Source organism: Streptococcus australis, from assembly GCF_040226615.1.
GTDB classification, from domain to species: Bacteria; Bacillota; Bacilli; order Lactobacillales; family Streptococcaceae; genus Streptococcus; species Streptococcus australis_E.
This window is the reverse complement of record NZ_JBCOAT010000011.1, coordinates 1-53,814: the sequence shown is the minus strand read 5'-3', so window position 1 is coordinate 53,814 and position 53,814 is coordinate 1. Positions and strand designations below refer to the sequence as shown.

Here is a 53,814-nt window from a genome sequence, read left to right as displayed (position 1 = left end):
TCATTTATGCCCTATGCTACTGGAATAGTTAGTAGTCATTTCATGAATCATACGGCACAGCTCTTTTATGGACTGATTGTTATTGTTTCAACGGTAGCAAACTGGTTTTTACATAAAGTAATTGATAAACCCAATATAGATCAGAAAGAATTACTTGAAGCTACCGCACAATATAGGAAGTTATTGATACCTGACCTAATAATTAAAGGAGTGGGATTGATTCTATCCTTAATTGTCTATCCTCTGATTATGATGTATAGTGTTTTAATTGCGGCATTTTACATCATAACTTTAAAAACACTATCCGAAAAAAGAGTGAATAACTAAAAAACGGTGACCAAAGTTAGGTGTATTATTTTAATGCTTAGAGACCTAAACTATTTCCCCGTTTAAAAAATATTGATTCAAATTTTATGAAATCAATTAGTAGATATCGTTCTGAAAAGCCCTGATATTACGCTATTTTTAGTCCATCTGAAATCCATACTTTCCAAACCAGGCTTGAAAAAAGCTCGTAAAGCATCACAATTTAGTAAACGTTAAAACTTATTTAAACTTATTGAAAGCATTTCGTATCAAAAATACGGGATGCTTTTTCTGTTCACCCCAAATTTTTGTAACTAGGTGATACTTGAAATTAATACAAATTTGGTTGTTTTTGATAAATCTAAGCAACACTAAATGATGAAGTGAAAGGGGATGAATCTTTGATAGTATTCATTTATTGTGAAATATGATATATTTATTAATTAGATGGATGAATACTTCTAGAGTTAAATATAGCATAATAGGGACAGACTTTTTGGTTTATTTTTGTTTGTAGTCGGATTATGAAAGAATATCCAATATTATGCGATAAGATAGAATGTTACAAAAAAGAAAGGGGATGCAATCCGATGAAGAAAGACAGATTAATTGTATTGACAGATGCTGTTCTAGCAATTATTATGACCATCTTGATTTTAGAGTTAGAAAAACCAACAACACCAAGTCTTGAAGCTTTTTGGGATTTACGGCATAATTTCTTTGCTTGTTTTCTTTCCTTTTTCTGGTTGGGATCGTTATGGATGGCACTAAACACATTATGGGAAAAGGTTGAGAAAATTTCCTCAGAAATTATTTGGTGGAATTTGTTTCTACTCTTGGAGCGGCAGGAGTTCTCTTTGGAGAATTTCATGCCATCCAAGATACCAGTCTGAATGATGTGGTGGACCGGATCTATATAAATGTCAAGGATTTACCGTTTCAGTCCTTGGGAGCTTTAGCTAATATCCTGTCTGATGTTAAGAAGGGACTGATTCAAGACAGTCATATCTGGTCTTTCTTCCAGTCATTTTTCAAACAATATCAGTTGATAATCAGCTTAAATCAGATCTATCAGTTTGTCTATCTTTCTCTGATGGAGATCATGTCCTATCTTCACTTTGATTATTGGAAAAAACGGCTCGGTCAGGAGCTAGTATGAATAAGGAGAACAAATGAGACGTTTAAAAATGTTATGGCATATTATACAGGTTACGGGTTTTACTCGGTTTGCTCTGAGTTTTGTGACCTTTGTTTTTGGGTCAGGAGGCGTGCTTTTCCTAGTTGAACCTGCTATCACAAATTACGGAGACGGTCTTTGGTATGCTTTTGTGACTTCGACGACTGTCGGCTACGGGGATCTCCTAGCTGTGACCTTGATTGGAAGGATTACCAGTGTCTTCTTGACGATTTATGGGCTCATATTTTTTGGCTGTTTATCAGCTGTTATTATTAATTATTATACCGATTTAAATAAGGAAAGAGGAGAGGACAAATGACTGCCAATTATTCAACACGGGAATACCGTGAGAAATTATACGATGACCTTCATGTTCGATTGAGAGATACAGCGATTTTGATGTGTGCAATTTTTATTGCCTCTATCGGTCTAAATATGAATTCAACAGCTGTTATTATTGGAGCCATGTTAATTTCACCTCTCATGACACCGATTGTTGGACTGGGATTCGGTTTAGCTATTTTTGATACGCGTTTAATCAAGCAATCTCTAGAGGTTTTATTGACTCAAGTGTTGGTCAGTTTGCTTGTCTCGACTCTGTATTTCTGGATTTCTCCCTTGTCTTATGCAAGTAGCGAGTTGATCGCACGAACCTCTCCAACCATTTGGGATGTTCTCATTGCTATTGCTGGTGGGATTGCTGGTGTGATCGGTTCAAGGAAAAAAGAAGCAAACAATATCGTGCCAGGAGTAGCCATTGCTACAGCTTTGATGCCGCCTATCTGTACTGCTGGCTATGGTTTAGCTAATGGGAATGTACGATTTTTATTGGGGGCTCTCTATCTTTTCTTGATCAACTGTGTCTTTATCATGCTAGCCAACATTGTTGGAACAAGAATTTTGATGAGAAAATCTCCTTTAACTTCATTTAAAGAGCTGAGCATTAAAATGAGAATTGGCTTGATTTCTTTGATTGTATTGTTGATTCTTCCAGCTAGCTATTCGGCAGTTACTCTGACAATAGAACAAGCGCGCAAAGAAGGGATCAAACAGTTTGTAGGAAAAGAGTTCGCCAATTATACGGTTATTAATCAAGTCTACAAGTCAAGTAACAATGAATTGGTCTTGACGGTTGTTGGAGATCCGATTTCAGAAGAAGAATTAGAAACACTCCACCAAAAACAAGCCTCTTACGGTATTCAATCTGTTCAATTGAAAGTGAATCAAGTTCAGAACTCGCCAACATTAGATAGTGAAGCGACCAAGGAATTTTATGAAAACATTGACAAGTATATTGATCAAAAACTCTCTGAAAAAGATTCACAAAACGATCTCGTAAAAGAAAATGAAGCAGACAAGGATTGAGGACAATGAACTGAATCGGTTTTTACGCCGTGTTTTTCTTGTATCTTCCTCTTTCTTACTTATAGCAGGTTGTTTTTGCTTGAATAAGAAATAAATTAGAAGTTCTATCATCTAAGAAAAATGATGAAAAAAATCATTTAACTAATGGTGTGAACGTTTAGTGTTTATCAGCTCCATTCTCTGTAATTTTGGGGGTAAAATCCACACCATTTAGATAAAATTAGTTGAATTTGATTGGAAAAACGCTTTTATAAAAGCGGAGAAAAGTCTTGATATTACGCTGTTTTTAGTCCAACTGAAATTCATACTTTCCAAACCAGGTCTTAAGAAAGCTCGTAAAGCTAGCCAGTTCTCTAAACGTTAATTCGTTACTGGAATACAGAATACAAACGAAAACACTTTGCATCTTGCAAGGTGTTTTTTGTATGAGAACTGGCGGTGCGCAATTAGGATAGCTCTAGCGACTTTAGTCGCATAGAGATATGCTATGCACAGTTGCCATCCAAGCAAACAAGCGAAGCGATGTTTGATTGGATGGCAACCACTGCACTCAAAACGTTAATCAATACGATTATATCAACGTTTACAGACATTCAAGAATTATCTCTTGGATGTCTTTTTTTGTTTCAAAAATACAAAGTTTACTTCATGAGAATTAATGGGCAAATAATTGTATTTAACATATAGAAATGAAGTTTTTTAGATACTGTTTTTTTAAAGTTAGTTGTTGAAAATCTATATAAAAATTTATGTTTTTGTGATATCCTTAAAGTAAAGAATACCTTTATGAATGTATCAGAGAGTTAAAAATGAAATTAGGAAAATAATAAAAAACTCTGTCAATATTAATTATAAAAATGGAGGTTTTGAAAAATGATAAACTATTACTGTATCTTTCCAAGGATTGATTTTTAAAACAAAATCAAATGACTCTGTAGAGTCTTATGTTAATAATAAAGGTATAATTTTTTATACACTATGGTTTTGTTTAAGACTTTCATTAAAGGTTAAGAATAGAAAGGAGATCTATGATATGGTGATAATATAATAAGAAATAAGATGTTTTTTAAATTACACGAATTGAAATTTAAGCACCTTTGAATATGAACTAATATTATGAAATATATATAGTGTATAATTTTTAGAATAAGACAAAGTAATAATATATGATTATTACTTATAAGTGAGATGAAGATGGAGAGAATTTTTTACTTAAAGCAACAAATTGAACTGTGCCAAAAAAGTTAGTTTTTTTCAGTCTAATTTTTGGAGTACAGTTGAAAGTAGCAGTCTATCAAAAATTCACATAGTAGAAATCACAAAAATGAAGTTGAGTTGAAAATAATATTTTGTCATATAGGGTGTGTAAAAGAATATCATCGATTTTTATTAGGGAGGGAATTATGAATCTTTTAAAAAATGCGTTATTATATAGGCCAATGAAAATAAATTTGTATTTAACGATAATACTAAATATTATGGTCGGAATATTTCTTTTTTTAATATTAAAATTAAATAACACAAATACATTTTTAATAATTATCTTTTTGATGATTTACATTTTAGGTTTAGGATTATTTCTATGGTTCAATTATAGAGATGATACTCAAATTAAATTAAGTGGAATTAAAGATCAGTTTAAGAACAACTCTTCTGAAATATTTTCAAAAAAAAGAATATCTAATTTTTTCTATTGCCTTATATATTATATTGTAAATATTATCATTATAGATATATTTTTTTCAAAAACAATTAATTATTTTAATCCAAAATTAATTCAAATTCTAAGTTATATAAAAGTACCATTTCTGATTCTAGCATTACTTCTTCTTTTGTTTCGAATCATATATGTAATTACAGGGATTTCTCCATTTGTTGTTATTTTTACTACTAGTTTAGTATTATTTATAACTTCATTTATTGGTATTAATAATGCTATATTAGGTTGGACGTTTTTTATGCTGATTTTTGGGACACTGTATAATCAGTTTACAAATATTGATGTGAAATATTTATTATCTAAAGAAGAAAGAGGTGGAATAATACAAAATGAGGATGAAATAAAAGAAAAATTAAATAGAGATAAATATTCGGTACTTTTGTATCTTCCATTTTTATATCTATCTTTATTAATTTCTGAAAATATTACGATGGATAAGACATTTCTTTATATGGTCAATGTTTACACGTCTTCACATTTTGAAAGTTTACCAAAGAGTTATTTTACTCCTTACCTATTTTGTGCTGCTATTTTAAAAATAGTTATCCTTGTTATGATTTATGCTTTATACGAGTTGCATAAAGATATATTATTGGAATATTTGGCTAAGAAAAAATTAGGAGTGTCAAGGCCTAATGATAGTTTATCTATTGACAAGGGAAGATATATCAAGATTAAACTTAGTGGAAATTTTTTTAAAAAGAATTGGGAAATAGATGAGAACGACTATATTAATGTAAAGGATTTAGTAATAATCCAGTACGATTTTAATATGGAGGATAATGGTGAAAAACCAAGCTTAACCACTAAATATTGGTCTTTATTAGAAAAAGACAATCCGATTTATCGTATTTCTAAAGATGTATTAAAAATAAAGTCGGATTTCTTTGTTTTAGAAAATTCAGAAAAAATACAAGCAATAAAAGATAAAGATAAATATAGTGGAAAATATCTATTAACAAAAGTTGATTATTCATATATATTACTATTATCAGCTTTGATTGTAATTATATCTGGATTTTATATTTTCGTTGACAATGATATGATAAAAGGTTGTAGAGGAGTATACTATAATCAAAACATTGAAAATAAAAAGATTAAATCGGATATTATATATTTTGTTGATGATAAAATAATTAATGTTAAGCAGAATGTTCAATATTTCAATTCGAGTAAATCACTTAAAAAGACTTATACAAAAGTTAATCGTTATAAATACGATAATGTTGGTTTGATTATAAAAGATGCTAATGGAAACAAAGTTGGAGAGATTGATAGATCATCAAAAACTCTACTTTTAAAAGATATTGATGGGTGGCCTAAAGAATATATTTTTGATCATAATAACTAACTAAAATTCTATTATTCTTTCAAATGTTAATTAAATTATAACGTAAAAAAAGAGGCATTATTCGGAAAGATATCCTATAAAAAATTGACAAAATTTTATTATTTTAATAATATATAAATGTTACAAGTTCTTGGTTTTTGGCACAGGAAGTGCCCAGAAGGAGGACGAAATAATGAATGTTGATTGGACAAAAGTTATTTTAGCTCTAATTGAGCTTGTAACAATTTCTATTGATTCGCATAAGGAAATTACTCTTGCTAAATTAGCTAATGAAGTAAAGTCGTAGAATTAATAGAGAAACATATAGCATATGAGCTCAGCTCATATGCTATTTTTAGAAAGGATAAGATATGGGAATTGCTTCTTTTGATAATCAAGATTATGAATTAATTTTATCTGATTTAATTGGTGATATTTATTACTCAGAGATTAGTTATGGAAGTAGAATTGTGTTATTAAGAAAGTTGACTGAGATACTAGCTCGTAAATTTTTAGATTTAGGGGCAGGTGAACCGATGGAATTGGGAGATATAACTACCTATAAAAAAATGAAAAGTTTAAAGTAACTGAACAATATAATAAAATTGATAAACTAATAGTTAAAGACTTTGAAAAAACTATAAATAGATTAAAAGAAATCGGGAATAAACACACACATACTTCGAATATATCAAATGCAAAAATTGAAGAGCTAATTGTGGCAGAGAATTCAATATGGGATTTATTTTCATATTTGTTTGTTCAATATTTTTTGAAGTATGATCTGAATTTAAAATCAGATAAAAATGTTTTAACTTTTTTCTCCGCACTACCTCCAGAAATTAGATTTAGAACGTTAAAAAAATTAGTAGAAGTAAAAGATTTTGATAACATTCAATTGTTAGACAAATTTCTTTTATCAATTGTGAAAACTAGAGGGGTTGATGAAGCTAGATTTTGGTTGATCAGTAATCATGAACAGATTCAAAATATGAATTATCCTTCAGAGGAAGAAATTGCTGAGTATGAGGAAGATTTTTATCAAGATGATTTACCCCTTAAATTGAGAGAATATACTAATGTTTATGCTCTGCTAACATCAGTCTTAAATAATACGAACGTTCGTTTAGCAGATCGTGGTTTGTATAAAAATTTTGAGACAGCGATAGTGGTGTATGAAAAATACGATTTAGACTTTTACTTATCAAGTTCAGAAGAACAGGAAAAATTTAAAGATCTTTTAAACTTTTGCTTTATTGGAAGAGCTTCTGTTATTTAGTGTGAGGGATATTTTCTTATTTAAAAACTACTCATCAAAGCTAATAAAATTTTTTTGTTTTAGTTCATAAATCTAAAATTTATTCTCAAACATTAATCTCATAATAAAAACACCCCAAAAGTTAGATTTTTTCTGTATAACTTTTGGGGTACAGTTCACTGTTATCTATTTTTTTTATTAAATCCATTGACAACAAATGGGATTATTGCACCAATTATAGTACCTGCAATTGCAGCAGACGTTGAGGAAACAATTAATTTAGAAGCCTGAGAGATTTCATCAAAATCCAGATTTTCTTCTTCGGCTTTAGATAATACTTCTAATAGCATGCTAGCACGCTCGGCTCGATCAGAGTCAGTTGATTTTAGTTTTTCAATTTCAAAATCAACTACCGTTCGTATTGCAATATAATGAAGTTTGGTTAGTTTACTATTCTTTGTTTCTAAATTACTAATGGTTTGTTTAGTAACTCCAATAAGATTACCTAAATCTGCACTTGTCCAATTTAAGATCTCTCTGATAGACTTTAAATTGTCTTGCAGTATTTGTCTTGTTTTCTCATTTGAGGGATATTTTTCTTTTTTCATTTCACGACACCTACAATTCTGTATTTACATTATAACAGAAATTTGAACCATAAAAAAGCATTGTTTAGGTCAAAATTATAATTTAGATAAAAAATACTTGACAAAATAAAATTAGTGGACTATAATATCGGTATTCTTAAGAAAGTGAGGAATAAAGTTATGATTAGCTTATAAAAAATAAAGTGAATCATATATTTGTTCTAGATTCTGTGTCAGAAATATGACCAGAAGTTTTTTGGGGATAGAGTATATCCTGCCGTGTAATTATAGGAGGAAAGTCATAATGGATTTACAAGTAATATTTAATATTGTGTTGGTTTTTGGACTGATCTATTTAGTTGTTAGAAGATATATTATTGCATCAAAATTTGCAGACTATATGATTAAGAATGGCGGGGAAGAAATTGAATTTATAAAAGAGAACAACTTGAGTTTCTCTGAATGTGTAAAATTGCTTAATAAAAAACATAAAATTGGGATAGTTAATGCATTTTCAGTTGTAAACTGTTTAAGAGAAAAGTAAGCTAATCCTTTAATTTCGTTAATAAAAATAGCCGAAGTCACAGTATTTACCATGGATCAGGCTGAATCTGATAATGTAGAAGCTTCATATACTTGTTTATTAAAAATAGGAGTTTATATTATGTCAAAATTATACGAATGTAGTGAGTGTGGTGAGTTGTTTACCAAGCATGAAATTGATTGGGAAGGTAGCGATGAAAGCTATGAGTCTTATTATTGTCATGACTGTTCTAGGTTTCTAGAGCAATGTGGAATTGATGCAATGGATCCTGATGGATTTGGGTATGACGAATATGGAAACTGGGATTCGGAACGATTAGGATTATAAATACCATAGATAATTATTGCATATACCATTGTTAAGTTAACCATAGAGGATCATAACATTCTGGAATAAAAGAAAAATACAAAACAGTTTTACATTTAAGTAGACAAATATAATAAAAACGGTTACACTATTATTAGTTCAGGATTAAAAGTCGCTGACTAAAATAGTCTATCCAGAGAAATTGAGCATTAAGCTCAGAAGGGGGTAGAGCTATGATCTTGAATGTCACTTTAGACTGGAAAGCAGTCGCGGCGGCTGGACTTTCTGTAGCCTTTATCATTTTGTCTTTGAAGACTGATGCTACTGGAGCAGAAAGAGTACTTACTACAGCAGTGAGCACTCGATTAGGAAATTAGTGATTGCTAAATAAGCAATCACTAATTTTTCATTATATATACTTATTTCATTCATTACATTCAATAGTTTCAGGGAGCGTATCTTTATGAAAAATACAAGTTTAATCTATGAGGAAGTATTATTGAAAAATTGCTTTAACAAATTGAAATCGATTCGTGATGGTTGGGGGTATGAAGCGAATGATAAATTTGGACTGTCCACTATAATAGACATTTATAGTGATGATTATTTTAATTTTGAAAGCATTATGAAATGTACAGAATCTGCTATATTTGAAGCAATACCAGAAATAATTATGTATCTATTTGAAGAATATAAAGTGAACATAAATTGGATTCAAATCTTTGAAAAAGATGCAAAATTATATTCAATTGGAGATGATGAAGAAATTTTTGATTATGTTGATCAAGGCAATGAAAATGTATGTTATGCTTTTAGTTACGAAAATGAACAAAATGAGAAAATACTTTATATTTTTAAGAAATTTGGAATACAAAATAGATTTCCTAAATCGATAATAAAAAAAATAATGCAAGAAAATCATTTAACAAAGTGTTTTCATATTTCATTTATAGAAGACGAAGCTTATAAGGAGATAATTAATCATAATTCTAATTCTGATGATGCAACTAAAGGAACTGGATTGTATTCATTGAAACAAATTTTTAATATGTTTTTTGACTGTGATGAATATGACATATTCAAATCATATACTGAAAAGTTAGCTGAAAAAGTTAAAGACTACTATGGTTTTCAAATAGTAAGGACCTTGACTCAAAACAATTTATATAGCTATAGAAAAGTTATTGAAGATACGATATTAAAAATTGATGTAAGCAAACTAGATGTTAAAAATAGAATTTCAAGTGATCAAAAAGAGATATTAGATAGACATTTTTATAATAATTATAAACTTCTTATTGGTAATAGTGTTTTTGCACAGAGTTTTATGACTGCAGAATGGTTATATTGGTCTTTGCAAAATGTTTGTAATGTTGACTTAACTTCGATTGCTATGGGTTTTTTTAAAGCAATAGAACAATTTCTTTATTATTTTATCAGTCTACATACATTAGAAAAAGATTCTGTTGAAAGAAAGATTTTTACAGGGAGTGGTTGTGAATGCCTTACAGATAATTTATTAAGTGATGAAAGAAAGGTAAAAAACATAAATCTTAATGCTTTAACAAGATTCTTCGGTGACTTTAAAAAGGGTCGTTGTTACGTAAAAAATAAAGATCTGCTAGCTTCTGGAATAAGTGATGAGACTTCCCATTTTATACTAGAAACGCTCTCGGATATACCACGTCTTAGAAATGGTTATTTTCATAAACATAACTTATGTAATTGGAATGAAGTTGAAAATTCTAGAAATTGTACACTTCTGGTTTTCTATTTATTACTGGGAGGATATAATTTTTCAGAGTCAAATCTAAAGGAATTGGGTGTTGTCCAAACAGAGACAGATGGTTTTTATCAACTATGTGAGTATATAAATAACAAGTTTGATAAATTTCCTGATTTTAATATTCCAATATATTACTTTAAGGAAGAATGTGGTAAGTATGATTTTTATTTTGCTGAGAAAGATGACTATATTGAATACTCTACAACTGGTGTACCTAAATATTCGGGAGTTTATTTCAGAAGGGCAGATAAAGTTAAATATAAGTTTACTAAGTCTAATATACCTTATGAAATTTGGGAAGGGACCTTCTCCATATGTAAAAATGGAGAATTAAATATGATTCCATCAGGACCCCAAAAAATGATTTATAAAAATGGTGATTTTTTCTTATAAAAATCATCAGAGGTTTATTTCAAATTAAGTTTTAAGCTTGATAAAGAATTTTGAAAGATTTAGATGCTGTTTTAACCTCTACCTTTTTTTCTACTATTTTTCAAAAACAGGAAAGAATACTAGTATAATAAGGTTTATAAATAGACTATTTATTTTTTACAGAACTAAACTATTCCCCTATTTTAAAAATATTGATTCAAATTTTATGAAATGAATAAGTAGATATCGTTCTGAAAAGCCCTGATATTACGCTGTTTTTAATCCAACTGAAACTCATACTTTCCAAACCAGGTCTTAAGAAAGCTCGTAAAGCATCACAATTATCAAAACGTTAATCAACACGCTTATATCAACGTTTACAGACATTTAAGAAATTTCTCTTGGATGTCTTTTTTTGTCTAGCTAAATTTTACAAATTGGGCAATTTAGGTTACTCAATAATATAAAAAAGATAAAAATTTAAAGTTCGAATTTTAATTTTAAAAAAAGTAATTATTATTGAATATCTGTTCAAACATTTTTTCTTTTCTAAGGTTAATATAAGTATATATACTTTAAAAAAGGAAGTCAAACATCTTGCTCATAGATTTTTGCATTTTTAAAAAATACATTTTGTCATATAATAATGTGGAAAATTGACGGATTCCTTAAACAATCATATAATATGAATATGTAAACCCTTACATACTATTCTACTTATACTTGATAAAATGCAAGTTCTTGAGAATCTATAAATATATAGACACTCTTCTATTTATAAAGTGAAATAAAGAATCACGGAGAAAGTTTATGGATATTAAAGAGACATTCAACCAGCTAGACAATACAAAATTTAATGATTTCAATAATCGCCTTGAAGGTTTTGAGAAACTTTTTAAAGACAAATATTATTTTACCCATCCCGAAGATTTTAGCTCAATCTTTAGCATTTTGGTAAAGTATGGAAAAAGTACAAGTAAATATATTTTATCGAAAGGAGAGATATATGAGTGAAATAGTTATTAATGCTCAGAATTTATCTAAAAATTTTTATAATTTTGATTCAAGACTCCCATTTATCAAGAGATTTTTGAAACGTAATCAAATAACGATTCGAGCTGTTCAAGATATTAGTTTTACGATTAAGAGAGGGAGTATAGTTGGCTTTATTGGGAGTAATGGAGCTGGTAAATCCACAACGATTAAAATGTTGACTGGGACTCTTTATCCTAGTTCCGGAAAATTAGAAGTGAATGGAGAAATTCCATTTAAAAGAAGTATAAATTTTAGAAAAAAAATTTCAATAGTAGTAGGAAATAAATTACAGTTATTTCAAGATGTTTCGGCTATGGATTATTTTCAATTGATTGGTACTTTATATGAGGTAGAACCGGCGATTTTACAAGAACGAATTCAGGAATTAAGCAATTTGTTGAATGTAAAAGATCAGCTTTACCAGCAGGTCCGGACCCTCTCTCTTGGACAAAAAATGAAAATGGAGTTTATCGCGGCATCTTTAACAAGTCCGGAAATATTATTTTTAGACGAGCCTACTATAGGGTTAGATATACAGTCTAAAAAAGATATCAGAACATTTTTAAAGAAAATGAATGAAGAATGTCATACTACTATTATTTTAACGAGTCATGATATGGATGATATTTCGTCTGTTTGTGACGAATTAATCGTCATTGACAAAGGAAAAATTATTTTGCAGGAGTCAATGGATGTTATTTTATCTAAATTTTCTGATTTTAAATATTTAAAGATAAAAATGACATTAGATTTGGTACCAGAGTTATGCTCTGTTAAAGGAGTAGTAGTCATTTCTCAAACAAAATCGGAATGTATACTAAAAATACCTAGAGATTTTGTCTTTGAGACATTAGAATCAATCAATAAGCTTGTAGATATAGAAGATTTTGAAATATCAAATCTTTCTTTAGAAGAAATTATTTTACAAAACTATTTTACAAAAAAGGAGCACAATTGAAAAAAGAAATGTCTATTATTCTGATATCATTTCGATCTATTTTGAACTATAAATCAAGTGTACTATTGTTAATGTTACAGGCAAGTATACAAATTATGATATCAGTATTTTTATGGACGTATATATATCAGAGTAACCAGATAAATATAGCAGGATATGATTTTACCTCAATGGTTCAATACTATTTGGGGACTATAATTTTTTCATATTTTGTTTTTTATCCAGTTGATTGGGAAATCAATGACGATGTTCATTCAGGAAATTTTTTTAGCATATTAATAAAACCTGTTACTTTTTATAAGTATTATTTTTGTAAAATGCTTGGAGATAGGCTTGCTCATTTATTATTTATCATCATTCCTGTCATTTTATTCTCCAGTGTTTATTACAAGAATGAGTTATTAACCATTGAAATTCTTATTTTAGGAAGTATTGCAATTATTCTATCTATGGTTCTATGGTTTTTAATATCATGTTGTGTAGGTATGCTTTCTTTTTGGTTAGAAAATATATTTTTTGTCCTTACTGTTAAAGAAATAGTAATTCAGTTTTTATCAGGAATATTATTGCCTTTAAGTTTTTTTTCAAATAATTTTCGTCTGTTTTTAGATGTATTACCTTTTAAATACTTAGTATATGAACCGCTTCAGATGTTTAGTAATGATACATATAAATTAATAGACTATTTGAGAATTATTTGTATTCAATTGATTTGGTGCATCATTTTTTATATTATATCAAGATTCATATTGAGAAAAGGAGTGGAGCACTTCTCAAATGTGGGAGGATAAAATGTTTAGAATAAAAGTAATTTTTAGGCTACTTCATTTTGGTTTTAAATCTGATATGAATTTTCATTTTGACTTCTTTTGTGGTCTATTTTCGTCGATACTGTGGATTGGTTTACCTATTGTATTTTTTAGATTGATTTTCTTAAACATAGACTCTTTTAATGGTTGGGACTATTATCAAATTTTATTTTTGGTAGGTTCCTACACTATTGTAGATGGAGTTATGATGGGATTGTTAATTAGAAGTATGGGAATTTTAGAATCAGATATTTTGAGTGGTAACTTGGATCAAATTTTATTGAGGCCGTTTGATACTCAGTTGTTCTATATTTTTAGATCATTTAATTTAGTTCAATTCGTGAATACTTTTTTTGGTCTTGCGATCATTTTTATAAGTTATGGAAATTTAAATGTACATTTAAATTCATTAAAAATATTATTTTATATCCTTTCTTTAATGTGTGGTTGTATTATATATTATTCAATTTGGTTTCTAATAACGATTAGTTCATTTTGGTTCCCAACTAAATTTTCAAAAGTAGATGTATTTTTGAATTATATTGGAATTTCTAAGTATCCATATAATATTTTTACAGGTATTAACAGATTGATCACTATGTTATTTGTTCCCAATTTATTAATTGCCAATCCTGCAGTATTAATATTTTTAGGGAAAGATACATTGAACCTATTTTTCTATCAAATAGTTTTTACAGTTTTTTTGATTATTATCAGTCGTACAATTTTTAGAAAAGGATTGAAAAAATATGAAAGTGCAGGAAGATAAACAATGTTGTTCAGTTATATGTTTGACTAAAGGAAGTGATTCGCTGTACTTTGTTTTGTGGTCATTGAAACATCAGATAATTATAAACTATAATTTAAAGAATAGTATTATTAACTTATAGGTGCTAAGAAAAAATTTAAAGAAATTCCCTCATTCAATCAAACTTATTCATATTTTTTAAAATAAGAAAATAGTTGGATTTTGATGATGGTTGATATAAAGCTAAACTGAAAGTACCTGAAATCCAACTGTGTCAAACCAGGTTTTACGAAAAGTTTTATTTGTACCAAAAATGACAAAGCATCCAAAACCTTTTCTCCATCTCTACGGTAATTCATTGACCTTCCGTTATCCTCGAATATTGTCTTCTAACGCCTAGGAATGAACGGAGATTTGACCAGATAGTCCGATAATTTGACCACTTATCTAAATTTCCTTGTCACTCTTGCCTCTGTTTGCTATAGTAGTATTATCAAAAGAAGCTAGTCTTCTGATAACATTACAAAAAGAGGTAGTATCATGAAAAAATTAATTGGTTTTGGATTTATCCTTGCAGCTCTCGCCGTCATCACCTTTAGTATCATTGGTTATCCAAAAATAGATGCCAATCTTTGGCCCTTGGTTCCAGTCGTCTTGTTTGCTTTCTTTACGCTTGAAAATGCACTCAAGAAAGACTACAAGTCCAGTTTGATTTGTGCAGTGATTGGCTTTATCATTGCCAATGCCATCTATGATCTTCTTCCGATTTCAAATGGGGTTGTGATTACTGCGGGGGTCTTAGCTTGTCTTGGTTTAGGTTTTCTTTTTCCAGACGCACCAAAAGAAAAATAATGCTTCCGATTATATTCGCTCTAGGAGAGTGGGACAGAAATCGGTAATTCGTTAGAATTCGATTTCGTCGTCCCACCTCCGCACAGTTGAGTAGGGCTATAAAAGCTGATGAAATCAGCGTAGTAGAGCCCACTCAACCACTGCGTCTTGCTCGACAATGCAAAGACAATTGAGAGGCTGGGACAAAAGTCCGAGCCTCTTTTTAGCTGTCTGAAATAACCACTTAGTGGCTGAAAATAACCACTTACTGAAAAGGACTTGTAAGATTTTGAACAGCTGTTATAATGTTACTAACAAAGGTTAAGAAAGGAGTCCTATGAAAGTTCGCATCGAATTAGATCCGCAGATGGATGAGCCAGAAATGATCATTCGGGCTCCTCGATTGACGGAGGATGTCGCCCGCTTGCAACAGTTGATCTTGGAGCAAAAAATGACACCCTTGACCTTTTACAAGGATCGCAGCGAATACTTTGTAGATGTGTCAAAAATTCTCTTCTTTGAGACAGATGGTGAAAAGATCTATGGTCATACCAGAGAAGAGGCCTATGAGGTTCGTCAAAAACTCTATGAGTTGGAAGAGATCTTGCCGGTTGCTTTCTGTCGTGTCTCCAAGTCGACCATTGTCAATACTAAGCAGATTTATTCCATCGAAAAATCTTTTTCGGGAACCAGTACAGTGAATTTTTATCAAACCCATAAACAGGTACACGTGTCCCGACACTATTATCAACTCTTAAAAGAACGGTTAAAGGAAATGAGGTAACAAGATGAAAAATAAATTAATTGGGATTTTCTTAATCCTCCTAGCGGCTCTAGTTCTCTTACAAGGCTATTTTGTAAAATGGGAAATCAGTATTTGGACGCTGGCTTGGGTTGTTTTGCTAGCAGTCCTTTCTCTCTCAAGTTTTTTGAAGCGGCACTTTGGCTGGGGCTTCCTATATGGGATCTTGGCCCTGTTCTCCCTTAATGGCCAATACCATTTTCTTCCGGTATCCAATTCGGTCGTCATCTTTTCTTCTATTTTAGCGGTGATTGGTCTCAATATTCTCTTTAAGCCCTCTAAAAAAGCAAAAACGACTTGGAATTTGTATTCAGCAGGATCGCATGGCCAAACTGCTGGCAATGACATCGATGTCTCCTTCTCTACAGTGACCAAGTATTTGAATGACCAGAATTTTACGGGCGGAAGTGCGGATGTGAGCTTAGGAGAAGCTTCTATCTATTTTGACAATTGCCGGATCGAAGGGCCGTCAGCTCAGTTTGCGGTGGATGTTTCCCTTGGAAGTTTGAGTCTCTATGTTCCAAGCGACTGGCGGGTTCATGTCAATGTAGAAAGTTCTCTGTCAGCTATCCAACACCAGGAAAATCCTAGCAATTTAACCAGCAAAGACTTTTACATCGTCGGAGAGGTCTCACTGGGGAACCTAGAAATCATCTATGTAGGTGAGAATTCCTTTTCATAAGCCGATCTAAGAAAAACTTATTCAAAGGTCTTGCCAAGAGAAAGTTTTTTTGGTAATATAGTACGGTATGTGGTGCTAGCACATCCGTAATATTAGATCTAATAGGAGGCAAAACAGAATGGCTAAAGTATGTTATTTTACTGGTCGTAAGACTGTATCAGGAAACAACCGTTCACACGCGATGAACCAAACCAAACGTGCCGTAAAACCAAACCTTCAAAAAGTAACTGTCCTTATCGATGGTAAACCTAAAAAAGTTTGGGCTTCAGCTCGTGCATTGAAATCTGGTAAAGTAGAACGCGTTTAATCAGAAATGAGGATCTCTCGGAGATCCTTTTCTTTTTTCTTCATTTTTTCTCTTTTTGGACATTTGTATCAACCGATAGGAGAAAGGTGTATCCCTTTTACACGCACCCTCTTTTATGGTAAAATAGAATATAAAATACTTTTGAGGTAGAAATTATGACAGTAAAAATCAATACAAAAGATGGTCAAATTGAATTGACTGATGATGTCATCGCAACTGTTGTAGGCGGTGCAGCCACTGAAATTTTTGGAGTGGTTGGAATGGCTAGCAAAAACGCGATTAAAGATAATTTCCAAGCTCTCTTAGGTAAGGAAAACTACTCTAAGGGTGTCGTTGTGAAAACAGCGGAAGCAGGAAGTATTGCGGTTGATGTTTACACTGTTTTGAGCTATGGTACAAAAATTAGCGAAGTCTCAAAAAATATTCAAGAGCGTGTCAAATTCAGTCTAGAAAATCAACTTGGAATCACAACGGATACAGTCAACGTCTATATCCAAAACATTAAAATTGTGGGAGAATAATCGTGTCTAAAATTACAACTAGTTTATTTCAAGAAATGGTCCAAGCAGGGGCTACTCGCTTAAATAAACAAGCCGAGTATGTCAATTCATTGAACGTTTTTCCTGTACCAGACGGTGATACTGGAACCAATATGGGGATGACCATTGAAAATGGTGCAAAAGAAGTAGCCGATCGCTCTGCTTCAACTGTTGGAGAAGCAGCAAATATCTTTGCGAAAGGGCTTTTGATGGGAGCGCGTGGAAACTCAGGAGTGATTACGTCACAATTGTTCCGCGGATTTTCTCAAAGTGTCAAAGACAAGGATGAATTGGATGGTGCAGCTCTTGCGGCAGCCTTTCAAGCAGGGGTTGAAGTAGCCTATAAAGCGGTAATGAAGCCTGTAGAAGGAACCATCTTGACCGTTTCTCGTGGTGCTGCCATCGGTGCCAAGAAAAAAGCAGAATCTACCAATGATGCTGTCGAAGTCATGCGTGCGGCCCTTGAAGGAGCTAAGACAGCTCTTGCCAAAACACCAGATATGCTTCCTGTATTGAAGGAAGTTGGTGTAGTGGACTCTGGTGGTCAAGGTTTGGTCTTCATTTATGAAGGGTTCCTATCAGCTTTGACAGGAGAATTTATCGCTTCTGAAGAATTTGTGGCGACTCCAGCAACTATGTCAGAAATGATCAACGCAGAGCACCACAAGTCCGTAGCGGGCCATGTGGCAACCGAAGATATCACCTTTGGTTACTGTACAGAGATCATGGTCGCTTTGAAACAAGGCCCAACCTATGTCAAAGACTTTGACTACGACGAATTCCGTAACTATTTGAACAATCTTGGGGATTCTCTATTAGTGGTTAATGATGACGAAATCGTCAAAGTCCATGTCCATACTGAAGATCCAGGTCTTGTTATGCAAGAAGGATTGAAATATGGTAGCTTGGTCAAGGTAAAAGTCGACAACATGCGCAACCAGCACGAAGCACAAGTTGAAAAAGAAGAGCGTCAAGCGAAACCAGCTGAAGCAAAAGAATATGCTATTATTGCAGTCGTTGCGGGTGACGGATTAGCGGATATCTTCAAAGCGCAAGGTGTGGACTACATCATCTCTGGTGGTCAAACTATGAACCCATCAACAGAAGACTTTGTCAAAGCTGTTGAAGAGTTGAATGCGCGCAATATCATTATCTTGCCAAACAATAAAAACATCTTGATGGCTGCTCAATCTGCAGCAGAAGTCATTGAACAACCTGCAGCTGTTGTAGAGACCAAGACCATCCCTCAAGGATTGACCAGCCTTCTAGCATTTGATGAGAGCAAGTCTATCGAAGAAAACTACGAACGCATGAGCGCTTCATTGGAAGATGTTGTATCAGGTAGTGTGACGACAGCCGTTCGGGATACCACGATTGATGGTCTTGAAATCCATGAAAACGACAATCTTGGAATGGTCGATGGCAAAATCGTTGTTTCCAATCCAGATATGATGGAAACCTTGACTGCTACCTTTGACAAGATGTTGGACGAAGATAGTGAAATTGTGACTATCTATATCGGTGAAGATGGTCAAGAAGATCTAGCCAATGAGTTGGCTCAAAACTTGATGGCTAAATATGAAGATGTCGAAGTCGAAATTCATCAAGGAAATCAACCGGTTTACCCATATTTGTTTAGCGTCGAATAATCAAAAAATTTCAAAAATAGAAAGAAAAAGAGCCAAAAAAATGATTTTTTGGCTCTTTTTTTTGATAAAAAAAGTTTTATGAAAGCGATTAGATAGGTGTTTTTAGACAATTTTTGTTTGATATGTTATACTTTAGAAAAATAGAAATAGGAGAAAAAGCACATGAAAAAGGTAATCTGCTTTTTAGGAGCTTTGCTTTTTGTGATGACAGGTTGTGCTACTAAGTCCCAGTCCACAGAAACATCAAAAAGCTCAACCACTACTTCGATAGAAAAAAGTGAAACTGTTACAAGTGAGGCAAAGGAAGAAACCAAGGTTCTCACTGCTGAAATCAATGGTAATCAACATCGCTACACCATCACGACAAAAGGTGATAAGGTTCAAAAGTTGAAGTTAGATGTTTTATCGGCCCTGCCAGAAAAAATTGCTACTAACTCAGCTAATCTAAGTCCTGAAGAGATGACAAAAATTATTAATGAAGGCTTGCAGTCAGATTCAGAATACACGGCTTTGAAAGACATGGCTGGCTTCAGTATCGAATATAAGGTCACTCCAGAGAAAAAATTAGCCTCAACGGTCTCTGTTGATATGGAAACCATTGATTGGGACAAGGTTAAAGACCTATCTTACTTTAAAGATCTTGGTATCGGTGACCTAAAAGACATCAAGGCATCGACTGTTTTCACAGGATTAAAACTCCACGGTTTCAAAGAAGAAACGCCAGCACCATAGGTTCGGACTCTTGTCCGGCCTTTTTTATTTTCCATGACAATTGTCATGTCAGCCAGTGACAAAATCATCTAGTAGCCTGTTAATCCTTTCGCTATAATAAAGTCAGAAAGTAAGAGGTAAGGAAAAATGAAACAATGGTTCTATAAAGTGTTTACGTTAACAGTGGTTGGGATGGTCGTCTATTTGATCTTTTCAAAGGATGATACCCTCTATTACCATTTCCCTTGGGAATTATTTGCTGGGATTGGCATCATGAGCTGGGCAGTTCAAGAAGGGCTAAAAATGGTCAAGGCTGTTAAAAAGGAGATGGAGCAATGAAAAAGAAAATTGAAATTGGATTGGTAGCTGCTCTGTGTTTGGTCCTTTGGGCAACAGAGGTTATGACGGGATGGTTTTCTGCTTATTTTCCTAGCTGGTTTTTCCAAACGGTTTGGGGAGTGACCTTGGTCGTCTATGTCATCATTCCAGCTGGCCAAGTCTGGTTGAAAGGAGAGCACCATGAGTGTCATTAGAGTTGAGAACTTGAAGAAAAGTATTAAAGGAAAAGTGATTCTAGAAGATCTTTCTTTCAGGGTTGAACGGGGAGACTGTTTGGCTTTGATTGGGCCTAACGGAGCAGGGAAGACGACTTTGATGAATTGCCTCCTAGGAGATAGAAAGGCGACTTCTGGAATCATTGAAGTAGAGGGGAAAGCTCCTGGTCATCCTCAGTTAAAGACCAGCGTTTCTTATCTCCCTCAAGAGAATGCTATCGTGCAAAAGTTAACCGTGCAGGAATTGATCAGTTTCTTTCGCTCTATTTATCCCAACCCTTTAACGGTCAATGAAATCGATGATTTATTGCGATTTAGTCTAGAACAAAAGAAACAGTTGGCCAGTAAGCTGTCTGGTGGGCAAAAACGTCTCCTATCCTTTGTCCTGACCTTGATTGGTCGTCCCAGTCTTCTGTTTTTGGATGAGCCGACGGCTGCCATGGATACGTCCACTCGCCAACGCTTTTGGGAGATTGTCGGGGATTTAAAGGAACAAGGCGTCACCATTGTCTATTCTTCCCATTACATTGAGGAAGTAGAGCATACAGCTGATCGGATCTTGGTCTTGCATCAGGGACGTTTGCTTCGGGATACGACGCCATTAGCTATGAGAAGTGAAGAGGTAGAAAAACATTTTACCCTGCCTTTGCGATACCAAGCTCTAGTGGCAGGGATGGACGGAATTGGTCAAGTGACGGTCAAACCGGATGCCCTTCAAGTTGTGACAGGTGATGCCAATCGTTTGTGGACTCGATTGCAAGAAGAAGGCTGTTCGATCCAAGAGATCGAAGTGACCAATCGAAGTTTATTGGATTCTATTTTTGAAAATACAAAGGAAGTAGGTAGAGAAGATGAAACGCATGAAAGCTCTCGGCGTGGTTGAGTGGCATTTGACCAGACGCCAAGCCATTTATTATTTATTATCAATAGGGATGCCCACGGCCTTTTATCTCTTCTTTTCAGGGATGTACCAGGACACACCAGGGGCACCCGCTCACTTTATGAGGGATTATCTTCTCTCCATGACGGCTTTTTCCATGATGTCTACGGCTCTATTTTCCTTTCCAACAGTTCTTGAAACCGATCGACTCAATAATTGGCAAAAAGTCTTGCGCCATACCCCGGTATCTATGGTAGAATATTATCTAATAAAGGTTGCGGGTCTCTTTGTAGACTTTCTCCTATCCATTGGGGTCGTCTTTACCGTGGGTCATGTGGTGCGGCATGTGAACATGTCTCTACAGGATTGGGTCTTAGCAGCCTTCCTTCTCATCCTAGGAAGTCTAGCTTTTGTAGCTATCGGTCTGGTCTTGACCTTGCTTCCTTCTAGTCAATTGATGTCGGTTGCGGGCAATCTCCTCTATATGGGACTGGCTGTCATGGGTGGCCTATGGATGCCCATTAGTGTCTTTCCAGAATGGATGCAAGCTATTGGTAAATGCCTGCCAACCTATCAATTGATGGAACTGATCAAGACCTTTTTAAATAAGGGGCAGGTCAATGGCTTTGCTAGTCTCTATTTAACCTTGTTTACCTTGGTCTTGTTTACCCTTGTCATCGTCTATCGCCGTCATTCTGAGGTTCGTGCATGATTGAAAAACTCAAGCGTATTCATTATATGTTTTACGCTAGCCTAGTCTTTATGGGATTCCCCTTTATCTCTATTTTATTGGGTGAGGTTCCCTACTGGCACTTCTTTTTAGCCCTCTTGTTTATTGCTTCCTATCTAGGAATCTTGATTACTGAAAACAAAAAGCTGATCTGGATTTATTGGCTGTACCTCCTAGCCTATGTAGCAGGAAATACTCTTTTTATTAACGCCAACTATTTTTGGTTTTATTTCTTCATCAGTAACCTGTTAGTCTATCATTTTGAGATTCGCAATTTTCGCTCTCCTTATCTTTGGACAGTTTTTCTATCGCAATTCCTACTTTTTGGAGTTATCTTTTTCAGACAGAATGCGATGGAGTATGAATGGGTATTTTTAATCATCATTTTCTTTTTTACCCATGCCATGACTTACGGCATGGTTCGGATTCGGATGATGGAAGAGTTGAAAGCTGACCATGCCAAGCAAAATGCCCAGATCAATCTCTTGCTGGCAGAAAACGAGCGCCATCGGATTGGCCGTGATTTGCATGACAGTCTGGGCCACACCTTTGCTATGCTCAGTGTCAAGGCAGACCTGGTTGATCAATTCTTAGCATTGGGTCAGGTTGAGAAGGCGCAGGAGCAGGTGCAAGAGATTCAAGCCATTAGTCAAGAGTCCATGCACCAAGTCCGAGAGATTGTGGAGAACTTGAAGCAGCGAACCCTGGCAAGAGAGCTGGAAACCGTCAAGCAAATGCTAGAAGTGGCGCAAGTCAAAGTGGAGATCCAAAACAATCTCGATACAGCTAGCATCTCGCCGGTTCTAGAGTCTGCTCTGGCCATGGTGTCTCTGGAACTAGCTACCAATATGATCAAACATGCCAAAGCGACGCAAGCCCTTCTCACTTATCGCTCCACCGAAACAGGGGTAGAAATGGTCGCAGAAGACAATGGTATCGGCTTTGATAAGGTCTCGGATAAGGACCTGCACTCAATCCGCGAACGGATTGCCTTGTTGGGAGGAGAGCTGGATATCAGTCATCAATACAAGCCGACCCGCATAGAAATACGGATCCCCTATCAAGAAAGGAAATAAGATGCGCTTATTAGTTGCAGAAGACCAAAGTATGTTGCGCGATGCCCTCTGCCAGCTCCTGCTTTTGCAAGAGGATGTAGAAGAAGTCTTGCAGGCTGGAGATGGGCAAGAAGCCATTCGCTTACTCGAAACCCATCCAGTTGATATTGCTATTTTAGATATTGAGATGCCTATCAAAACAGGACTAGAAGTGTTGGAATGGGCCAAAAGTCAACAACCCCAGCTCAAGGTTGTCATCGTTACCACCTTTAAACGACCGGGTTACTTTGAGCGGGCCCTCAAGGCTGGAGTCGATGCCTATGTCTTAAAAGAACGTCGCATTACAGATTTGATGGCAACACTTCATACGGTTTTGGCAGGGCAAAAAGAATATTCTCCTGAATTAATGGAGGGAATCCTAACCCATCCCAATCCTCTAAGCTCTCAGGAGCAAGCAGTCCTAAAAGAAGTTGCAAAGGGAGCTTCTAATCAAGAAATTGCTGATCGTTTATTTCTCTCTAACGGGACTATCCGCAATTATATGTCGGCTATTCTGACCAAGTTGAATGCAGAAAATCGGACGGAAGCAGCAAAGATAGCCCAAGAAAAGGGATGGCTATAAGCAAGCAAAGTTTCTAGGATTCCTAGAGACTTTTTTGATTGGATTGTTCTTTTTTAGGACAACTCTCATTAATCGGATTTGGATAGAAAATTCAGAAAATTTGTGATTTTTACTTGAATTATTTTCCAAAAATGGTATGATAGTAGCATGCTCATTTGATAATCAAAGAAACAGAAAGGAGAGACATGGAGAAAATTACCTTAGAAACTGCAAAGACAGGTTCAGAGCTTGTGCTAGAAACGCTTCGAGATCTTGGGATTGATACCATTTTTGGCTACCCAGGTGGAGCGGTTTTGCCCCTTTATGATGCTATTTATAGTTTTAAAGGGATCAAACACATTCTTGGCCGACATGAACAAGGCTGCTTGCATGAGGCTGAAGGCTATGCCAAATCAACTGGGAAGCTGGGTGTGGCCGTCGTCACAAGTGGACCTGGAGCAACCAATGCCATTACAGGGATTGCGGATGCCATGAGTGATAGTGTTCCTCTTCTTGTGTTTACTGGTCAGGTCAACCGTTCTGGGATCGGGAAGGATGCCTTCCAAGAGGCAGATATTGTTGGGATTACCATGCCGATTACCAAGTACAATTACCAAGTACGTGAGACAGCGGATATTCCACGGGTTATCACGGAAGCAGTTCATATTGCGACAACTGGGCGTCCAGGCCCTGTCGTCATTGACCTTCCAAAAGATGTCTCTGCCCTAGAAACTGATTATATTTACAATCCGGCCGTTAACATTCCAAGTTACCAGCCGACTATTGAACCAAATGAATTACAGATTAAGAAAATCTTGAAGCAACTTGGCAAGGCTAAGAAACCAGTCCTCTTGGCTGGAGGTGGCGTCAGCTATGCAGAAGCGGCGGACGAATTGGTAGCCTTAGCAGAACGCTATCAGATCCCTGTGGTAACTAGTCTTCTAGGACAGGGGACGATTGCAACCAGCCACCCTCTCTTCCTTGGGATGGGAGGCATGCACGGTTCTTTTGCGGCCAACATTGCTATGACAGAAGCAGATTTCATGATTAGCATCGGTTGTCGTTTTGATGATCGTCTGACGGGAAATCCAAAGACCTTTGCGAAGAATGCCAAAGTCGCTCACATTGATATTGACCCAGCAGAGATTGGTAAAATCATTGCAGTCGATATTCCAGTCGTTGGCGATGCCAAAAAAGCCTTAAAACAATTGTTAGCAGAGCCAGTGGTTCATACCAATACGGAGAAATGGGTTGAGAAAGTTACCCAAGATAAAAATCGGGTTCGTTCTTACGATAAGAAAGAACGCGTGGTCCAACCCCAAGCAGTTATTGAACGCGTGGGTGAGTTGACCAAAGGGGATGCCATCGTTGTGACAGACGTTGGCCAACACCAGATGTGGGCAGCTCAGTACTACCCATATCAAAATGAACGACAGTTGGTGACTTCTGGTGGTCTAGGAACCATGGGATTCGGTGTGCCAGCCGCCATTGGTGCTAAGATTGCCAATCCAGATAAAGAAGTTGTGCTCTTTGTCGGAGATGGTGGCTTCCAGATGACCAATCAAGAATTGGCAATCTTGAATGTTTACAAGATCCCAATCAAGGTCATCATGCTCAACAACCATTCACTTGGGATGGTTCGGCAGTGGCAAGAAGCCTTCTATGATGGGCGGACATCAGAGTCAGTCTTTGAAACCTTGCCAGATTTCCAATTGATGGCGCAAGCCTATGGGATTAAGAATTACAAATTTGATAATCCTGAAACCCTTGAGAAAGATTTGGAAGTCATTACCGAAGATGTACCAATGTTCATCGAGATCGACATTTCTCGGAAAGAGCACGTTTTACCAATGGTACCAGCTGGTAAGAGCAATCATGAGATGTTGGGAGTGAAGTTTAATGCGTAGAATGTTAACAGCCAAACTTCAAAACCGCTCTGGGGTTCTTAATCGCTTTACTGGTGTCTTGTCTAGACGCCAAGTCAACATTGAGAGTATCTCGGTAGGGGCGACAGAAAATCCCAATGTGTCACGGATTACTATTATCATTGACGTCGCGTCTCATGATGAAGTGGAACAAATCATCAAGCAACTCAACCGCCAGGTCGATGTGATTCGCGTTCGAGATATTACAGATAAACCTCACCTCGAGCGTGAAGTGATTCTGATCAAGGTCTCAGCGCCTGCAGAGAAACGGGCAGAATTGCTGGCCATTATCCAGCCCTTCCGCGCGACTGTGGTAGACGTGGCTCCAAGCTCCATCACCGTGCAGATGACAGGAAATGCAGAGAAGAACGAAGCTCTCTTGCGTGTCATTCGTCCTTATGGGATTAAGAATGTTGCACGGACGGGTGCAACTGGCTTTACCCGCGATTAAAGCCCACCATTCAAAATAGTTACTACCGCCTAAGAGGCAATAAAAATAGAAAAGAGAGAAAAAAACTATGGCAGTTCAAATGGAATACGAAAAAGATGTAAAAGTAGCAGCACTTGACGGTAAAAAAATTGCCGTGATCGGTTATGGATCACAAGGTCATGCCCATGCTCAAAACTTGCGTGACTCAGGTCATGATGTGATCATCGGTGTACGTCCAGGTAAATCTTTTGACAAAGCAAAAGAAGATGGTTTTGATACTTACACAGTAGCAGAAGCAACTAAATTGGCTGAGGTCATCATGATCTTGGCTCCAGACGAAATCCAACAAGAATTGTACGAAGCAGAAATTGCTCCAAACTTGGAAGCTGGAAATGCTGTTGGATTTGCACATGGTTTCAACATCCACTTCGAATTCATTAAAGTTCCTGCAGATGTTGATGTCTTCATGTGTGCGCCTAAAGGACCAGGTCACTTGGTTCGCCGTACGTATGAAGAAGGATTTGGTGTTCCTGCACTTTACGCAGTATACCAAGATGCTACAGGTAATGCTAAAGACATCGCTATGGACTGGTGTAAAGGTGTTGGTTCAGCACGTGTAGGACTTTTGGAAACAACCTACAAAGAAGAAACGGAAGAAGATTTGTTTGGTGAACAAGCTGTTCTTTGTGGTGGTTTGACTGCCCTTATCGAAGCTGGTTTTGAAGTCTTGACGGAAGCTGGATACGCTCCAGAATTGGCTTACTTCGAAGTACTTCACGAAATGAAACTCATCGTTGACTTGATCTACGAAGGTGGATTCAAGAAAATGCGTCAATCAATTTCAAACACTGCTGAATACGGTGACTACGTGTCAGGTCCACGTGTCATTACTGAGCAAGTGAAAGAAAACATGAAAGCCGTTCTTGCGGACATCCAAAATGGTACATTTGCCAACGACTTTGTGAACGACTACAAAGCTGGTCGTCCAAAATTGACTGCTTACCGTGAACAAGCGGCTAACCTTGAAATCGAAAAAGTTGGTGCTGAATTGCGTAAAGCAATGCCATTCGTTGGAAAAAATGATGACGACGCCTTTAAAATCTATAACTAATGAGGTGATGGTGAAGTTGGGAGAAATCCCAACTTCTTTTTCATCAATAGCAGAGATGGATTGGAAGGTGTTTTCAACCATTTAGCAGAATCTGTATGAAGAGACGTGCCATATCGAGCATTTTGGGTGATTTTTCTGAAAATTTGGAAAACACGCTGAAATTTTTGCAGTCTTTTGATATAATTAGATGAAATAAGGAGAAGAAGAGGAAGACTATGATAACATCGAAAGATATCATAAAAGCCCACAAGGTCTTAAAGGGTGTGGTTGTTGAGACTCCCTTAGATTATGATCATTATTTATCCGAAAAGTATGGAGCGAAAATCTACTTAAAGAAGGAAAATGCTCAGCGGGTTCGTTCATTTAAGATCCGTGGAGCCTACTACGCGATTTCTCAGTTACATGAAAAAGAGAGAGAGCGAGGAGTAGTCTGTGCTTCTGCGGGCAACCACGCTCAAGGAGTTGCCTACACCTGCCGAGAGATGAAAATCCCAGCAACTATCTTTATGCCGATTACGACGCCTCAGCAAAAGATTAGCCAGGTTCGTTTCTTCGGTGGAGAGTATGTGACCATTAAATTAGTAGGAGATACCTTTGATGCTTCTTCTAAGGCGGCGCAGGAATATACTGAACTTAAAAACTGTACCTTCATTGATCCATTTGATGATGCCAATGTCCAAGCGGGTCAAGGAACTGTAGCCTATGAAATTCTAGAGGAAGCTAAAAAAGAGTCAATTGGTTTTGATGCTGTCTTAGTACCAGTTGGTGGGGGTGGTCTCATCGCTGGAGTATCCACCTACATTAAGGAACAAGCGCCGGAAATCGAGGTGATTGGGATCGAAGCAGATGGCGCTCGGTCTATGAAGGCAGCCTTTGAAGCCGGAGGTCCAGTAAAACTCAAACAGATTGATAAGTTTGCGGATGGGATTGCTGTTCAAAAGGTTGGTCAGCTGACTTATGAAGCAACGAAAAAAAATGTTGAGACCTTGATTGGCGTCAACGAGGGCTTGATTTCCGAAACCTTGATTGATCTTTATTCTAAGCAAGGCTTGGTTGCAGAACCAGCTGGAGCTGCCAGTGTTGCAGCTTTGGAAGTATTGAGAGAGTATATCAAAGGGAAGACCATTTGTTGTGTGATTTCTGGTGGGAACAATGACATTAACCGGATGCCAGAGATGGAAGAGCGAGCCTTAATCTATGATGGTATCAAACACTACTTCATCGTCAACTTCCCGCAACGTCCAGGAGCTCTTCGAGAATTTGTAAATGATATCTTAGGTCCAAATGACGATATCACGCGGTTTGAGTACATCAAACGGGCAAGTAAAGGGACTGGGCCAGTCTTGATTGGTGTCGCTTTGGCAGATAAGCATGACTATGCAGGACTGATCAATCGGATTGAACAATTTGACCCTTCTTTCATTAACTTGAATGGAAATGAAACCCTCTATAACATGTTGGTATGATGGATTCTTTAACAAAGAATCACTTCTAAAAAGTAAATAAAATATAAAGGAGAATCAGGAAATGATTTGGATTTTTCTATTGGCTATTCTAGTAGTTGGAGCTACTGTATTCATTAGCTCGCTCTATGTGGTGAAACAACAATCTGTTGCGATTATTGAGCGTTTTGGACGCTATCAAAAGATCAGCAACAGTGGAATTCATGTCCGTGCACCATTTGGAATCGATAAAATTGCGGCGCGTGTGCAATTGCGTCTCTTGCAAAGCGAGATTGTAGTCGAAACTAAGACACAGGATAATGTATTCGTTACCATGAATGTAGCGACACAATACCGCGTAAATGAAAACAATGTAACGGATGCTTACTACAAATTGATGCGCCCAGAAGCTCAGATCAAATCTTACATCGAAGATGCCTTGCGCTCATCTGTTCCAAAGTTGACCTTGGATGAATTGTTCGAGAAAAAAGATGAAATCGCCCTTGAGGTTCAAAAACAAGTAGCTGAAGAAATGTCGACCTATGGTTACATTATCGTAAAAACCTTGATTACTAAAGTTGAACCAGATGCTGAAGTGAAGCAGTCAATGAATGAAATCAACGCTGCTCAACGGAAACGTGTGGCTGCCCAAGAATTGGCTGAAGCTGATAAGATTAAGATTGTTACCGCAGCCGAAGCAGAAGCTGAAAAAGATCGCCTTCACGGGGTCGGTATTGCAGAGCAACGGAAGGCCATTGTAGATGGTTTGGCAGATTCTATCAAGGAATTGAAAGACACCAATGTGAATTTGACAGAAGAACAGATCATGTCGATTCTTTTGACCAACCAATATTTGGATACTTTGAATAATTTTGCAGAAAAACAAGGCACCAATACCCTCTTCTTGCCAGCAAATCCGGATGGCGTAGAGAATATTCGCACCCAAATCCTCTCAGCTTTAAAAGCTAAATAACAAAATATCTGACTTTTTTAAAATTGTTCGTATTTTCAGCTATTATGGTTGACAAAATATGTAAAAAATTTTATATTAGTATTGGAAATAATAATATAGGAGAAGAATCATGGCTAAATCGAACTTCGAAAAAGTGGAATCAGTTGTTGGTTGGGTACGTGATAAAAAAATCACTGGCTATCGTATTAGTAAAGAAACGAACGCCCGTGAAATGTCTATCATTGCACTTGCGCAAGGTCGTGCAAAAGTGAAGAACATTTCGTTTGAAACTGCGCTTGGCTTGATCGATTTTTATGATAAGAATCATCAAAAATTCGAAAATTAATCTTACATATAAAAAAGAAGGGGAAAAGCTTCCCTTCTTTTTATATAGTATAAATCAGGATATCGTAGGAAAGTATCACTAGTTTTCTTCATATCTATCAAAGGATTTCAACAAGTTTATGTGTGGAATCTTTCTTTCAATTGATAGTATTGAAAAACTCCCTCATCGGAAGGATTTCCAGTGAGGGAGTTTGTTTTAGTTTAAGAAACGTTGTAAGAATTCTTTGGTCCGTTCTTCCTTTGGATTGGTAAAGATTTCTTTCGGATCACCTTGTTCAGCGATGACCCCCTTGTCCATAAAGATCACACGACTTGAGACGTCTCGTGCAAATTCCATTTCGTGTGTTACCACGATCATGGTTAAGCCTTCTTTGGCTAAGTCTTGCATAATTTTAAGAACTTCTCCGACCATTTCAGGGTCCAGAGCTGAGGTTGGTTCATCAAACAAAATGGCATCAGGATCCATAGAAAGGGCTCGAGCGATAGCCACCCGTTGCTTTTGGCCGCCTGAGAGTTGTTTTGGACGAGCAGCCCAATAAGGTTCTCCCATGCCAACTTTCTCTAAGTTCGCTTTAGCAATTTTCTCTGCTGTTTCACGATCACGCTTGAGAACGGTTGTTTGTGCCACAATGGTATTTTCCAAGACATTTAAGTTTTCAAATAGATTGAAGCTTTGGAAAACCATGCCCAATTTTTCCCGATAGTGGGTGAGATCGTAATCAGGATCAAGAACGTTCTGTCCCCGGTAGAGGATTTCTCCATCAGTCGGAGTTTCTAAGAGATTAATGGAGCGAAGGAAGGTAGATTTCCCGCTACCAGAGCTCCCAATGATGGAGATAACTTCGCCCTTCTCAACAGAAAGAGAGATGTCCTTCAAAACTTCGTTTTGACCGTAGGATTTTTTTAAGTGTTTGATTTCAAGTATTTTTTCTGCCATTATTTCACCTCTTTGACTTGCATTTGATTGGCACCAGTTGTGTAGGTATCAGAGTCTAAGCGACGTTCGATGTATCGAAGGATACGGGTGATGGTGAAAGTCAGGATAAAGTAAATTACCGCAATAATAGTAAAGGTTGGGAAGTATTGGTAGTTTTGAGTTGCGACCGTATTTCCTGTAAAGTAGAGTTCAACCACAGAGATAACATTCAAGACCGATGTATCCTTGATGTTGATGACAAATTCATTACCTGTTGCTGGCAAGATATTGCGCACTACCTGAGGAAGAACGACCTTACGCATGGTTTGTCCATGGGTCATCCCCAGAGCAGTCGCTGCTTCAAATTGGCCAGTATCTACTGCTAAGATTCCTCCCCGAACAATCTCACTCATATAAGCCCCTGTATTGATGGAAACAATAAAGATGGCGGCCCAGGTACGATCCAGGGAAATGTTAAAGGCTTGGGCTGAACCGTAGAAAATAACCATGGATTGAACGATCATCGGAGTTCCGCGGAAGATTTCAATGTAGACATTGAGGAACCAACCAAAGAATTTTTGCAAGGCGGCGAGGGCCTTGTTTTTAGACGTAGGAGCAGTCCGGAAGACACCGATTAACAAACCGATGATCAAACCAGCAATGGTCCCTGTCATGGAGATGAGGAGGGTCATACCAGTTCCACGTAAGAACTGAGGGCCATTATCTTTCAAAATCTTCATCATTTGGCTGAAGAAAGTCTGCTCATCATCGCTAGCATCACTGGAAGCGGGTTGTTTCTTGATCATATCATCCATGAGTTTGACTTGGTCTTCAGATGAAATTTTCGCTAGTGCCGCATTGACTTGGTCAATTCTAGTGTCACCTTTCTTCATCCCGATAGCAATGGTAGCATCTTCCTCCCCAACTTCAAAACCTTTTTTGAATTGGATCATCTTAAATTTTGAATTAGCGGATTCAGCTGTCAAGGCTTCTGGACGCTCAGAAACATAGGCATCGATAACGCCGGATTCTAAAGCTTGACGCATTTGAGCAAAGTCTCCCATTGCAGTTTCTTGTTTTGCACCCTTGAGTTGGGAGATGAGAGAGTAGAGGTAGACCCCTTGTTGAGAGGTGACCTTTGCATCCTTAAAGTCATCTAGACTAGTGGCATTCGCATAGTTTCCGTCTTTACGCACCAGCATGACCGGCTCACTGGTATAGTAGCTATTAGAGAAAGCGACTTCTTTCTTACGCTCAGCAGTAGGACTCATCCCAGCGATAATCATATCGATTTTCCCAGAAGTGAGGGCAGGGATTAAACCGTTCCAAGATGTTTTTACAATTAGAGGTTTTTTACCTAGTCCCTCAGCAACTTTTTTGGCGATTTGAACATCGTAGCCGTTGGCATATTGGTTGGTACCATCAATCTTTACAGCTCCATTTGAATCATCTTCTTGGGTCCAGTTGAAAGGGGCATACGCAGCCTCCATTCCAATCCGGAGATATTCGTCTGCTTTGACAATGTGGCTCATTCCCAGACACAAAAGAAGTCCTGTAAAGAGAGCATAAATTGTTTTTTTCATGTAGTCTCCTCTTCCTTTATAAATAGTATCATCTTATTGTACAGGAAATTGGTCTACTTTTCAAACCTGATAGCCTTTTCATGAAAAAATGCTATAATAAACCAAAGGAGTATAGGAAAATGAAAAAAATACTGTATGTTCTATTTGCAGTGATGGCCTGTCTATTTGTAACAGGTCTTGTAAAAGCGGATGGTCCTTCCTACGAGATTCAGTCTTATCGGGGGACTCTAACCTTGGACACTTGGGACGATGCTACTTATGAGGAAGAATTGGTCTATCATTTTACAACTTCCTATAATGGTCAATATGTCACCTTGGGAAGTGCAGGTAAAATGCCTCAAGGTTTTGAAATAGTAATTCCTCCTTTGGTGGAAGTGGAAGGTAGAACCTTGTCGCAAGAACCAGAAGTTCAAAATTTAGGCGATGGTTATCAGGTAAAGATTTATAACGGCGGAAGTGCAGGGGATACTGTCAAGATAAAGGTTACCTGGCGCTTAAAAAACCTGCTCTATGTTCACCAGGATATCCTGTTGTTGAACTGGAAGCCGATTAGTGATGGGGATCAAGAGGTCAAAAAAGTAGAGTTACAGGTTATCCCGAAATTTGCTACAGCCGCCTCGAAATCGGAACTGAATATCCATACGGCTTATATGGGGGCTGAGCCAACTGTTCAGAAAGAAGAAGCAAACTATAAGGCTACTCTAGAGAATCTGAAACGAAAAGAAGGTGTTGAGATTTATGCTTACTGGCGGAAATCGGATATAGCTTCCTTTGGGGAATCAGATAGAGATACAGGCTTGATGGAGGAGTCCAACTATCATCGGACGGAAGCAGGAATTGTTCAAAAACGGACCTGGATTCGCCTATTTATGAAGGTCCTACTCCCAATCCTTATTCTGTTCGTCCTTCTTCTCGCTATTTATTGTCGTCATCGATTCATGAAATCTGTGACTTCTACCAGAGTTTTCCCGAAAAATAGCCGCTTGTATGAGATTCCAAATGACGTTGCGCCTCTACTAATGGCCTCGATTGTATACTCTACAGAGCTAGATGAGATTTCTCCAACCAAAAAACACGCTCGTGGCGCCTTTAAATTTGATCAGTTGGTGCAAGCAACCTTACTTGATTTGATTGATCGAAAAAATATCATCTGTGAGCAATACGACACTCATACAGTTTTAACGATTCAAAATGAAGATACATTGGATGAATTTGAGCACGAGTTTCTTAGACTTGCTTTCGGTTCTCAAAAATATTGTAGAACAGATGACTTGTTTTCAGATTATGAAATTTCGGATTCTCTCTATAAATATGCCTCTGAGAAAGAGCAAGATGCCATTCGCAAGCGAGGAAAACAAGCGCAAGATCGAATTGATGCAGCGATTTCTCGTGTTGCTCAGGCAGTTCAACAAAAGATCCAAACCTTTGCTCTTTCTCCTTACTACCGTCCTTTAGAGATAGGGGAGGAACGTGCAGGCCGTATGTGTCTCTTTTTTGGATGGGCTGCGTGGAGCATTGCTTTGGTAGCCGGTCTAATTTCTTATTTCATCTTGAATTGGCTCTCTATCTTTTGTGTGATCTATGTGTTGGTAATGTGGATTCTTCCGGCATCCTTCCAAGGAAAGTTTAGCCTCTATCGACGGGATGGAGTCCCAACGGACATCGGTGCAGAGCAGCGCTATTACTGGGATAGCTTCCGTAATATGTTGCGGGATATCGCTCATTTGGAAGAAGCAGAAGTTCAATCACTGGTTTTATGGAACCGCTTATTAGTCTATGCTACTCTGTTTGGTTTTGCAGATCAAGTAAGTAAAGTGATGAAGCTTCGTCAAATCCACTTGGATAACCCAAGTATGGATGCCTATGTCTACACTCCATTTCGTAGTAATCTGATCCATTCCAGTCATCTCTTGTCTACTTATGGAACGACCGCGACAACCGCTAGTCATTTCACAGTATCTTCGGGCGGTAGTTCTGGTGGTGGATTCTCTGGTGGCGGTGGTGGCGGTGGCTTCGGTGCTTTTTAGAGTCGCACAAGTGCTAGCTAACCACAGTTGTATTTACAATTTTATAGAAGTGAGGTGGAATCTACCTCACTTTTTTAGTCTTCGCCTCCTTGCAAACGCATCTGGTTCTATAGCTAGAAATGTGTTATAATATAGCAAATGTAAGTTTAGGAGAAGAAGATGTTTATCATTGAACTGATAAAAGCGATTCTTTTTGGAATCGTTGAAGGAGTCACTGAGTGGCTTCCAATCTCAAGTACAGGTCATTTGATTTTGATTCAAGACTTTATCCAGTTTAAGGATCAAAATCCTGCCTTTATGGAGATGTTTAATGTCGTGATTCAGCTTGGTGCCATTATGGCTGTCGTCGTGATTTATTTCGACAAGCTTTATCCATTTAAGCCTGGGAAATCGAAAAAAGAGGTGAGACGGACTTGGCAATTGTGGGCCAAGGTTGCTGTGGCGACTCTACCCTTGCTCTTTGTCTTTAAATTGGATGATTGGTTTGAAGCTCATTTTCATAACTCTTTTTCTGTAGCCATCATGCTGATCACCTATGGTTGGGCCTTTATTTACCTTGAAAAACGGGAGCAGGTAGAGCCAGAAGTGACGGAATTACATAAGTTACCTTATAAGACCGCTCTCTATATTGGTTTGTTCCAAGTCTTGTCACTTTTCCCAGGGACCAGTCGGTCAGGTGCAACGATTGTAGGTGGTTTGGTTAATGGAGTTAGCCGCTCCGTTGTGACAGAATTTACCTTCTATCTGGGGATTCCTGCTATGTTTGGAGCTAGCCTATTAAAGGTCGCTAAGTTTGTCTTGGGAGGAAATGCTTTAAGCTTCAGCCAAGGGACGATCCTTTTGGTCGCTATGGCAGTTGCCTTCGGAGTCAGTATGGTAGCGATTCGCTTCTTGACGGATTATGTCAAAACTCATGACTTCACAGTTTTTGGAAAATATCGGATTGTTTTGGGAGCGATTTTGCTGGTCTATGCAGTGATTAAAATCTTTATCTAATCATGAGATAGGAGTGCTTCTTCTTTCTCTTCAAATGGCTATGTTTGAGGGGGAGAAGAAGTGCTCTTTTGTTTAAGGTTTTTCCATATCTGAGGTGGGGGGTCATGTTTTGAAAAATATGTCTCTTTTTAGTATAATAGAAAGACTAACAGTATGAGGTGCAGTCATGAAGATGAAGCAAATCAGTGATTCAACAATTAAAATCACGATTCAATTAGAGGATTTAGAAGAACGAGGCATGGAAATGGCCGATTTTTTGGTGCCTCAAGAAAAAACAGAAGAATTTTTCTATACCATCTTAGATGAATTGGAAATGCCAGAAAGTTTCTTAGACAGTGGCATGTTAAGTTTCCGAGTGACTCCTAAGCCGGATAAGCTCGATGTTTTTGTGACCAAATCAAAAATTGATCAGCATCTGAATTTTGAAGATTTTTCCGACTTGCCTGATATGGAAGAATTGTCGCAAATGTCTCCAGACGAATTTATCAAGACCTTGGAAAAAACCATCTCTGAAAAGAGTAAGGGAGATGGCGATGCTATCCGTCATTTAGAAGCTGAGGAATTGGCTGATGAGAATCAGCTTTCAGAAGAAGATACGCCGAATCATCCAGTAGATACACGGTATATTTATTATATCCTCCAGTTTTCTCAGTTAGAAGAAGTGATTCGGTTTACAAAAACAGTTCATTATGCGGTCGAGACTTCGGAACTTTATAAAATGGATGGGGTTTATTATTTAACCGTCTTGATTGATTTGGAAGGTTGTCCGCAAGATTATCCAGGTTGGCTCTTGGCAACCATGCGTGAATATGCGGAAGACACAGATACTACTAGAGCTGTCCTCCAGGAACATGGTCATCTCTTGCTCGTCTCAGAGGCTATTCACGAACTTCAAAAGGTTAATTTGGTATGATTACTTTTCCATTACAATTTATCCTGGTCCTGATTGCAACTTTTTTGATCAGTTTGATTCTAACTCCCTTTGTGAGGTTATTGGCCTTTAAAATAGATGCTGTAGACTATCCAAATGCGCGTCGGATCAATAAGAAACCCATGCCTAGCGCTGGTGGTTTAGCCATTCTTCTTGCTTTTACCATTGCGACTTTACTTTTGTTGCCGATGATTACCAAAGACTATGTAGCTAAGACATCTTATCTGACCTATACTTTGCCAGTTGTCGTTGGAGGATGGATCATTGGCCTGACTGGTTTAGTTGATGATATAAAAGAATTATCACCGCGGTTAAAGATGCTGGGGATTTTCCTAGGGGCTAGTGTGATTTGGTTCTTTACAGATTTTCGCTTGGATGATTTTAAGATCCCTTTCGGTGGGCCATTTCTTCATTTTGATCCCTGGTTGTCCTATATTTTAACAGTCATTTGGATCATTTCGATTACCAATGCTGTCAATCTAATTGATGGTTTAGATGGACTGGTCAGTGGGGTTTCGATTATTTCCTTGGTGACGATGGGGATTGTTTCTCATTTCTTTCTCCCAGTGCCCAATCTCTTCTTGACCATGACGATTTTTGTCTTAGTCATGGCCATTGCTGGTTTCTTCCCTTTTAATTATCATCCAGCGATTCTGTATTTAGGGGATACGGGAGCCCTCTTCATTGGTTTTATGATCGCTGTTTTGTCCTTGCAAGGTCTGAAGAATGCGACAGCTGTTGCGGTTGTTACGCCGATGATTATCTTGGGAGTTCCAATTACGGATACCTTTTTAGCAATTGTCCGTCGGACTCTCTCTGGTCAGAAGTTTTATGCGCCAGATCGGAATCACTTGCACCATCGCCTACTTTCTTTGGGCTTAACGCATCGCGGAACCGTTTTGGTTATCTATGGGATTTCGATGATTTTTGCTATGATCTCTCTTTTGTTGAATATCTCTACTCGTATTGGCGGGGTTCTTCTTGTCATCGGTTTGGTATTAGGGGTGGAGCTCTTAGCAGAATTGATTGGAGTCCTAGGTCCTCACCATAGTCCGCTCCTCAATTGCTTACGCTATATAGGGAATTCTGCCTATCGAGAGGAAGTTCGACAAAATAGAAAAAACAAGACTAAATAAGAACGATTCTAAACATGAGAAAAGCCTTTTAGGCTTTTTTTTGTTATACTAGATAAGACAAAACTCTATAGCAGAAAGGAATACAAATGTCAGTATTAGAGATTAAAGATCTTCATGTAGAAATTGAAGGCAAGGAAATTTTAAAAGGCGTGAACTTGACCCTTAAAATAGGGGAAATTGCAGCTATCATGGGACCTAACGGGACAGGGAAATCAACCCTATCTGCAGCTATCATGGGGAATCCAAACTATGAAGTCACCAAAGGTGAAATTCTATTTGATGGAGTAAATATCCTTGAGTTGGAAGTGGATGAGCGTGCTCGTATGGGGCTCTTCTTGGCTATGCAATACCCATCAGAAATTCCAGGAATTACCAATGCTGAATTCCTTCGTGCAGCCATGAATGCAGGCAAAGAAGAGGACGAAAAAATTTCTGTTCGTGATTTCATCACTAAATTGGACCAGAAAATGGAACTCCTCAATATGAAGGAAGAAATGGCAGAACGCTATTTGAACGAAGGTTTCTCAGGTGGTGAGAAGAAACGCAATGAAATTCTGCAATTGTTGATGTTGGAACCGAAGTTTGCTCTACTTGATGAGATTGACTCTGGTTTGGATATCGATGCCCTTAAAGTGGTTTCAAAAGGGGTCAATGAAATGCGTGGCGAAGGTTTTGGTGCCATGATTATTACCCACTACCAACGTCTTTTAAACTACATTACTCCTGATGTGGTTCACGTGATGATGGAAGGTCGTGTCGTCCTTTCAGGTGGTCCTGAACTTGCTGTGCGTTTGGAGCGTGAAGGATACGCGAAATTAGCAGAAGAGTTAGGTTACGACTACAAAGAAGAACTCTAATCTTGTGTCAACAACTGAACAGGATCTTTGAGGAGGAGTAAATGACCAAAGAAAATATCAAACTTTTTTCAGAAATGCATGCAGAGCCTCAATGGTTGCAAGAGTTGCGCCAGAAGGCTTTTGATAAAATGGATGACTTAGAACTACCCGTGATTGAACGTGTGAAATTTCATCGTTGGAATCTTGGGGATGGAACGATCAAAGAAAGTGAACCTCTCACTGCTGTTCCAGACTTCACTGCGATTGACAATCAATTAAAATTGGTTCAGTATGGGACCCATACAGTATTTGAGCAGATTCCAGTTGACTTGGCGAACCAGGGCGTTGTTTTCACAGATTTTCACTCAGCCTTGGAAGAAATTCCAGAGCATGTAGAAGAATTTTTCATGTCATCCGTTAAATACGATGATGACAAGTTAGCAGCTTACCACACAGCCTACTTTAACAGTGGTGCTGTTCTCTATATTCCTGATAATGTAGAAATTGCGGAACCAATCGAGGGTGTATTCTACCAAGATAGTGATAGCGATGTGCCATTTAACAAGCACATCCTGATTATCGCTGGTAAAAACAGTAAGATTAGCTACCTAGAACGCTTAGAATCTCGCGGAGAGGGAAGCGCTAAAGCAACTGCTAATATTACAGTCGAAGTGATTGCTCGTTCTGGAGCGCAAGTGAAGTTTGCGGCGATTGATCGCCTCGGTGAGAATGTTACTGCCTACATTAGCCGCCGTGGCAAACTGGGAAAGGATGCCAGCATTGACTGGGCTATCGGTGTCATGAACGAAGGAAATGTCGTTGCTGACTTTGATAGTGACTTGATCGGAAATGGAAGCCATGCAGACCTTAAGGTTGTAGCCTTATCTAGTGGGCGTCAAATTCAAGGGATTGATACCCGTGTAACCAACTATGGCTGCAATTCAGTCGGGAATATTCTCCAACATGGTGTCATTCTTGAAAAGGCAACCTTGACCTTCAACGGGATTGGCCACATTATCAAGGGAGCTAAGGGAGCGGATGCCCAACAAGAAAGCCGTGTGTTAATGCTTTCTGATCAAGCACGTTCTGATGCCAATCCAATTCTTTTGATTGATGAAAACGATGTGACAGCAGGTCACGCGGCTTCTATCGGTCAAGTTGACCCTGAAGATATGTATTATTTGATGAGCCGTGGCTTGGATCAAGCAACTGCAGAACGCCTAGTGGTTCGTGGCTTCCTTGGATCAGTGATTGTGGAAATTCCAGTTAAAGAAGTTCGTGAAGAAATGATCCAAACCATTGAAGATAAATTATTGAAGAGATAAAGATGATAGATGTCGAAAAGATTCGGAAAGATTTCCCGATTTTAGATCAAATTGTGAATGATGAGCCACTTGTCTATTTGGATAATGCAGCGACGACACAAAAACCAAAAGCTGTCTTAGAAGCAGTGAATCGATATTACCAAGAGGATAATGCCAATGTTCACCGCGGGGTCCATACCTTGGCCGAACGGGCGACTGCTTCCTACGAAGCAGCAAGAGAAACTGTCCGTCGCTTTATAAACGCTTCCTCAACCAAAGAGGTCTTGTTTACAAGAGGGACCACGACAGGTTTGAACTGGATTGGTCGGTTTGCAGAGGAAATTCTCGAAGAGGGGGATGAGGTCCTCATTTCTATTATGGAACACCATTCCAACATCCTTCCTTGGCAGGAAGCTTGTCGGAAGACAGGGGCGAAGTTGGTCTATGCCTACTTGAAAGACGGTGATCTGGATCTAGAGGATTTCCGAGAAAAATTGACAGATCGAACCAAATTTGTTTCCATTGCTCATGCCTCTAATGTACTCGGGGTGATAAATCCTGTCCAAGAAATCGCTCAATTGGCCCATGAAAAAGGAGCCATTGTGGTAGTGGATGGGGCTCAATCAGTCCCTCATATGAAAATAGATGTTCAAAAACTAGATGCAGACTTCTTTGTCTTTTCGGGGCATAAAATGGCTGGTCCTACAGGGATTGGAGTCTTGTATGGAAAAGAGCAATATCTCAACCAAATGTCACCTGTTGAATTTGGTGGAGAAATGATTGACTTTGTCTATGAACAATCAGCAACCTGGAAGGAACTTCCTTGGAAATTCGAAGCAGGGACTCCCAATATGGCTGGCGCCATTGGTTTAGCTGCGGCGATTGATTATTTGGAGGCTATTGGCATGGATGCGATTGAGCGTCACGAGCAAGACTTGATTGCCTATGTCTTTCCCAAACTTCAAGCGATTGAAGGCTTGAAAATTTATGGCTCCCAAGATTTAGCGAAACGTTCAGGGGTGATTTCCTTCAATTTAGGGGATTTGCATCCTCATGATCTTGCGACTGCCTTGGATTATGAAGGGGTTGCTGTTCGGGCAGGGCACCATTGTGCCCAACCTTTAATCCAGTATTTGGAGGTTCCGGCGACTGCTCGAGCTAGCTTTTATCTCTACAATACAAAAGAAGACTGCGATAAGCTTGTAGAAGCGCTGATAAAAACAAAGGAGTTTTTCAATGGCACTTTCTAAATTAGATAGCCTCTATATGGCAGTAGTGGCTGACCATTCAAAAAATCCCCATCATCATGGAAAGATTGAAGGAGTTGAACAAATCAACCTGAACAATCCTACCTGTGGGGATGTGATTAGTTTGTCTGTTCAGTTTGATGATAAAGGAGTGGTCAAGGATATTGCCTTTGTCAACTCAGGTTGTACGATTTCGACGGCTTCTGCTAGTATGATGACGGATGTTGTCCTAGGAAAATCAAAGGAAGAAGTGCTAGAGTTGGCGACTATTTTTTCGGAAATGGTTCAAGGCAAAGAAGATGCCCGTCAAGACCAGTTGGGAGATGCTGCTTTTTTAGCTGGAGTTGCTAAATTCCCGCAACGGATCAAATGTTCGACCCTAGCCTGGAATGCTCTCAAAAAAGCAATCGATTCTCAATCGTAATGATGCATAAGAGTGTGAAAATTCTAGTGTGCTCTTTAACCGATTTTCTTCTTACTTAATTGAATCAAAACTCGGATGCTTATGGTCCAGAATAGAAGATGAATCATATGGAAAGAGCGCTAAAAAGAAAATGAAAGGAAAGATATGACAGAAGAAAGAGTAGAACCAAAACCAATTGATCTTGGTGAATATAAATTTGGCTTTCACGATGATGTAGACCCGATCTTGTCGACAGGAAAAGGGTTGAATGAATCAGTTATTCGTGAGTTATCTGCTGCGAAAAATGAGCCGGAATGGATGCTGGAGTTCCGTTTGAAGTCCTATGAAGCATTTAAAAAAATGCCTATGCAAACATGGGGGGCAGACTTGTCAGATATCGATTTTGATGATTTGATTTACTATCAAAAACCATCTGATAAACCTGCACGTAGCTGGGATGAAGTGCCTGAAAAAATCAAGGAGACCTTTGAACGGATTGGGATTCCAGAAGCAGAGCGTGCTTACTTGGCCGGAGCAGCAGCTCAGTATGAGTCTGAAGTGGTTTACCACAATATGAAGGAAGAATTTGAGAAGTTAGGAATCATCTTTACCGATACAGATTCTGCCTTGAAGGAATATCCAGACTTGTTCAAGCAATACTTTGCTAAGTTGGTACCTCCGACAGATAACAAGTTAGCGGCACTCAACTCAGCAGTATGGTCAGGTGGAACCTTTATCTATGTACCAAAGGGTGTTAAAGTAGATGTTCCTTTGCAGACATACTTCCGAATTAACAATGAAAATACAGGTCAGTTTGAACGGACCTTGATTATCGTTGATGAAGGAGCAAGTGTTCACTATGTAGAAGGATGTACAGCGCCAACTTATTCAAGTAACAGCTTGCATGCTGCTATTGTCGAAATCTTTGCTTTGGATGGCGCTTATATGCGTTATACAACTATCCAAAACTGGTCTGATAACGTTTATAACTTGGTAACGAAACGGGCAAAAGCGATGAAAGATGCGACGGTCGAATGGATCGATGGGAACCTCGGTGCCAAGACGACCATGAAATACCCATCAGTTTACCTAGATGGAGAAGGTGCACGTGGGACCATGTTGTCGATCGCTTTTGCCAATGCTGGGCAACACCAAGATACAGGTGCTAAAATGATCCACAATGCTCCTCACACGAGCTCTTCAATTGTTTCGAAATCTATTGCTAAAGGTGGAGGAAAGGTTGACTACCGTGGACAAGTGACCTTCAATAAAGATTCAGCGAAATCGGTTAGTCACATCGAGTGTGATACCATTATTATGGATGACTTGTCTGCATCTGACACCATTCCATTTAATGAAATCCACAATTCACAAGTTGCATTGGAACACGAAGCTAAGGTCTCAAAAATTTCAGAGGAACAATTGTATTACCTCATGAGTCGAGGTTTGTCAGAATCTGAGGCGACTGAAATGATTGTCATGGGATTTGTAGAGCCCTTCACCAAAGAACTTCCGATGGAATATGCAGTTGAGCTTAACCGCTTGATTAGCTATGAAATGGAAGGATCTGTCGGCTAATAGGGTAAAAGGAGAAGCAAATGGGATTCTTAAAGCGATTGTTTGGAACGATTGAAAAAGTGAATAAGGGAGAAGTACCGATTGAAGAGTTGGATCAGGCATTTGTTTTTGATCTTGAAGCAGAAGCAGATGATTATTGGAGAGAAATGGAAGAGCTTCTTTTGATAAACGCTGTAAAAGCTGTTGGTGGTCCTGAGGCAGTAGAACGTGCTTTTGTTCTTGCTAATTTCAAAGAAAATCAAGAAACTTTTGAGCTCTTTTATCAGGTAAATGGGCAGCTTCTTTCCTGGAAAGAGATGGATGCAGCTGTTGTCGATAAAATTAGCAATCAGCTCCTTCCTCAAGCACCAGAGGTAGCTCGAGCAGTAAATGAGAATTATGAAGAAGCCAAGGTCCCAGTAATTGAATACGCAATGCTTCAGTTTGAAACTGCAACCATGGCTTGGTTTGGTCGTAAATTAACAACAGCTTCTCCAGAAGCACAACTGACTTTTGAAGAATTGGTATCTGGTTGGCGTGGGGTGATTGAAGAAGAAATCCCGACTCATCCAATAGACAGTGACACTGCTTTTCCTTATTTCGAAGTTCGATAGAAGTTCTATTGGCTGATTCAACTAAACAAGAGAGTGGGACAGAAATCGGTAATTCGTTAGAATTCGATTTCGTCGTCCCACCTCCGCACAGTTGAGTAGGGCTATAAAAGCTGATGAAATTAGCGTAGTAGAGCCCACTCAACCACTGCGTCTTGCTCGACAATCCAAAGACAATTGAGAGGCTAGGACTTTTGTCCCAGCCTCTTTGTTTATTAGTATTTATAGCTTTTCGTTAACGTAACGAACAAATTGATTCCACCATACCTTTAAGAAGAAACTCTTTTGGATATTTTCTCCGCTCACCATTTCCATACTAGGAGCTTTACCTTCGATATACCCTCGCCCGATGGGTTCTGGGTCGGTGTAGGTAAGGGTCCCTAGGGTAGTACCTTTCTTTAAGGGAGCGCTAAAAGAAGGTTGGCTGCTTTCGAAGGTGATTTTAGGTTCTGCTTGACTTCCTTGCCGTTCGATCACGATGAAGTCATCCTTGGCAACAGCAATAGCGCTGGTTTTCTTACCATCAAGAACCGTTGATTTGCTGTTGTTGTAGGCTTCGCCTTTGCTGACAATCAAGCTTGCAATGAAGTTCTGGCTCACATAATTCATCAGGTTGGCTGTTGCAACAAATCGTGCGTAGGGATCTCCATCGATTGCCTCAACACCAATGACAACGGTAATCATTCGAATACCGTTTTGGTTAGTAGAAGCTACAAATGAAATGCCTCCTTTTTCGGAATTTCCAGTTTTTAGACCATCCACTCCTGCTCGATAGCTGGGCATGTTCTCTAGCATATAATTGCTGCTTTCCAATTGAATTCCAGCAAATTCTGCATGGGAAAGGGAGGTGATTTTGGTAACTTCAGGGTAGTCTTCTAAGAGATGTTTTGCGATGACTGCCACATCATAAGCACTCAGCTTGTTTTCAGTATTCTTCTTTTTAGATTCCTTATTATCGTCAATAAGGGCTTGATCCAGTCCGCTAGCATTTACAATGATAGCGTCTTTAATCCCCCATTTTTTTAGTTTTGCTTGCATAAGGAGGATGAATTTTTCCTCGCTTCCAGCTACTTTTTCAGCTAAGGCGATGGCAGCACTATTGGCATTTGATACAAGGAGAGCAGTGAGCAGGTCTTTAACCTTGTACTTGCGAGCTTCCATAGGGACGTTACTGATTCCTTCGACAGCAGTTAGTTGGTAGGCTTTGTCCGAAATCTCCACGTCATCATTTAAAGATAATTTTCCTTGCTGAATGGCTTCATAGACGAGATAAGTGGTCAAAAGGTTGCTGATTCCACCAACCTCTTTTTTTTCTTCGCTATTTTTTTCGTAGAGTATTTTACCTGTTGTCCCATCAATCGCAATAGCATGCTGAGCTCCGAGCTCTAGGTCCTCCGCTCTTACAGGAGAAGTACTGAGAAGTGTAAAAAGTAGACAAAGAAGTAAAGTGATTATTTTTTTCACGTTTGAATCCTCGATTGTTTATTGTCTCTACTATTGTATCATAAAAGAAGGCAACTGCTCTAATCCTATTTTGACCTCTTAGGACTCAAAGGTCATAGGCAAATTTTAAAGATAGTTGGTAAAATGAGAGAAATAGTGTATAATGGTAGAAAACCTAACATAAGGAGATAGTGATGAAAGTAAATAAACGGTTCGTATTGGCCGCTGTTTCTCTAGCCAGTGCTCTTCTATTGACAGCCTGTGGCGGTGGAAGCAGCAATCAATCTACTTATTCTTATATTTATTCAACAGATCCAAATACTTTGGACTACATTGCATCGACTCGTACAACGACGTCTGATATTACAAGTAACCTTGTTGATGGTTTGTTAGAAAATGATAAATATGGAAATTTAATCCCAAGTTTGGCAGAAGACTGGACTGTTTCGGAAGATGGCTTGGTGTATACCTATAAACTTCGAAAAGATGCAAAATGGTATACCAGTGAGGGAGAAGAGTATGGTGCTGTAACAGCCCAGGACTTTGTGACAGGTATCAAACACGCTGTGGAAGCAAAATCTGAGGGTCTTTTCTTAATCCAAAATTCGATTAAAGGCTTAGATGCATTTGTCAAAGGTGAAACAAAAGATTTCAATACAGTTGGCGTGAAAGCCCTAGATGATTATACCGTTCAATATACCTTGGAACGTCCAGAAAGTTTTTGGAATTCTAAGACGACCTCAGGCGTCCTCTTCCCGGTTAACAAAGCTTTCTTAGAATCTCAAGGGAAAGACTTCGGTTCTTTGAAGCCAAGTAGTATTCTCTATAATGGTCCTTATTATTTGAAGAATTTAACTTCAAAATCACAGATTGAACTTGTGAAAAATAAGGAATATTATGATGAAAAGAATGTTCATATTGATCATGTGAAGTTGACCTATAATGACGGATCAGATCCAGAATCTGTCATCAAGAAATTTGAGAATGGACAATATTCATTTGCGACAGTAATGCCAAATAGCTCCACTTATAAGAGTGTGAAAAAGAAATTTGGTGATAATATTGTTTATGGTGTTCAATACGGAACATCATACTACCTCGGATTCAACATTGATCGTCAGAAGTATAACCATACAGCCAAAACAACAGATGCTCAGAAATCGTCCACAAAACAAGCGATTTTAAACAAAGACTTCCGTCAAGCTGTAAACTTTGCCTTTGACCGTGAAGCCTATGCAGCTCAAACATCGGGAGCAGATGCGGCGACCAAGATTCTTCGGAATACCTTGGTTCCACCGACTTTTGTTCAAGTAAATGGAGAAGAGTTCGGTAAGGTTGTTGAGAAACAATTGGTGACCTATGGAGATGAGTGGAAAGATGTCAATCTAGATGATGCCCAAACCACTCTCTACAATCAAGAAAAAGCCAAGGCTGAGTTTGCAAAAGCTAAAGAACAACTGCAAAAAGAAGGGGTAGAATTCCCAATTCATTTGGATTACGTTGTCAGTCAAACAGATAACAGTCAGGTACAACAGGCTAGCTCCTTTAAACAATCCGTAGAAGCTGTTCTCGGTGCAGACAATGTTGTCGTAGATATTCAGAAATTATCTGATGATGACTTTAACAATATTACCTATTTCACAGATACTGCTGCTGAGAAAGATTATGACCTTGCAGGAGGTGGATGGGTTCCAGACTACCAAGATCCATCTACTTATTTAGAGAGCTTAAGTCCTGTTAACGGTTCTGTTTTCTACTATCTAGGTGTGGATGCAGGCTCAAATAGTCCTGCTATTCCAGCAGTTGACTTTGGGAAGTATGCAGAACTCTTAAAAGATGCCAATGCTGAAGTGAATGATCAAGCTGTACGCTATGAGAAATACGCAGCTGCTCAGGCATGGCTAACTGATAGTTCATTGATCTTGCCGACTGTTTCAAATGGTGGAACTCCAATGTTGCAACGGACTGTTCCATATAGTCGTGCGGCTTCATGGGTTGGAACAAAAGGAACTGGAACCAACTATAAATATCTTGAACTGTCAGAAGAAGTCATCAAGACAAAGGATTACGATGCAAGCAAAGAAAAATGGTTAAAAGAAAAGGCTGAATCCAATAAAAAAGCTCAAGAAGAATTAAAGAACCACATCGAATCGAAATAGATGAAAAATAATTGGGATAGTAAGAAGGCATAAGTTTATTTAAGGGAAGGAGCCACTAAAAAGGATTGATTTTTTAGACAGTCCCCCGCTTAGTGGCTCCTTTCACTTGCCAAATATTCAGAAAATTTAGTTTACTTTTTTCTTTACTTATGCTATAATTCTATCTAAATTCAATAAAATGGAGACTCAAAATGAAAAAAAGTAAAGTTTTTGCATTTGCCGGAGTAACATTGCTCGCAGCAACTTTCCTTGCAGCATGTTCTGGCTCAAAAGATAGCAAGTCTGCATCAAAAAAAGATACAACGTATGGCTATGTTTATACAGATGATCCTACAACTTTGGATTACACCGTATCTTCAAAAGCTTCCGTACACGATATTACAACAAACGGTGTAGATGGTTTGTTGGAAAATGACAAATACGGAAACCTTGTGCCATCTATTGCTGAAGATTGGTCTGTTTCAAAAGACGGTTTGACTTATACTTACAAAATCCGTAAGGGTGTTAAATGGTATGATGCCGACGGCGAAGAGCATGGTGAAGTAACAGCCCATGACTTTGTTACTGGATTGAAGCATGCGGCAGACAAGAAATCAGAATCTCTTCCATTGGTGAAAGACTCAATCAAAGGATTGAAAGACTACTCAGAAGGAAAAATTTCAGACTTCTCTGAGGTTGGGGTCAAAGCAATAGATGATTATACACTTGAGTATACTTTGAATCAACCAGAAACTTTTTGGAATTCAAAAACAACTAATGGAGTTCTTTTCCCAATTAGTACAGAATTCTTGAAGAGCAAGGGTGATGAATTTGGTCAACCAGGTAATGTCAAATCAATCTTGTTCAATGGTCCATTCCTTTTGAAATCAATCACTTCTAAATCAGAAATCACTTTTGAAAAGAACGAAGATTACTGGGATAAAGACAACGTTCATATTGACAAGATTAAATTGTCTTATTATGATGGATCAGATCAAGATTCCATAGCGCGCGGTTTTAGCGATGGTTCATATACCAAGGCGCGTCTATACCCTGCTAGCTCTAACTTTGCGTCTGTTGAAGAAAAATACAAAGACAATATCTACAACACACAGCCTGGTTCTGGTGTCGCAGTCTTAGGTTTCAACATTGACCGTCAAGCCTACAACCATACTTCTAAAACATCAGATGAGCAGAAATCTTCTACGAAGAAAGCTATCTTGAACAAGGATTTCCGTCAAGCCATCACCTTTGCCTTGAACCGCGAAAATTATTCAGCACAAGTTAATGGTAAAGAATACGCTAAGGCTGCTATTCGAAATATGTACACTGCACCTGCCTTTGTTCAAGTAAACGGTAAAGACTTTGGTGATGTAGTAGCAGACAAGTTGCAAACTTATGGGGATCAATGGAGCGGTGTGAATCTTGCAGACAGTCAAAACGGACTCTATAGCAAGGAAAAAGCAAAAGCTCAGTTTGAAAAGGCAAAAGCTGAACTCCAAAAAGAGGGTGTTCAATTCCCAATCCACTTGGATGTTCCGGTTGCACAAAACTCAACAAACTTTGTGTCACGGATGCAATCCTTCAAACAATCAGTTGAAGAAACACTTGGTACAGAAAACGTTGTTGTGGACCTTCAAATGATGGACCAAGATGAAGTCTTGAACATTACTCTTAACGTACCATCAGCTGCAGAAACTGACTGGGACCTTCAAGGACTTGTAGGATGGAATCCAGACTATGATGACCCATCTACTTACCTTGATACCTTGCAACCATCTTCTCCAGACCAAACTAAGACTTATCTTGGATTTGCTGGTGGTGTCGATAATGCCTCTGCTAAGGCTGTTGGCTTAGATGAATATGCGAAGTTGCTTGATGATGCAGAAAAAGAAACCCTAGACGTAGTGACACGTTATGAAAAATTTGCAGCAGCGCAAGCTTGGTTAACAGATAGCGCATTGGTAATTCCAACTATGACAAGCTCTGGTGCAGCTACAGTGGTTTCAAAAGTGGTTCCATTCTCTGAACCTTCATCACAAACAGGTAACAAAGGATCAACTTATTTCAAATATGTTGAAATTCAAGATGAACCTGTCACTAAAAAACAATATGATCAAGCACGTGAAAAATGGTTGAAAGAAAAAGCTGAATCAAACAAGAAGGCTCAGCAAGATCTTGAAAAACACGTCAAATAATCACCTTCATCAGAACTTTCTCTAATAGGGGAGAAAGTTCTTTTGAACATTAAAGGAACGGAATATGAAAAAATATATATTTATGCGTATTTTACGTTCGTTGGTGTCGATCTTTTTGGTTACGACATTGACGTATACAATTATTTATACGCTAACCCCAAGAAATTTAATTTTCAAAAACGACCCTAACTATAACAAGATTGCGAAAACAAAAGACTCTAAAATCAATTATGAAAATACAGTCTATGATCGCATGGGGTATATAGAATATCTTGATTCAAAAGCTTTGAAAGAAAAAGCAAGCAAGGAAGACTCATCAGTAACAGTAGAGCCTACTAAAGAAAACGAGAAGATCTACAAAAAGTACATTTCTAACCTTGGAAATGGCTGGGTATTGAAACGTTTCCCTGAAAACAAAGGTTTTTACGCTACTCGTGAAGTCCCTGTCTTTGAACGTGTTATTGGATTCTATGGTAATCTGATTCAGATTGACCATCCAAATGTCATCAAAGATGCTTCTAATCCAAAACTTGAACGCTATATTCGAATTGAAAATGACCCAGCTATTGGTTGGTCAGTAGTTGGTTCGGGGACTAAACATAAATATCTTTTGTATTTCAATGGTCAATTCCCGTTCATTCATCAAAATTTTGTATCCTTAAACTTGGGTGAATCTTACCCAACTTATTCAAATACACCTGTTCTTCAGGTTATTACACAAGGACAAGGTACAACTAAGAAGAGTGAAGTAAACTTCCCAACAGGAAAAAAAGAATCTTCTATCAATATCTACTCTCGTACATACAAATCACCAAGCAAGGCAGATGCTCAAGATATCGCCCGCTTTGGTAAAGGAGATGCTTATACAGCAACATTGAGCAACTATGAAAATCCATCCATGATTGTGAGCTCAGCCATTATCGGTTTAATCGGGATTGCGATTGCCTACTTGATTGCTATTCCTTTAGGATCTTATATGGCCTTGTTGAAGAATACTTGGTTTGATAGTGCATCTACGGCAACTTTAACATTTATGATGTCATTGCCGACGATTGCCTTGGTTTACATCGTTCGCTTGGCTGGCTCTTCTATCGGCTTACCAGATTCCTTCCCAGTGTTAGGGGCTCAGGATTGGCGCTCTTATGTACTACCTTCTGTGATTTTGGGTCTCTTGAGTGCACCAGGATTGGCAGTTTGGATTCGCCGTTACATGATCGACTTGCATTCTCAAGACTTTGTCCGTTTTGCACGTGCCAAAGGGCTTTCTGAGAAAGAAATTTCCCGCAAACATATCTTCAAAAACGCCATGGTTCCGATCGTTACAGGGATTCCTGTTCAATTGGTTCTAGTCATTTCAGGGGCAACTTTGACAGAAACTGTCTTTGCCTTCCCTGGTATGGGTAAAATGTTGATTGATTCTATCAAAGCATCCAATAATACCATGGTGGTCGGCCTTGTCTTCATCTTTACTGTTCTTGCTGTATTTGGAGCAATGGCTGGGGATATCCTTATGGTTATGGTAGACCCTCGTATCAAATTGACAACTAAGAAAGGAGGTAAATAATGTCTACAATCGATAAAAAGAAATTCCAATTTGTTGAACGTGACGATTTTGCCTCTGAAACAATTGATGCGCCGTCGTACTCATACTGGAAATCAGTATTCCGTCAATTCTTCAAAAAGAAATCAACCATTTTGATGTTAGCCGTTTTGGTTGGTATTCTCTTGATGAGTTTTGTATACCCGATGTTTTCAAACTTTGATTATAATGATGTAAGTAAAGTAAATGACTTCACTGCTCGTTTGAATCCTCCAAGTGCCAAGGCCTTCTTCGGTACGGATAACAATGGTAAATCCTTGTTTGATGGAGTTTGGTTTGGTGCCCGCAATTCGATTATCATCTCCTTTATTGCTACCTTGATCAATGTTGTGATTGGTGTTGTGATTGGTGGGATTTGGGGTGTATCAAAATCAATCGACCGCTTCATGATGGAAGTTTACAACGTTATTTCAAACGTTCCATTCATGTTAATTGTTATTGTCTTGACTTACTCAATCGGTGCTGGTTTCTGGAACTTGATTTTGGCGATGACGGTAACAGGATGGATTGGGATTGCTTATTCTATCCGTGTTCAAATTATGCGTTACCGTGATTTAGAGTACAACTTGGCCAGCCGTACTTTGGGTACTCCAACTCTAAAAATCGTGACAAAAAATATCTTGCCACAGTTGGTATCTGTCATTGTGACGACAACTACACAGTTGTTGCCAGCCTTCATTTCAACTGAAGCCTTCCTTTCCTTCTTTGGATTGGGATTGCCAATTACAGTTCCAAGTTTAGGTCGTCTGATTTCAGATTACTCACAAAACGTAACAACCAATGCATATCTTTTCTGGATTCCATTGACAGTCTTAGTCTTGGTATCCTTGTCATTCTATATCGTTGGACAAAACCTTGCAGATGCCAGCGATCCACGTACACATAGATAGGAGGAGTAGGTATGACAACTGATAAAAATGTAATCTTATCTGCTCGCGATATCGTAGTAGAATTTGATGTTCGGGATCGTGTCTTAACAGCTATTCGCAATGTGTCTTTAGACCTTGTTGAAGGTGAAGTCATGGCACTTGTTGGTGAATCAGGTTCTGGTAAATCTGTTTTGACAAAAACCTTCACAGGAATGTTAGAAGACAACGGACGAATTGCCAATGGTACTATTAATTATCGCGGACAAGAATTAACAGAACTCAAGTCAAATAAAGATTGGGAAGATATCCGCGGTGCAAAAATTGCAACAATCTTCCAAGATCCGATGACCAGTTTGGACCCGATTAATACAATTGGATCACAAATTACGGAAGTTATTATTAAACACCAAGGCAAGAGTGCTAAAGAAGCCAGAGAGATGGCCATTGATTATATGGAAAAGGTTGGAATCCCAGAAGCAGAACGTCGCTTTGATGAATATCCTTTCCAATATTCAGGTGGAATGCGCCAACGGATTGTTATTGCTATTGCGCTTGCTTGTCGCCCTGATATCTTGATCTGTGATGAGCCTACAACGGCCCTTGACGTAACCATCCAAGCCCAAATCATCGACTTATTGAAATCATTGCAAAAAGAATATAACTTTACTACAATCTTTATTACCCATGACTTAGGTGTGGTCGCAAGTATCGCAGATAAGGTTGCTGTAATGTATGCTGGTGAAATTATAGAATTTGGTAAAGTAGAAGAAATCTTCTATGACCCAAGACATCCTTATACATGGAGTCTTCTTTCAAGTTTGCCACAGTTATCTACCTCAAAAGGTGATTTATATTCTATCCCAGGGACTCCTCCATCATTGTATTCACCAGTAAAAGGTGATGCCTTTGCTTTGCGCTCTGACTATGCCATGCAAATTGATTTCGAGGAACACCCACCAGTCTTCAATGTTTCCGATACACATTGGGCTAAAACGTGGCTCTTGCATGAAGATGCACCAAAAGTCAATAAACCAGAAATTATTGATAATCTTCATGAAAAGATTAGTGCGAAAATGGGATTCACTACAATCAAGGACTAGGAGAAGGAAATGACAGAAAAATTAATAGAAGTTAAAGATCTAGAAATTTCCTTCGGTGAAGGAAGTAAAAAATTTGTAGCTGTAAAGAATGCAAATTTTTTCATCAATAAAGGTGAAACATTCTCTCTTGTTGGTGAGTCAGGTAGTGGGAAGACGACGATTGGTCGTGCAATCATTGGTTTGAATGACACTAGTGCAGGTGATATTCTATATAATGGTAAAAAGATCAATGGGAAGCAATCTCGCAAGGATGAAAGTGAATTAATCCGTAAGATTCAAATGATCTTCCAAGACCCGGCAGCGAGTTTGAATGAACGTGCAACAGTCGACTACATAATTTCAGAAGGTTTGTATAATTATCACCTATTCGAAAATGAAGAAGACCGAGTACGTAAAGTAAAAGAGATTATGCATGAAGTGGGGCTTCTAGCAGAGCATTTGACTCGTTATCCTCATGAATTCTCTGGTGGACAACGCCAGCGGATTGGGATTGCTCGTGCCTTGGTAATGGAACCAGAAATTGTTATCGCAGACGAGCCAATTTCAGCTCTTGACGTATCAGTACGTGCTCAAGTTTTAAATCTCCTTAAAAAATTCCAAAAAGAATTGGGCTTGACCTATCTCTTTATCGCACACGATCTTTCGGTAGTTCGATTTATCTCTGATCGTATTGCGGTTATTTACAAAGGAGTTATTGTAGAAGTAGCTGAGACAGAAGAATTGTTTAATAATCCAATTCATCCATACACACAATCTCTACTATCAGCTGTACCGATTCCAGATCCAATTTTAGAACGCAAAAAAGTTCTGAAAGTTTATGATCCAGATCAGCATGATTATTCAACCGACAAACCAGAAATGGTTGAAATCAAACCTGGACATTACGTTTGGGCAAATAAAGCAGAACAGAAAAAATATAAAGAACTTGTATAATCATAAGAAAACGAGAAGAATACACTTCTCGTTTTCTATTTTTTTAAAAAAGAAAAACTTTTTTTAAAAAAATAGAAAAAAGATATTGACAAGTAGTTTTGGTCGTGATATACTAATATAGTTGTCGCGCGAGAGCGAC

At 37.9% G+C, this 53,814-nt stretch carries 54 protein-coding genes and 2 pseudogenes; 52 read left to right on the top strand and 4 right to left on the bottom strand.

The genetic code is table 11. The annotated features are described in order from the left end of the window. The 9 genes and pseudogenes from ABT997_RS09245 to ABT997_RS09210 all read left to right on the top strand — a co-directional run. A pseudogene (locus ABT997_RS09245) lies at positions 1-327 on the top strand (TMEM175 family protein); the annotation flags it as partial. 108 nt (positions 328-435) lie between these two features. After that, positions 436-543 (top strand): annotated as a pseudogene (locus ABT997_RS09840) (30S ribosomal protein S9); the annotation flags it as partial. Between the two features lie 353 nt (positions 544-896). After that, positions 897-1,199: a TMEM175 family protein gene (locus ABT997_RS09240; RefSeq protein WP_350019208.1), complete on the top strand. Its 303-nt coding sequence runs from the start codon at positions 897-899 to the stop codon at positions 1,197-1,199. Then, on the top strand, positions 1,124-1,465 hold the full coding sequence (locus ABT997_RS09235; RefSeq protein WP_000397556.1) for a hypothetical protein: 342 nt from the start codon (positions 1,124-1,126) through the stop codon (positions 1,463-1,465). Before ABT997_RS09240 ends, ABT997_RS09235 begins: the two co-directional genes overlap by 76 nt. Positions 1,466-1,478: 13 nt before the next feature. Then, positions 1,479-1,802 (top strand): potassium channel family protein, encoded by a 324-nt coding sequence (locus ABT997_RS09230; RefSeq protein ID WP_001253404.1) that lies wholly within the window; start codon positions 1,479-1,481, stop codon positions 1,800-1,802. Continuing rightward, complete coding sequence (locus tag ABT997_RS09225; protein WP_000126416.1) at positions 1,799-2,848, top strand: DUF389 domain-containing protein; 1,050 nt, start codon at positions 1,799-1,801, stop codon at positions 2,846-2,848. Before ABT997_RS09230 ends, ABT997_RS09225 begins: the two co-directional genes overlap by 4 nt. 1,403 nt (positions 2,849-4,251) lie before the next feature. After that, positions 4,252-5,919, top strand: a complete 1,668-nt coding sequence (locus tag ABT997_RS09220; protein ID WP_350019207.1) for a hypothetical protein — start codon at positions 4,252-4,254, stop codon at positions 5,917-5,919. 350 nt (positions 5,920-6,269) lie between these two features. Beyond that, positions 6,270-6,485 (top strand): hypothetical protein, encoded by a 216-nt coding sequence (locus ABT997_RS09215; protein WP_350019206.1) that lies wholly within the window; start codon positions 6,270-6,272, stop codon positions 6,483-6,485. Positions 6,486-6,616: 131 nt separating this feature from the next. Continuing rightward, positions 6,617-7,177, top strand: a complete 561-nt coding sequence (locus ABT997_RS09210; RefSeq protein ID WP_350019205.1) for a hypothetical protein — start codon at positions 6,617-6,619, stop codon at positions 7,175-7,177. A gap of 161 nt (positions 7,178-7,338) precedes the next feature. Here the strand turns inward: ABT997_RS09210 and ABT997_RS09205 are convergent, their stop codons facing one another. Next, positions 7,339-7,764 carry a helix-turn-helix transcriptional regulator gene (locus tag ABT997_RS09205; protein ID WP_350019204.1) on the bottom strand — a complete coding sequence of 142 codons (426 nt, stop codon included), beginning with the start codon at positions 7,762-7,764 and terminating at the stop codon, positions 7,339-7,341. A 283-nt stretch (positions 7,765-8,047) separates the two neighbouring features. Between ABT997_RS09205 and ABT997_RS09200 the strand changes: the two genes are divergently transcribed. The 27 genes from ABT997_RS09200 to ABT997_RS09070 all read left to right on the top strand — a co-directional run bounded on the left by ABT997_RS09200 (position 8,048) and on the right by ABT997_RS09070 (position 29,848). Next, a complete protein-coding gene (locus tag ABT997_RS09200) occupies positions 8,048-8,287 on the top strand; it encodes a hypothetical protein (protein WP_070590686.1) in 240 nt (79 codons plus the stop codon). A gap of 120 nt (positions 8,288-8,407) precedes the next feature. Continuing rightward, the gene (locus tag ABT997_RS09195; protein ID WP_070590689.1) at positions 8,408-8,614 is read left to right on the top strand and encodes a hypothetical protein; all 207 of its coding nucleotides are present in this window, start codon (positions 8,408-8,410) and stop codon (positions 8,612-8,614) included. A 212-nt stretch (positions 8,615-8,826) separates the two neighbouring features. Next, a complete protein-coding gene (locus ABT997_RS09190; RefSeq protein ID WP_176745969.1) occupies positions 8,827-8,970 on the top strand; it encodes a hypothetical protein in 144 nt (47 codons plus the stop codon). An 86-nt stretch (positions 8,971-9,056) separates the two neighbouring features. Further along, complete coding sequence (locus ABT997_RS09185) at positions 9,057-10,772, top strand: hypothetical protein (protein ID WP_350019203.1); 1,716 nt, start codon at positions 9,057-9,059, stop codon at positions 10,770-10,772. A gap of 789 nt (positions 10,773-11,561) precedes the next feature. Then, positions 11,562-11,765 (top strand): hypothetical protein, encoded by a 204-nt coding sequence (locus ABT997_RS09180; RefSeq protein ID WP_003010127.1) that lies wholly within the window; start codon positions 11,562-11,564, stop codon positions 11,763-11,765. Then, complete coding sequence (locus tag ABT997_RS09175; protein WP_003010129.1) at positions 11,758-12,744, top strand: ABC transporter ATP-binding protein; 987 nt, start codon at positions 11,758-11,760, stop codon at positions 12,742-12,744. Before ABT997_RS09180 ends, ABT997_RS09175 begins: the two co-directional genes overlap by 8 nt. Then, the gene (locus tag ABT997_RS09170; protein ID WP_003013825.1) at positions 12,741-13,535 is read left to right on the top strand and encodes an ABC transporter permease; all 795 of its coding nucleotides are present in this window, start codon (positions 12,741-12,743) and stop codon (positions 13,533-13,535) included. Before ABT997_RS09175 ends, ABT997_RS09170 begins: the two co-directional genes overlap by 4 nt. A 1-nt stretch (position 13,536) precedes the next feature. After that, entirely contained in the window at positions 13,537-14,322 is a 786-nt protein-coding gene (locus ABT997_RS09165; RefSeq protein WP_003013947.1) for an ABC transporter permease, read from the top strand. A 519-nt stretch (positions 14,323-14,841) separates the two neighbouring features. Then, entirely contained in the window at positions 14,842-15,153 is a 312-nt protein-coding gene (locus ABT997_RS09160) for a hypothetical protein (protein WP_006594989.1), read from the top strand. A gap of 316 nt (positions 15,154-15,469) precedes the next feature. Then, complete coding sequence (locus tag ABT997_RS09155; protein WP_350019202.1) at positions 15,470-15,916, top strand: LytTR family DNA-binding domain-containing protein; 447 nt, start codon at positions 15,470-15,472, stop codon at positions 15,914-15,916. Between the two features lie 4 nt (positions 15,917-15,920). Further along, positions 15,921-16,616: a LiaF transmembrane domain-containing protein gene (locus ABT997_RS09150; protein WP_006594987.1), complete on the top strand. Its 696-nt coding sequence runs from the start codon at positions 15,921-15,923 to the stop codon at positions 16,614-16,616. 118 nt (positions 16,617-16,734) lie between these two features. Further along, positions 16,735-16,923, top strand: coding sequence for a 50S ribosomal protein L28 (gene rpmB / locus ABT997_RS09145; RefSeq protein WP_001140948.1), 189 nt, complete (start codon positions 16,735-16,737; stop codon positions 16,921-16,923). A gap of 155 nt (positions 16,924-17,078) precedes the next feature. Further along, entirely contained in the window at positions 17,079-17,444 is a 366-nt protein-coding gene (locus tag ABT997_RS09140) for an Asp23/Gls24 family envelope stress response protein (protein ID WP_006594986.1), read from the top strand. 2 nt (positions 17,445-17,446) lie between these two features. Beyond that, entirely contained in the window at positions 17,447-19,111 is a 1,665-nt protein-coding gene (locus tag ABT997_RS09135) for a DAK2 domain-containing protein (protein ID WP_006594985.1), read from the top strand. A 162-nt stretch (positions 19,112-19,273) separates the two neighbouring features. Next, the gene (locus ABT997_RS09130) at positions 19,274-19,843 is read left to right on the top strand and encodes an SP0191 family lipoprotein (RefSeq protein ID WP_006594984.1); all 570 of its coding nucleotides are present in this window, start codon (positions 19,274-19,276) and stop codon (positions 19,841-19,843) included. A 126-nt stretch (positions 19,844-19,969) separates the two neighbouring features. Next, on the top strand, positions 19,970-20,161 hold the full coding sequence (locus tag ABT997_RS09125) for a hypothetical protein (protein ID WP_350019201.1): 192 nt from the start codon (positions 19,970-19,972) through the stop codon (positions 20,159-20,161). Further along, complete coding sequence (locus tag ABT997_RS09120; protein ID WP_006594982.1) at positions 20,158-20,355, top strand: hypothetical protein; 198 nt, start codon at positions 20,158-20,160, stop codon at positions 20,353-20,355. The genes ABT997_RS09125 and ABT997_RS09120 overlap by 4 nt, the downstream gene beginning before the upstream one ends. Next, complete coding sequence (locus ABT997_RS09115) at positions 20,342-21,259, top strand: ABC transporter ATP-binding protein (protein ID WP_350019200.1); 918 nt, start codon at positions 20,342-20,344, stop codon at positions 21,257-21,259. The genes ABT997_RS09120 and ABT997_RS09115 overlap by 14 nt, the downstream gene beginning before the upstream one ends. Further along, positions 21,228-21,968, top strand: a complete 741-nt coding sequence (locus tag ABT997_RS09110; RefSeq protein ID WP_006594980.1) for an ABC transporter permease — start codon at positions 21,228-21,230, stop codon at positions 21,966-21,968. Before ABT997_RS09115 ends, ABT997_RS09110 begins: the two co-directional genes overlap by 32 nt. After that, complete coding sequence (locus tag ABT997_RS09105) at positions 21,965-23,062, top strand: sensor histidine kinase (RefSeq protein ID WP_006594979.1); 1,098 nt, start codon at positions 21,965-21,967, stop codon at positions 23,060-23,062. The genes ABT997_RS09110 and ABT997_RS09105 overlap by 4 nt, the downstream gene beginning before the upstream one ends. A gap of 1 nt (position 23,063) precedes the next feature. Beyond that, a complete protein-coding gene (locus ABT997_RS09100; RefSeq protein WP_120701243.1) occupies positions 23,064-23,663 on the top strand; it encodes a response regulator transcription factor in 600 nt (199 codons plus the stop codon). A 185-nt stretch (positions 23,664-23,848) separates the two neighbouring features. Next, positions 23,849-25,549: an acetolactate synthase large subunit gene (locus tag ABT997_RS09095; protein ID WP_350019199.1), complete on the top strand. Its 1,701-nt coding sequence runs from the start codon at positions 23,849-23,851 to the stop codon at positions 25,547-25,549. Next, entirely contained in the window at positions 25,542-26,018 is a 477-nt protein-coding gene (ilvN, locus tag ABT997_RS09090; RefSeq protein WP_006594976.1) for an acetolactate synthase small subunit, read from the top strand. The genes ABT997_RS09095 and ilvN overlap by 8 nt, the downstream gene beginning before the upstream one ends. A 67-nt stretch (positions 26,019-26,085) precedes the next feature. After that, complete coding sequence (gene ilvC, locus ABT997_RS09085) at positions 26,086-27,108, top strand: ketol-acid reductoisomerase (protein ID WP_350019198.1); 1,023 nt, start codon at positions 26,086-26,088, stop codon at positions 27,106-27,108. 215 nt (positions 27,109-27,323) lie between these two features. Further along, positions 27,324-28,574 (top strand): threonine ammonia-lyase IlvA, encoded by a 1,251-nt coding sequence (gene ilvA, locus ABT997_RS09080; RefSeq protein ID WP_350019197.1) that lies wholly within the window; start codon positions 27,324-27,326, stop codon positions 28,572-28,574. Positions 28,575-28,635: 61 nt separating this feature from the next. Continuing rightward, entirely contained in the window at positions 28,636-29,523 is an 888-nt protein-coding gene (locus ABT997_RS09075; protein ID WP_023022202.1) for an SPFH domain-containing protein, read from the top strand. 109 nt (positions 29,524-29,632) lie between these two features. Continuing rightward, positions 29,633-29,848, top strand: a complete 216-nt coding sequence (locus tag ABT997_RS09070; protein ID WP_006594972.1) for a capsule biosynthesis transcriptional regulator — start codon at positions 29,633-29,635, stop codon at positions 29,846-29,848. Between the two features lie 195 nt (positions 29,849-30,043). Here ABT997_RS09070 and ABT997_RS09065 read toward each other — a convergent pair whose 3' ends face one another. Then, the gene (locus tag ABT997_RS09065; protein ID WP_009732258.1) at positions 30,044-30,784 is read right to left on the bottom strand and encodes an amino acid ABC transporter ATP-binding protein; all 741 of its coding nucleotides are present in this window, start codon (positions 30,782-30,784) and stop codon (positions 30,044-30,046) included. Further along, on the bottom strand, positions 30,784-32,346 hold the full coding sequence (locus ABT997_RS09060) for an ABC transporter substrate-binding protein/permease (protein WP_006594970.1): 1,563 nt from the start codon (positions 32,344-32,346) through the stop codon (positions 30,784-30,786). The genes ABT997_RS09065 and ABT997_RS09060 overlap by 1 nt, the downstream gene beginning before the upstream one ends. A 119-nt stretch (positions 32,347-32,465) precedes the next feature. Here ABT997_RS09060 and ABT997_RS09055 point away from each other — a divergent pair, with 119 nt between their 5' ends. The 10 genes from ABT997_RS09055 (at position 32,466) to ABT997_RS09010 (ending at position 43,397) form a co-directional block, all read left to right on the top strand. Next, positions 32,466-34,373 carry a DUF2207 domain-containing protein gene (locus tag ABT997_RS09055; protein WP_125330090.1) on the top strand — a complete coding sequence of 636 codons (1,908 nt, stop codon included), beginning with the start codon at positions 32,466-32,468 and terminating at the stop codon, positions 34,371-34,373. A 159-nt stretch (positions 34,374-34,532) separates the two neighbouring features. Continuing rightward, complete coding sequence (locus ABT997_RS09050; protein WP_023022205.1) at positions 34,533-35,369, top strand: undecaprenyl-diphosphate phosphatase; 837 nt, start codon at positions 34,533-34,535, stop codon at positions 35,367-35,369. Between the two features lie 166 nt (positions 35,370-35,535). Then, on the top strand, positions 35,536-36,282 hold the full coding sequence (gene mecA / locus ABT997_RS09045) for an adaptor protein MecA (protein ID WP_125330092.1): 747 nt from the start codon (positions 35,536-35,538) through the stop codon (positions 36,280-36,282). Next, positions 36,279-37,436: a glycosyltransferase family 4 protein gene (locus ABT997_RS09040; RefSeq protein WP_125330093.1), complete on the top strand. Its 1,158-nt coding sequence runs from the start codon at positions 36,279-36,281 to the stop codon at positions 37,434-37,436. The genes mecA and ABT997_RS09040 overlap by 4 nt, the downstream gene beginning before the upstream one ends. A gap of 86 nt (positions 37,437-37,522) precedes the next feature. Further along, on the top strand, positions 37,523-38,293 hold the full coding sequence (gene sufC / locus ABT997_RS09035) for a Fe-S cluster assembly ATPase SufC (RefSeq protein WP_350019196.1): 771 nt from the start codon (positions 37,523-37,525) through the stop codon (positions 38,291-38,293). Between the two features lie 41 nt (positions 38,294-38,334). Then, positions 38,335-39,597 carry a Fe-S cluster assembly protein SufD gene (sufD, locus tag ABT997_RS09030; RefSeq protein WP_023022209.1) on the top strand — a complete coding sequence of 421 codons (1,263 nt, stop codon included), beginning with the start codon at positions 38,335-38,337 and terminating at the stop codon, positions 39,595-39,597. 2 nt (positions 39,598-39,599) lie between these two features. Beyond that, positions 39,600-40,826: a cysteine desulfurase gene (locus tag ABT997_RS09025; protein WP_023022210.1), complete on the top strand. Its 1,227-nt coding sequence runs from the start codon at positions 39,600-39,602 to the stop codon at positions 40,824-40,826. Beyond that, the gene (gene sufU / locus ABT997_RS09020) at positions 40,813-41,247 is read left to right on the top strand and encodes a Fe-S cluster assembly sulfur transfer protein SufU (protein WP_023022211.1); all 435 of its coding nucleotides are present in this window, start codon (positions 40,813-40,815) and stop codon (positions 41,245-41,247) included. The genes ABT997_RS09025 and sufU overlap by 14 nt, the downstream gene beginning before the upstream one ends. Positions 41,248-41,391: 144 nt before the next feature. Then, positions 41,392-42,804 (top strand): Fe-S cluster assembly protein SufB, encoded by a 1,413-nt coding sequence (gene sufB, locus ABT997_RS09015; protein ID WP_023022212.1) that lies wholly within the window; start codon positions 41,392-41,394, stop codon positions 42,802-42,804. A 20-nt stretch (positions 42,805-42,824) separates the two neighbouring features. Further along, on the top strand, positions 42,825-43,397 hold the full coding sequence (locus ABT997_RS09010) for a hypothetical protein (RefSeq protein WP_023022213.1): 573 nt from the start codon (positions 42,825-42,827) through the stop codon (positions 43,395-43,397). 219 nt (positions 43,398-43,616) lie between these two features. Here ABT997_RS09010 and pbp3 read toward each other — a convergent pair whose 3' ends face one another. Then, a complete protein-coding gene (gene pbp3, locus ABT997_RS09005) occupies positions 43,617-44,849 on the bottom strand; it encodes a D-alanyl-D-alanine carboxypeptidase PBP3 (RefSeq protein ID WP_350019210.1) in 1,233 nt (410 codons plus the stop codon). Positions 44,850-45,031: 182 nt separating this feature from the next. On the opposite strand from pbp3, the gene ABT997_RS09000 reads away from it, so the two are divergent. The 6 genes from ABT997_RS09000 to ABT997_RS08975 all read left to right on the top strand — a co-directional run bounded on the left by ABT997_RS09000 (position 45,032) and on the right by ABT997_RS08975 (position 53,675). Beyond that, positions 45,032-46,996, top strand: a complete 1,965-nt coding sequence (locus ABT997_RS09000) for a peptide ABC transporter substrate-binding protein (RefSeq protein ID WP_350019195.1) — start codon at positions 45,032-45,034, stop codon at positions 46,994-46,996. A gap of 191 nt (positions 46,997-47,187) precedes the next feature. Beyond that, positions 47,188-49,173, top strand: coding sequence for a peptide ABC transporter substrate-binding protein (locus ABT997_RS08995; protein WP_219074983.1), 1,986 nt, complete (start codon positions 47,188-47,190; stop codon positions 49,171-49,173). 64 nt (positions 49,174-49,237) lie between these two features. Beyond that, entirely contained in the window at positions 49,238-50,737 is a 1,500-nt protein-coding gene (locus ABT997_RS08990; protein WP_023022220.1) for an ABC transporter permease, read from the top strand. Beyond that, positions 50,737-51,663 carry an oligopeptide ABC transporter permease OppC gene (oppC, locus tag ABT997_RS08985; protein WP_006594955.1) on the top strand — a complete coding sequence of 309 codons (927 nt, stop codon included), beginning with the start codon at positions 50,737-50,739 and terminating at the stop codon, positions 51,661-51,663. Before ABT997_RS08990 ends, oppC begins: the two co-directional genes overlap by 1 nt. Positions 51,664-51,674: 11 nt before the next feature. Then, positions 51,675-52,742, top strand: coding sequence for an ABC transporter ATP-binding protein (locus tag ABT997_RS08980; RefSeq protein ID WP_350019194.1), 1,068 nt, complete (start codon positions 51,675-51,677; stop codon positions 52,740-52,742). Positions 52,743-52,751: 9 nt separating this feature from the next. Next, entirely contained in the window at positions 52,752-53,675 is a 924-nt protein-coding gene (locus ABT997_RS08975; protein ID WP_350019193.1) for an ATP-binding cassette domain-containing protein, read from the top strand. Positions 53,676-53,814 lie beyond the last annotated feature (139 nt).

Coding starts and splice junctions, on each gene's coding strand:
- ABT997_RS09240 (WP_350019208.1), top strand. CDS start 897: ATGAAGAAAGACAGATTAATTGTATTGACAGATGCTGTTCTAGCAATT.
- ABT997_RS09230 (WP_001253404.1), top strand. CDS start 1,479: ATGAGACGTTTAAAAATGTTATGGCATATTATACAGGTTACGGGTTTT.
- ABT997_RS09225 (WP_000126416.1), top strand. CDS start 1,799: ATGACTGCCAATTATTCAACACGGGAATACCGTGAGAAATTATACGAT.
- ABT997_RS09220 (WP_350019207.1), top strand. CDS start 4,252: ATGAATCTTTTAAAAAATGCGTTATTATATAGGCCAATGAAAATAAAT.
- ABT997_RS09215 (WP_350019206.1), top strand. CDS start 6,270: ATGGGAATTGCTTCTTTTGATAATCAAGATTATGAATTAATTTTATCT.
- ABT997_RS09205 (WP_350019204.1), bottom strand. CDS start 7,764: ATGAAAAAAGAAAAATATCCCTCAAATGAGAAAACAAGACAAATACTG.
- ABT997_RS09200 (WP_070590686.1), top strand. CDS start 8,048: ATGGATTTACAAGTAATATTTAATATTGTGTTGGTTTTTGGACTGATC.
- ABT997_RS09195 (WP_070590689.1), top strand. CDS start 8,408: ATGTCAAAATTATACGAATGTAGTGAGTGTGGTGAGTTGTTTACCAAG.
- ABT997_RS09190 (WP_176745969.1), top strand. CDS start 8,827: ATGATCTTGAATGTCACTTTAGACTGGAAAGCAGTCGCGGCGGCTGGA.
- ABT997_RS09185 (WP_350019203.1), top strand. CDS start 9,057: ATGAAAAATACAAGTTTAATCTATGAGGAAGTATTATTGAAAAATTGC.
- ABT997_RS09180 (WP_003010127.1), top strand. CDS start 11,562: ATGGATATTAAAGAGACATTCAACCAGCTAGACAATACAAAATTTAAT.
- ABT997_RS09175 (WP_003010129.1), top strand. CDS start 11,758: ATGAGTGAAATAGTTATTAATGCTCAGAATTTATCTAAAAATTTTTAT.
- ABT997_RS09165 (WP_003013947.1), top strand. CDS start 13,537: ATGTTTAGAATAAAAGTAATTTTTAGGCTACTTCATTTTGGTTTTAAA.
- ABT997_RS09160 (WP_006594989.1), top strand. CDS start 14,842: ATGAAAAAATTAATTGGTTTTGGATTTATCCTTGCAGCTCTCGCCGTC.
- ABT997_RS09155 (WP_350019202.1), top strand. CDS start 15,470: ATGAAAGTTCGCATCGAATTAGATCCGCAGATGGATGAGCCAGAAATG.
- ABT997_RS09150 (WP_006594987.1), top strand. CDS start 15,921: ATGAAAAATAAATTAATTGGGATTTTCTTAATCCTCCTAGCGGCTCTA.
- rpmB (WP_001140948.1), top strand. CDS start 16,735: ATGGCTAAAGTATGTTATTTTACTGGTCGTAAGACTGTATCAGGAAAC.
- ABT997_RS09140 (WP_006594986.1), top strand. CDS start 17,079: ATGACAGTAAAAATCAATACAAAAGATGGTCAAATTGAATTGACTGAT.
- ABT997_RS09130 (WP_006594984.1), top strand. CDS start 19,274: ATGAAAAAGGTAATCTGCTTTTTAGGAGCTTTGCTTTTTGTGATGACA.
- ABT997_RS09125 (WP_350019201.1), top strand. CDS start 19,970: ATGAAACAATGGTTCTATAAAGTGTTTACGTTAACAGTGGTTGGGATG.
- ABT997_RS09120 (WP_006594982.1), top strand. CDS start 20,158: ATGAAAAAGAAAATTGAAATTGGATTGGTAGCTGCTCTGTGTTTGGTC.
- ABT997_RS09115 (WP_350019200.1), top strand. CDS start 20,342: ATGAGTGTCATTAGAGTTGAGAACTTGAAGAAAAGTATTAAAGGAAAA.
- ABT997_RS09110 (WP_006594980.1), top strand. CDS start 21,228: ATGAAACGCATGAAAGCTCTCGGCGTGGTTGAGTGGCATTTGACCAGA.
- ABT997_RS09105 (WP_006594979.1), top strand. CDS start 21,965: ATGATTGAAAAACTCAAGCGTATTCATTATATGTTTTACGCTAGCCTA.
- ABT997_RS09100 (WP_120701243.1), top strand. CDS start 23,064: ATGCGCTTATTAGTTGCAGAAGACCAAAGTATGTTGCGCGATGCCCTC.
- ABT997_RS09095 (WP_350019199.1), top strand. CDS start 23,849: ATGGAGAAAATTACCTTAGAAACTGCAAAGACAGGTTCAGAGCTTGTG.
- ilvN (WP_006594976.1), top strand. CDS start 25,542: ATGCGTAGAATGTTAACAGCCAAACTTCAAAACCGCTCTGGGGTTCTT.
- ilvC (WP_350019198.1), top strand. CDS start 26,086: ATGGCAGTTCAAATGGAATACGAAAAAGATGTAAAAGTAGCAGCACTT.
- ilvA (WP_350019197.1), top strand. CDS start 27,324: ATGATAACATCGAAAGATATCATAAAAGCCCACAAGGTCTTAAAGGGT.
- ABT997_RS09075 (WP_023022202.1), top strand. CDS start 28,636: ATGATTTGGATTTTTCTATTGGCTATTCTAGTAGTTGGAGCTACTGTA.
- ABT997_RS09070 (WP_006594972.1), top strand. CDS start 29,633: ATGGCTAAATCGAACTTCGAAAAAGTGGAATCAGTTGTTGGTTGGGTA.
- ABT997_RS09065 (WP_009732258.1), bottom strand. CDS start 30,784: ATGGCAGAAAAAATACTTGAAATCAAACACTTAAAAAAATCCTACGGT.
- ABT997_RS09060 (WP_006594970.1), bottom strand. CDS start 32,346: ATGAAAAAAACAATTTATGCTCTCTTTACAGGACTTCTTTTGTGTCTG.
- ABT997_RS09055 (WP_125330090.1), top strand. CDS start 32,466: ATGAAAAAAATACTGTATGTTCTATTTGCAGTGATGGCCTGTCTATTT.
- ABT997_RS09050 (WP_023022205.1), top strand. CDS start 34,533: ATGTTTATCATTGAACTGATAAAAGCGATTCTTTTTGGAATCGTTGAA.
- mecA (WP_125330092.1), top strand. CDS start 35,536: ATGAAGATGAAGCAAATCAGTGATTCAACAATTAAAATCACGATTCAA.
- ABT997_RS09040 (WP_125330093.1), top strand. CDS start 36,279: ATGATTACTTTTCCATTACAATTTATCCTGGTCCTGATTGCAACTTTT.
- sufC (WP_350019196.1), top strand. CDS start 37,523: ATGTCAGTATTAGAGATTAAAGATCTTCATGTAGAAATTGAAGGCAAG.
- sufD (WP_023022209.1), top strand. CDS start 38,335: ATGACCAAAGAAAATATCAAACTTTTTTCAGAAATGCATGCAGAGCCT.
- ABT997_RS09025 (WP_023022210.1), top strand. CDS start 39,600: ATGATAGATGTCGAAAAGATTCGGAAAGATTTCCCGATTTTAGATCAA.
- sufU (WP_023022211.1), top strand. CDS start 40,813: ATGGCACTTTCTAAATTAGATAGCCTCTATATGGCAGTAGTGGCTGAC.
- sufB (WP_023022212.1), top strand. CDS start 41,392: ATGACAGAAGAAAGAGTAGAACCAAAACCAATTGATCTTGGTGAATAT.
- ABT997_RS09010 (WP_023022213.1), top strand. CDS start 42,825: ATGGGATTCTTAAAGCGATTGTTTGGAACGATTGAAAAAGTGAATAAG.
- ABT997_RS09000 (WP_350019195.1), top strand. CDS start 45,032: ATGAAAGTAAATAAACGGTTCGTATTGGCCGCTGTTTCTCTAGCCAGT.
- ABT997_RS08995 (WP_219074983.1), top strand. CDS start 47,188: ATGAAAAAAAGTAAAGTTTTTGCATTTGCCGGAGTAACATTGCTCGCA.
- ABT997_RS08990 (WP_023022220.1), top strand. CDS start 49,238: ATGAAAAAATATATATTTATGCGTATTTTACGTTCGTTGGTGTCGATC.
- oppC (WP_006594955.1), top strand. CDS start 50,737: ATGTCTACAATCGATAAAAAGAAATTCCAATTTGTTGAACGTGACGAT.
- ABT997_RS08980 (WP_350019194.1), top strand. CDS start 51,675: ATGACAACTGATAAAAATGTAATCTTATCTGCTCGCGATATCGTAGTA.
- ABT997_RS08975 (WP_350019193.1), top strand. CDS start 52,752: ATGACAGAAAAATTAATAGAAGTTAAAGATCTAGAAATTTCCTTCGGT.